Raw genomic sequence first — 55,162 nt, 5'->3', positions numbered from 1 at the left:
TGCGCGGCGCGATGTCGCGCATCCTCGAATACCGTCGCGTGGACCTGCACTCGGTGGCGGACGTGGCCGTCGTCGGCCCCGCCGTCGAGCCCGTGATCCACGCGCTGGCCGAGCTGCTGGACAACGCCACCCGCTACTCCCCGCCGCAGACCCGGGTGCACCTGACCGCCGTGGACATCCAGTCCGGCATCGCGGTGGAGATCGAGGACGCGGGCGTCGGCCTGACCGACGAGGCCCGCCGCCGCACCGACCGGGTGCTGTCCAAGGAGGGCGGACTCGACCTGGACGACCTCGGCGAGTCCCCGCGGCTGGGCCTGGCGGTGGTCAGCCGGCTCGCCAACGCCCACGACTTCATCGTCTCGCTGCGCCCCTCGGCGTACGGCGGCGTCCGCGCGGTGCTGGTCATCCCCCCGAACCTGATCACCGCGAGCCGGTTCCCCGGCGGCGACATCGCCCGCGCGCCCAAGCTTCCGCCGTACAAGAAGAAGCGGCGGCCCGGCTCCGGCTCCATCCCCGCCCAGCCCTCGGCGGCGCCGATCATGGACAGCCCCGTCCCCCCGCCACTGGGCGACAGTGGACTCCCCCAGCGCCGGCGCCGGCGCGGCCCCGCACCGCTCCCGTTCGGCCGGGGTGCGGCCGAACGCGGCCGCGGCGGCCCCGCCCGGCGGACCCCGGCGGCCCCGCCCGCTCCCGAGGAGCAATCCGTACAGCCCGGGCTGTGGCTGGCCGCCTTCACCAGCGGCATCAACGGAGAGCTGCCGCAGGAGCGGAACGGACGGCAGATCAGTGATATCCCGTCAGACAAGGAAGAGTAGCCAAGTGACGCAGCAGCCGCGGTTCAACATGGACTGGATGCTCAAGGACCTGGCCACCAGCGTCCCCCAGACCCGCCATGTGATTGTGCTGTCCTCGGACGGCCTGCGCATGGCCCAGCACGGCACGGACACGGAGGTAGCCGACCGCCTCGCCGCCGCCTGCGCCGGACTGCAGAGCCTGTCCTCGGCCATCGCCTCGGAGTTCCCCCACGGGGACGGGCAGATGCGCCTGGTCGTGATCGAGGTCGACGGCGGATTCTTCTATCTGATGGCCGCCGGGGCCGGGGCCTATCTGGCCGTGCTGGCCGACGACGACGTGGACGCCGGGCTGATGGGCATGAAGATGCGGGATCTGGTGGCCCGTATCGGCTCCCATCTCACGAGCCCGCCCCGGGTCGGTGGGCCGGTGACATGACCGGAGCCGGACCCCAGCCCGCGTCCGGTCCGGAGCCACCGGGCAATCCGGACCGGCTGTACATCCTCACCGGTGCCGAGGGCACCACGGAGGTCAAGAGAGACCTCGACCTGGTGACACTGATCGTCTCCCGCACGGAGTCCGACCCCGGGCTGCAGCCGGAGCACGCCGCCGTCGTCAGGATGTGCGACTACCCCCTGTCGGTCGCCGAGATCTCGGCCTACCTGGAGCTGCCGGTCAGCACCCTCTCCCCGCTCCTCACCGAGCTGCTCACCGGCGGGCAGGTCGAGGCCCGGCCACCGGTACCGGCGGCCGCCCTGCCCGATGTTCGACTGCTTGAGGCGGTGATGCATGGACTACAAAAGCTCTGACGGCTACGCCGGACCGCGGACCGAGGACATCCTCCCGGCCTCCGCCACCGCGGCCGTGAAGGTCGTGATCGTCGGAGGCTTCGGGGTCGGCAAGACGACCCTGGTCGGCGCGGTGAGCGAGATCCGCCCGCTGACGACCGAGGAGACGATGACCCAGGCCGGCGTCGGGGTGGACGACCTGGCCGGGATCGAACAGAAGACCGAGACCACGGTCGCCATGGACTTCGGCCGGATCAGCATCAACGACCACCTGGTGCTGTACCTGTTCGGCACACCCGGGCAACAGCGCTTCTGGTTCCTGTGGAACGGCCTCTTCGAGGGCGCACTGGGTGCCGTGGTCCTCCTCGACACCCGCCGGATGGAAGTCAGCTACGACGTGATCGGCCGCCTGGAGGAACGCGGCGTCCCCTTCGTCGTCGGCGTCAACGCCTTCCCCGGCGCCCCCAGATACCCCATGTCGGAACTGCGCACCGCGATGGACCTGGACGACTCCGTCCCCATGGTCGACTGCGACGCCCGCGACCGCGCCTCCTGCCGCGACACCCTGATGGCCCTGATGCGCTATCTGTACACCCTCACTACCGTCCCCACGGAGTCACAGTGACCGACACGTCTGAACACTCGCGCACCGAAGCCCTTTCGACGCCGCCGCCGGGGTGCCCGGCGAGCAAAATGGGCCTGGGGCCGGGCCCGGGCGGCAGGACCCGGCTGTACGGGCCGGAGGCGGAGAACGACCCGTACGGGCTGTACGAGCGGTTGCGCGAGGAGCACGGTCCGGTCGCGCCGGTTCTGCTACACGGTGACCTCCCGGCCTGGCTGGTATTGGGTTACCGGGAGAACCTGGACGTCACGCGGACGCCGTCGCGGTTCTCGCATGACCCACGGCTGTGGACCGAGATGCGCGAGGGACGGGTTCCCCCCGACCATCCGCTCCTCCCCGTCGTCACCTGGCAGCCGATGATGTCGTACGTCGACGGCGAGCAGCACGAGCGGTGGCGTGGAGCGGTGAACGACAGCATCGCGCGCCTCGACAAGAGGGGCATCCGCCGCCACGTGACGCAGTGCGCCAACCAACTGGTGGACCGCTTCTGCGGCTCAGGCGAGGCCGATCTGGTGCACCAGTTCGGCGAGCATCTCACGATGATGGCCATGACACAGATTGTCGGCATGCCTGAGGAGTACAGCCCTCAGCTGGTCAGCGCCTCCCGCAACCTGGTCAAGGGGAACGAGTCGGCGATCGCGAGCAATGAGTTCATTCAGGAGACGCTCCGCAAACTGGTGGCGCGCAAGCGCGCTCAGCCGGAAGCCGACCTCACCAGCTGGCTGCTTGAGCATCCTGCCGAGCTGACCGACGACGAGGTCCAGCAACACCTTCGACTCATTCTCGTAGCCGCGTTCGAAACAACGGCGAACCTCATCGCGAGCACGTTGAAAATGGTCCTGACCGACATTCGCTTCCGGGCCTCACTGGCGGGCGGACACATGACGCTCCCGGACGCCGTGGAGCAGGTGCTGTGGGACGAGCCGCCCTTCCTGACCGTCGTCGGCCGCTGGGCCGCGCAGGACACAGAGCTCGCGGGGAAAGAGATCAAAGCGGGTGACGCCTTGGTGCTGGCCTTGGCCGCCGGCAATGTGGACACCGCCGTCCGGCCCGACCTGGACGCCCCGATCCACGGGAATCGAGCACATCTTGCCTTCAGCGGCGGAGCGCATGAATGCCCCGGCCAGGACATCGGTCGGGCGATTGCCGGTACCGGCATCGATGCCCTCCTCCTGCGACTGCCGGATCTCGCACTCGCCGTCGAGGAGTCGGAGCTCTGCTACCACTCTTCACTGCTGTCCCGCAATCTCACTGCGCTCCCGGTGAAGTTCACGGCGAGTCAACCGGCCTACCGTGAGCTGACCACCGTTGAGATCCCATCCGCTGGGGCGATCGACGTACAGTCCGCTCCGGCTGCGGCGCCATCCGGGCAAGGGCCCGAGCCCCGCGTCTCCTGGTGGAAGTCCCTCCGGCGCTGGCTGCAGCGCCGCTAGAGGGCTGACGAGCGGTCTGACCAGGTAGCGAAGTTGAGATCGCCGCACCTGCGGGTCAGCCAGGGGCCTCCGTCCCGGCGCGGCCCGCAGCTACGGTCTTCTCCCTACCCCTACAGTGCGGCTCGACCGGACAATTCGGCCGGACACGCAAGGTGAGATTCGATCTCCCGATTCCGCTGCGGCCTGTGCTGGTCCTCTCCGATAGCGAGGGTGAGGCGAATGGCCTGGGCCGCGAAGGTGGTGTCAAGGACACGGTTGTAGCCGTTTCCGGCTGTTGCGATCAGTTGCCAGGCAGGGGCGGGGCCCCAGGATCCGTCGATACATTGCTGGCTGAGAAGGCGCTCGTAGTCGATGTCGTTGGGGATCCGCAGCGTACGGCACATGAGGACGCGCAGGGCCTGGCCGGCCGGCTCACCGGTGGTTCCGATCCGCTCGGTGAGCCGCGCGGCCAGCAGGGTCCCGAACCGGTCACAGAAGCCGGCCGATCTGCGGGCGATCCGGAAAAGGGTGTACAGGAAGAAGTCCGGGGAGGGGGTGTAGAGGGAGCCCTGTTCGTATCCCCTGTTCTCAAGCAGAGCGTAGAGGAAGTCCTCCGTCCTCCGGGCGGCGGGAGCCTCCTGGTACCCGGCCAGGTAGAGAAGGCACAGGGCCGAGGAGCATACGACGGAGTCGACGCGGGGACGTTCGGGATGGAAGTACAGCTGGATGAGGCCGTCCCTGTTGACGTTGTCGAGGATGCGCTTGGCGGCCCGCTGGAGCATCGGCTGATCGGCCAAGCCGTAGGAATACAGGGTGGACAAGGCCAGCCCAGTGTCGTCCGAGTCGATGGGCAGATCTTTCATCAGCGGATGAGGGCTGCGCAGGAAACCGTACAGGCCGTCCTGTTCGAGGGACGCTAGCTGGCGCAACAGCGCCCTACCGGGCTCGCTGCGAGCGATCGTTTCGCTGGCGTCCAGGAGGTAGAACAACGACCAGGTCTCGTCCACAGGGTGGTGCTCGCCGGTTTCGGTCACCGCCTCCGAGCGAACATCATCCGTCCGCAGACTATGCCGAATGTAATCCTCGGCGGCCTTGAGCCTGTTCTTCTCGCTGCGCAGCCGCCAGAGGTCTGCTGGCGTCCGATAGCGGACCGAGCGGATCCCCATGGAGCGCGTGAACTGCAGAGTGTGCTGGTCGGCTCCGAGGTAGACCGTATCGCGCGGTGCGATGGCCCATCGACTGCACAGGCGGGTGACCGCGTCCAGGCTGGCTGGTTCCGCCCCCAGCTCGCCGGTGGTAGCGACGTCAACGAAGCGGGCCCAGAGGTCAGGCAGCTGTTCACGAACGCAGTTCCAGTCCGCGGCCGGCATGGCAGCCAGGCAGTACAGATTCGTACCTTGGCTGGTGAGGGTGTCGAGCATGTCCGCGAGCTGGGGTGAGGGGCGCCAGGTGCTCCTGTGCGCGATGACAGCTTCGGCAATGGCCGATGGGTGGACGCCGAGTGCTGTGGCGATACGCTCGAAGGCCTCCTCGCTGGTCAGCTGCCCCGCCGCGTAACGCAGCCATGTGGCCGATTGGAAGACTTGGCGGGCTGGTACGTCGGCCAGCTCGCCCGTGAGCGAGCCGCTGCTCTGAAACAGGACACCTTCGGCTTCGAGGATGACGTTGCGGACGCCTGCTCCCGTCACCGGAGAGCTCCTTTCTTCGTGGCGAATCTCAGCCGGAAGGTCATCGGGTCGGGATGGCGAACGAGGCCGCCGTCAGAGACGAACGATCTGCAAGGGTCCAGCCGTGGCGGCGGGCGGCAGCGGCCAGCTGGGGCCCCGGTTCGAAGGCGACGGGGTGCCCTACACCCGCCAGCAGTTCGATGTCGGAGGTGGAATTGCCCACGGCGGCGCAGTGCGCCAGGTGCTGCTGCCCGCCAACCAGATCTGTCGTGAGCGCCAGCCTTTCCCGCGCCATTGCCGGCCTGCGGGAGTACTGCCCGGAGTAGAGGCCGTCCTCGGCTGCCAGGACTGCGCCACGCCACTGGTGGAAGCCCAGCGAGAGAGCCACTTGCTCCACCACCTCCTGCGGACTCCCGGAGATGAGGATCAGAGACGTGCCCCGACCACGCAATTCTTCCAGCAACGGGGCGACGTAGGAGAAGACGTTGGGCGCCTCTCGCTCCCACAGCCGGCGAGCGACTTCCTGGACCCGGTGTAGTTCGCAGCCCCGCAGGGCCTGCGCATAGAGCCGATAGGCGGTACTCACGGAGTGCGGCTCGTGCAGCCGTTCTTGATCGAGGGAGTACAGGAAGTCGAACAGCCGCTCTGTGGCCGCGCTGTGGCAGATTCCAGCGGTGCTCAGATCCTCGAGCAGGAGGATGCCCATGGCATCGGGGTGGAGCGTGCCGTCGAGGTCGAAGACCACATGCCGCGGCGCGGACGAATCCGGCAGGTCTCCTGCGCCGGCGGTGCGGGCTGCAGCCGGGACCCAGTCCTCGGCCATGCACTGCCCCACCGATCTGGTCATAGGCAGACCTCCTTCCTCAGCCTCACGCGGAAGCGTTTCTGTATGCCGCCTCCCAAGAGGACCAGATTCGCGGCCTCATCGGAACGGCTCACACATGGAGCATCGAAGGCCGTGAGATACCCACCATGCCCCTAAACGCGCAAATCGGATGGTTTGACCTGGTCCCGAAGCGCGAATACGCGGCCTCGACGGGCCGCGGAGGAAGCACAGCGATCAAGCCGAGGCGGCGGTGGACCGGGCATGGCACGGACCATGAGATCGGACAAGCGCCTGTCGAGATATCAGCTCATTCGACGAGTCCGTGTTAGCAAACTGAACTCGCCGATTGAGATGGCCTCTTACTCGCGTTGGGCATGCGGCACGATGGATCACCGGGAATCCTGACGCCAATGCTCGGTAAGCCCGAGGAGGGCGCACATCATGACGATCACGTCGGCGAAGGAGCCAGAACGCCCACTGCTCGCCTCGCCCTGGTCGCGGGCCCTCACGTCCGTCCTCGCCGGCGCACTGCCCGCTCTCGCCTTCCCCGAGCCGTCCCTGTGGTGGCTGGCCTGGGTGGCGCTCGTGCCGTGGATGCTGCTGGTGCGGTCGGCAGTCAGTGGGCGGCGGGCCGCGCTCGAGGGCTGGCTCGGGGGGGCCGGGTTTCTGTTTGCTCTGCATCATTGGCTGCTGCCTAGTCTGCATGTGTTCATTCTGGTGCTGGCCGCGCTGCTGGGGTTGTTGTGGGCGCCCTGGGGGCTGCTGGTGTACCGGCTGCTGGGGGGATCGCCCGGGTGGGGCCGGGTTCTGGGGGCGTTGTTCGTGGTGCCCTCCGGGTGGCTGGTCGTCGAACTCGTGCGGTCCTGGGAGTACTTGGGTGGGCCCTGGGGGCTGCTCGGGGCCAGTCAGTGGCAGGTCGCTCCCGCGTTGCGCGTCGCCTCCGTCGGAGGGGTGTGGCTGGTCGGGTTTCTGATCGTCGCCTTCAATACCGGGCTTGCCGCGGTGATTTCGGCGCCTCGGGCCCGTGCCGCCGCATTCGGTGGCCTGCTGGCCTGTGTCCTAGCCGTGGGTGGCATCTGGGTGTGGGCGCCCGTGCCGGATTACGCCGGTACGGTGCGGGTCGCGATCGTCCAGCCCGGGATCATCGACGGCACGGGCAGCGTCCAGCGGCGCTTCGACCGCGAGGCGGAACTCACCCGCTCCCTGGCCGGGCAGCGGGTGGATCTCGTGGTGTGGGGTGAGAGCAGCGTCGGCCAGGATCTGCAGAACCGCCCCGACCTGCGCGACCGGCTCGCCGCGCTCTCACGTGAGGCCCGCGCCGATCTGCTCGTCAACGTCGACGCCCGCCGCTCGGATCAGCCGGGGATCTTCAAGAGCTCCGTCCTCATCGGTCCGGACGGTCCCACCGGGGACCGTTACGACAAGATGCGGCTGGTGCCGTTCGGCGAGTACGTCCCTTTCCGTTCGGTGCTCGGTTGGGCGACGTCCGTGGGCAAGGCGGCCGATGAGGACCGGCGGCGCGGCGAGACGCAGGTGGTGATGCGGCTGCCGGAGACCAGCGGCCGCGGTCTGCGGGTCGGGCCGCTGGTGTGCTTCGAGTCGGCCTTCCCGGACATGAGCCGGCAGCTGGCCCGGGACGGGGCCCAGCTGCTCGTCGCGCAGTCGGCGACGTCCACCTTCCAGGGCAGCTGGGCGCCCGCCCAGCACGCCTCGCTCGCCGCGCTGCGCGCCGCCGAGACCTGGCGGCCCATGGTGCACGCGACGCTCACCGGAGTGAGCACGGTGGCGGATCCGCGCGGCCGCACCGTCGGCGAGCAGCTCGGCACGGACCGCAGTGCCGCCGCCATCTACGACGTCCCGCTGGCGCGGGGCACCAGCCCGTACGTACGGACCGGGGACTGGGCCCTCTACGGTGCGCTCGCGATCCTTGTCGTCCATGGTGCCGCCGAAGGCGTCCGGCAGGTCGTCAGGAGGCCTGGGCGCCGATCGCGGTGACGATCCGTTCGCACAGCTCGTGGGTGAGCAGCGCGTCCGCCGCGTCCAGCGTCCTGCCCGCCGCCACGGCCTCGAGGAAAGCATCGACGATCTGCTCGATGCCGCGCTGCCGGGCGACGGACACCCAGTCGCCGCGGCGGCGGACCGTCGGCTGGCCCTTGTGGTCGACGACCTCGGCGAGGTTGAGGACCTGGCGCTTGGTCTCCTGGCCGGAGACCTCCAGGACCTCCTCCGTGGAGCCGCTCATGCGGTTCATCGTGCCGATGGCGGTGAAACCGTCGCCGGACAGCTGCAGTACGACGTGGTGCGCCAGGCCGTCGCGCACCCTGGCCCGTACGTCGACGTGGTCGACGGTGCCCGGCGTGAGGAAGCGCAGGGTGTCGACGACGTGGATGAAGTCGTCGAGGACGAGCGTGCGCGGGTCCTCGGGGAGGCCGACGCGGTTCTTCTGCATCAGGATCAGCTCGCGCGGGTGATCGGCGCACTGGGCGTACCCGGGGGCGTAGCGGCGGTTGAAGCCGACCATGAGGGAGACCTGCCGCTCCCGGGCCAGGTGGACGAGCCGCTCGCTCTCGGCGAGGTCGTAGGCGAGCGGCTTGTCGACGTAGACCGGGACGCCCGCCTCGAGGAGGCGGGTGACGATCTCGGGGTGTGCGGCGGTCGCGGCGTGCACGAACGCCGCGTCGAGGCCGGCCGCGAGCAGGGAGTCGAGGTCGGTGTGGCGCCGTTCGTGCGGCACGTGGTGGGTGTCGGCGACGCGGTGCAGGGTGGCCGGGGTGCGGGTGTGCAGGTGGACTTCAAGGTCCGGCCGGGTGGTGAGTACGGGCAGATACGCCTTCTGCGCGATGTCTCCGAGGCCGATGCAGCCGATTCTCATTCTGGCCTCCCCTGGGCGCGCCTACTGCTTCCTGCTCAGGCAGCATACGTCCGTACGGGCGGGCGCCAGTCGGCGATGCCGTCGAGGCCGCGGAGCATGAGCCCCGGGGCGAGGCGGCCGGCGGCGCCGAGTGCGGCGTCGCGCAGGACGGCGGGGGCGCCGTTGAGCATCGACGCCCGGCCGGCCCGCGCCGAGCGGCGTACGACGTCCATGGTGCGCGGCAGCCGGTCGTGGGTGTAGGCGGCCAGCGCGGCCGTGGGGTCCTCGCGGGTGGGGGCGAGGTGGTGGGCGAGGACGACCGCGTCCTCGATGGCCTGGTTGCCGCCCTGTCCGAGGCTCGGGGGCATGGCGTGGGCGGCGTCGCCGAGGAGGGCGGTGCGGCCGCGGTGGTAGGCGGGCAGGGCCTGGGCCATGTAGTGGACGTCGTGCCGCAGGACCGCCCCGGGTTCGGCCGCGGCGAGGATGCCGGGGACGGGGTGGTGCCAGCCGCCGAAGCGGCGCAGGAGCTCGGCCTTCTCGTCGGGGGCGCGGTCGCGTGCGGGGGCGGGGGCCGCCGCGTAGGCGTAGACGCGTCCGTCCTTCAGCGGCTGGCTGCCCCAGAGCCGGCCTCCGCCCCAGGTCTCGTGCGGCGCGAAGGGCTGCTCGGGCGCGGGGACGACCACGCGCCAGGTGGTGAATCCGGCGTACGCGGGCCCGGGGTGGGTGGGGAAGAGTGCGCGGCGTACGGCCGAGTTGACGCCGTCCGCGCCGACGACGAGGTCCGCCTCCAACTCCCCGTCCGGGGTGGCGACGCGGGCGGGACGGCCGGCGGCGCCGGGGTCGGCGAGGGTCGCGGGGGTGCCGGTGCGGACGGCTCCGTCAGGCAGGTGCGCGGTGAGCAGAGCGGCGAGGGTGGCGCGGTGCAGGAGGACCAGCGGGCCGCCGAAGCGCCGGGCCGCGGCCCGGCTGTCGGTACGGGCCAGCCAGCGGCCGTCCGGCCTGCGCAGTCCGGCGTCGCCCTGCCAGGCGGCCAGCGGGCGGACCTCGTCGCCGAGGCCGATGACGTCCAGGGCGCGCTGGGCGTTGGGGGCGAGGGAGATGCCGGCGCCGACGGGTTCGAGGGTGGCGGCCCGTTCGAGGACGGTGACGTGCCAGCCTCTCAGCCGCAGGGCGACCGCCGCGGTGAGTCCGCCGATTCCGGCACCGATGACGACGGCACGGGGCTGTTCCATGACTCCTCCTCGTCACTACATCTGTAGTGAGAGATTACTACGCCCGTAGTGATGCGGCTAGGTTGGGACCATGACCGCAGCACCACGCAGCGCCCGCACCCCTGGAGCGCCCTCCCGCGCCGAACTGATCGCCGACACCGCCATCGCACTGCTCGCCGAGCGGGGCATGCGGGGCCTGACCCACCGCGCGGTGGACGAGGCGGCCGGACTGCCGCCCGGCTCGACCTCCAACCACGCCCGTACGCGCGCGGCGCTGCTGGAACTCGCGGTGCGCCGGCACGCGGTGCGCGAGGCAAGGGTGCTGACGCCGACGGAGATGCCGGCCCTGGCGGGAGGAACGGACGCACTCGCCGACGCGCTGGCCCTGGCGCTGCACCGCTCGCTCACCGGCCATCGCGAGCTCGTCCTCGCCCGCTACGAACTGGCGCTGGAGGCGACCCGGCGGCCGGAGCTGCGGAAGATCTACGACGAGGAGGGGCAGGCCTTCCGAGAACCACTGGTCGCGCTGATGACCGCCGCAGGCTCGGACGATCCGCAGCGGCACGCGCTGTCCCTGCTGGCGTGGTGCGAGGGGCTGATGTTCTCGTGCGTCGCCGGGTCGTTCCACGCCGAGGTGCCGGAGCGGGCGCAACTGCGCGCCGGCTTCGCCGAGCTGCTGCGCGGCATGCTCGGCCGATAATCCTTGGCGCCGCCGCGCCACGACCGCCAGGATGGCGGCCATGACCACACCCGAACGCATCGCGCCACCCACCGTCGCCGGCGAACGCATCGCTCTCGAGGGCTTTCTCGACTATCAGCGCGCCACCCTCGCCATGAAGTGCGCCGGGCTCGACGACAAGAGCCTGCGGGAGGCCTCGGTGCCGCCGTCGGAGCTGACGCTGCTCGGGCTCGTACGGCACATGGCCGACGTCGAACGGCACTGGTTCCGGCGGATACTCGCCGGGGAGACGTCGGCCACGCCGATCTTCTACAGCGACGAGGACCTCGACGGGGACTTCCGCACCTGCGAGCAGGACACGGCGGAGGAAGCCTTCACCGTCTGGCGGGCGGAGGTCGCCGCGGCCCGGGAGGCGGCGGGTGGACACTCGCTGGACGACCTGAGCGTCGGTACGCGCGCCAACGGCGACCGGTTCGATCTGCGCTGGATCCTGCTCCACATGATCGAGGAGTACGCACGCCACAACGGTCACGCGGACCTCATCCGTGAACGGATCGACGGCGCGACCGGGTCATGACGGGGGAATGACCAGGGCGGGATGGCCGGGGTGGGATGACCGGGGCGGGATGACCGGGGAGTGACGGTGTGACGGACGGCGCACGGGGGCCGTCCGTGATCCCGTATCACCCCCGCGAGGAATTCCCAACGGGCCGTGGGTCCCAGCAGGGTTGGGCGGGTGCATCGAATGCCCGCAGCGGCCTGCCTGGTGGCGGTGGCGATGTCGGCCGCCACCGGCTGCGTCGCCGTCTCCCCGAATGACGACCGGTCCGTACCGCCCCGCCTCTCCCGTGCCGCGGAGCCCGAGGCCGGGCCCGGCCCTGCCCGCGAGTCCCTGGTCACCACGGGGGACGGCCCGGAGCGTGGCAGGGCGTCGCTGGGGCGGTCCACGGATCCGCCCCTGCTCCTGACCGGTGACCCGCCCTGGGGCCCTTCGTGGGAACCAGGCCGGGAGCCGGTGTGGGGTACGGGCGAGGGCCCGGGAGGAGAGCCGTCCCGGGACGCCGGATGGGGGCCCTCCTGGCGGCCGTCATGGGGTCCGTCGTGGAACAGGGGGCAGGGCGCGCCCGATTCGCCCCGTCCCGCCGGTCCCGGCGAGCGGGAGCACGCGGAGCCGCCATGGGCGGCAGAACGCCCCGCGGGCGGCGGCCGTTCCGCCGAACCGCCCGCCTCGGCACCCGCCGCCCGGGAGGTGCACGAGGCGCCGGCCCCTCCCGCCCGCCGGCACGAGGAGTCCCACGGCCGGCCGGGCCACGAGTCGCACCACGAGGCCCCGGCCCCGGCGCCGGCCGCACCCGCGCCACCACGGGGCCGCAGCGGCAACGGCGTCTGTGCCATGGGCGACACCTACGGCAAATGGCAGAAGGGCGGCGACGCCTCGCGGATCTGCCGTCAGGTGTACGGGAACTGATCGCCCTGCCGGCGACCGGGCCGGTTCGGACCGTCGAACCGGCCCGACCCGACACCGGTCAGAACGACCGACCGCTCAGACCGCGAGGTCCGGGATGCGCCAGTCGATCGGCTCGTGGCCCTGGGCCGCGATGGCCTCGTTGATCTGGCTGAAGGGGCGGCTGCCGAAGAACTTCTTCGCCGACAGGGGCGAGGGGTGGGCGCCCTTGACGACGATGTGCCGCTCCTCGTCGATGAGCGGCAGCTTCTTCTGGGCGTAGTTGCCCCACAGCACGAAGACGGCCGGGTCGGGCCGGGAGGCCACGGCGCGGATGACCGCGTCGGTGAACTTCTCCCAGCCCTTGCCCTTGTGGGAGTTGGGCTCGCCGCCGCGCACCGTCAGGACGGCGTTGAGCAGCAGGACGCCCTGCTCGGCCCACGGCTGGAGGTAGCCGTTGTCCGGGACGTCGTAGCCGAGCTCCTCCCGCATCTCCTTGTAGATGTTGCGCAGCGAGGGCGGCGTCTTGACCCCGGGGCGCACGGAGAAGGACAGGCCGTGGCCCTGGCCCGCCCCGTGGTACGGGTCCTGGCCGAGGATGAGGACCTTGACCCGGTCGAACGGAGTGGCGTCCAGGGCGGCGAACACCTCGCCGCGCGGCGGGTACACCGGCGCCTTCGTCCGCTCCTCCTCGACGAAGGCCGTGAGGTCCTTGAAGTAGGGCTTGTCCAGCTCCTCGCCGAGGACTCCGTGCCAGGACTCGGGCAGCACGTCGGTGACACTCACGTCGACAACCTCCGGTGGTTCGTTCCGTTCTCGCGTGAGAACTTACCCGCCACCACTGACAACGCCGTCCGCGCGGCCGCCGGGGACCCTGCGGGCCCCGGCGGCCGGGGGCGTCGTACCCCGTCAGATCCCGTCAGACCCTGTCAGACCCCCGCGTTGAGGAAGAGCCCGCCGTCCACGACCAGGGTCTGGCCCGTGATCCAGCCCGCGGCGTCGGACAGCAGGAACGCCGCCGCGCCGCCGATGTCCTCCGGGACGCCCAGGCGCCCGAGCGGGTAGGAGGCCACGGCCTCCTGCTCGCGGCCTTCGTAGAGGACGGCGGCGAACTGGGTCTTCACCAAGGCCGGGGCGATGGCGTTGACCCGTACGCCCGGCGCCAGCTCGTGGGCGAGCTGCAGGGTGAGGTTGATCATGGCGGCCTTGCTGATGCCGTACGCGCCGACGAAGCGGGACGAGCCGAGACCGGCGACGGAGGCGATGTTGACGATCGCGCCGCCGTTCTCCTTCTGCCAGGCCTTGTACGTCTGCTGGGCGAACCCGAGCGCCGAGATGACGTTGGTCTCGAAGACCTTGCGGGCGACGCTGAGCTTGAGGTCGGCGATGGGGCCGAACACCGGATTGGTGCCGGCGTTGTTGACGAGGTAGTCCACACGCCCGAAGGCCTCCATGGCGCGCTCGACGGCCACGGCCTGGTGGTCCTCGTCGTGGGCCCTGCCCGCCACGCCGATGGCCTGCCGGTCGCCGAGCTTCGCCACGGCCTCCTTGAGGGCGTCCTCGTTGCGGCCGGTGATGACGACGCGGTCGCCGCGGGCCACGAGGGCCTCGGCGATGCCGTAGCCGATGCCCCTGCTGGCGCCGGTGACGAGGGCGACTCTTCCGGTGAGCTCCCGCTCCTGAACGGTCATGTCTGTCCGCCTTTCCGTCAGTTGAGGGGGCCGCCGGCCACGTACAGGACCTGGCCGGAGACGAAGCCGGCCTGCTCGCCGGTGAAGAAGGCGACGGCGTGGGCGATGTCCGCGGGCTCGCCGACGCGCTGCACCGGGATCTGGCTCGCGGCGGCGGTCTTGAAGTCCTCGAAGCTCATGCCCACCCGGGCGGCGGTGGCCGCCGTCATGTCGGTGGCGATGAAACCGGGCGCGACGGAGTTGGCGGTGATGCCGAACTTGCCGAGCTCCTTGGCGAGGGTCTTGGTGAAGCCCTGGATCCCGGCCTTGGCGGCCGCGTAGTTGGCCTGGCCACGGTTGCCGAGGGCCGAGCTGCTGGAGAGGTTGACGATCCGGCCGAAGCCGGCGTCCACCATGTGCTTCTGGCAGGCGCGCGACATCAGGAACGCACCGCGCAGGTGGACGTTCATGACGGCGTCCCAGTCGCTGTCGCTCATCTTGAACAGCAGGTTGTCGCGCAGCACGCCCGCGTTGTTGACGAGGATGACGGGGGCGCCCAGCTCCGCGGCGACACGGGCCACGGCGGTGTCCACCTGGGCGGAGTCGGAGACGTCGCAGCCGACGGCGAGGGCCGTGCCGCCCGCCGCCGTGATCGTCTCCACGGTCTCCGCGCAGGCCGCCTCGTCGAGGTCGAGGACGGCGACCGCGCGGCCCTCGGCGGCCAGGCGCACGGCGGTCGCGGCGCCGATGCCACGGGCCGCGCCCGTGACCAGGGCTACGCGCTGCTCGGTGGTGGACATGCGGGTTCTCCTCACCTCGAAGGCGGCTCTCCCGCCTTCGAACAGCGGGTGAGCAACCGCTTAGTAACGTCGGACGATCTCCGACGCTAGAAGCACCGCCACCCGCTGTCAACGCCTCGCGGCGCACCGCCTCCCGCGTGGCCCTCCGCTCACCTGACCAGCAGGTCGAGCAGGCGCTCGGACTCGCTGTCGGGGTCGGCGGTCAGTCCGGTGTGCACGGGCCCGGGCTGGACGATCGTGCTGCGCGGCGCGATCAGCCAGCGGAACCGCCGGCCGGCGTCGTCGCAGGCCGCCTGCCCGGCGCGCTCGCCGCCCGCGCAGACGCCTTCCACGGCGTGCAGCGCCGCGCGTACGCCCGCCACGTCCGCCGTGGGGTCGAGGGCCAGCAGCCGGGCCTCGTCCAGGTGGACGCGGGCGGCGACGTAGGACTTGGCCTGGCAGTAGACGACGACTCCGGCGTTGATCTGCTCCCCGCGCTCGACGCGTGGTACGACGCGCAGCAGCGCGTACTCGAAGACGTCGCGTCCGTTGTGGCGCGTCATTTCCCGGCCTTTCCGTTCAGCCTGACACGCACCCATTCCGGGGCCTGCGAGGGTTTGTCGGCGCTACGCTCGCCGACGGTGATGCGATCGCCGATGGTCGCCGCGCGATCGAGCAGGACCTCGACGTAGGCGCGGCGCAGGGCGTCCGGGCTGTCGAAGCCGGGCTCGTCCACGAGCCACTCGTCGGGCACGTCGGCGGCGACCTCGGTCAGCAGCTCGGCCGTGATGCGCGGGGCCAGCTCGGCCGCGGCGCCCGCGACGTCCGGGTCGAAGGAGGCGAGTACATGGTCGGAGGCGTCGTACGCCTTGCCGGCCGCGGCCGCCGCGCTCGGCCAGTTGTGGTGCCAGATCATGGTGGCGCCGTGGTCGATGAGCCACAGCCGGCCGTGCCAGACCAGCAGGTTGGGGTTGCGCCAGGAGCGGTCGACGTTGTTGATCAGCGCGTCGAACCAGACCACGCGCCCGGCCTCGGCCGCGTCGGTCTCGAAGGCGAGCGGGTCGAAGCCGAGGGCGCCGGGGAGGAAGTCCATCCCGAGGTTGAGCCCGCCGCTGGCCTTGAGGAGTGCCTGCACCTCGGGGTCCGGTTCGCCGCGGCCGATGACCGGGTCGAGCTGGATGGTGGCCAGTTCCGGCACCCGCAGCCCGAGGCGGCGGGCGAGCTGCCCGCAGATGACCTCGGCCACCAGCGTCTTGCGGCCCTGGCCGGCGCCGGTGAATTTCATGACGTACGTACCGAGATCGTCGGCCTCGACGATGCCCGGGAGCGAGCCGCCCTCACGCAGAGGCGCGATATAGCGAGTCGCAACAACCTCTTCCAGCATTTCCCAGGCCATCCGTCTCTTTAGCTTTGCAATCCACGGACCGCTTCGGAGGGGGCCAAGCAGTCCGTCGAGGACAGCGCGCCACTTGCTGCCAGCCTCCGGCATGAAGTGAGCATAGTAACCGAGGGTGATCGCGGGCGAGGAGTGAAACGGTCCGGGGGCCGTCTTCGCCGCGGGCGTATTGCACGAGGTCGTCGAGCAGGCCCTGGCGCCGGTGGGCTTCCTTCTCGGTGAGCAGGGCATCGAGGTGGTCCATCAGGTCGCTGCGCGCGGTGAGGGCCTGGTCCGGGGTGCCGGTAACTCGCCCCGGCTCCAGCGCCGCAATGGCCCGCAGCCGCGGATCCTCCTGCGCCGCGGGCGCCAGCCGACGCGTAGCCCCACTTTGGGCACTCATACCCGGCTGATAAGCAGGAGACCCACCAGTTTCGACTCGATATTGAGGACCGCCGTGTTGGCCAGGACTCAACGCGATCTGCAGTTCGATGATCCCCTGAAGTGGTCCCTCCAAGCCGGTCATCGCAGGTCGCAGGCGGGGCCATTTCAGAGCATCGTTCAACCAGAAACCAACCGGGGATCAGTTCCAGCCGTCATGGTACTCCAAACAAAAACCGCAGGACCGAGCCGGATAGATCGATCACCAGAGGGGTAGCAAACACACGAAGATCCTGGTGCACACGGTGGGCTACAAAAGGAGACTGAAGCCCTGGGCGACAAGGGTGACTCGTGCGCAGCTGGTCCTGGCGAAATGCGGCACGGCCTAGTGGGTTTATCGGCAGCCGGTGCACGTCCAGGCCGCCTCACGGTGTCAGGTGAGGGCGTCCGGCCACGAAACCCTCATCACCCTTGAGGCGGCCTCATTACGGCGAGAAAAATCATCCTCATTCATCAGGGGTGATTTTTCGTTCACCAAGAGGATTCCGGAGGAAATCTCATGACTTTTAAGAATATCTTCGACGGCGGCGGAAGTGAAGCCAAGTCCGCCCAAGAGTCCGCGCAAAAGGTATCCGAAACGATTCCCGGCGCCTGGCCCGAAAACAAAGGGGTCGATCCGGAGCTCTACGACGGCATTCCCGAAGCTGCGCGTGACCCGAAGATTGTGCGTGAGACGTCGCCCGAGGCGCTCAATATCATGAACAACTTCATCTCCCCCCTGTTCAAGAATACCCAGACGGCAGCCGCCACGCAGCGGGAAGCCAGCGAAAACCCCGAATCGACATCCGGTATGGCATCTTCGGCCAAGGATGAGGCATTCAAAAAGGTGAAGGTGGAGATCAGGGACAAAGACCGGCCGAAGATCAGCGAAGAAGACCGGCCGAAGATCAGCGACCAACAGCGAGAAGAATCGAGAAAGGATAACCAAAAGTCGGCCAACGACATCAAAAGGACCGACGATGGGCCGGCCAAGGGGTGAGGGCCGATTTGCGAGATAGCTCGAGGGTCGAAGAGCTGTTCAAAAGTCCCGCGTTCCGCGATCTGACCCTTGAGCAGGAACAACGGACTCGCCCGGCAGCCTGACGGGACGAGTTCGCATTCGATCACGCCAGGCTGGAAGCAGCTCACAAACAATCACTGACAGATCGTTCAGTTCTGCGACGCGAGGAGGCTGAAGAGCATGGGCGGCGCCACCAAAAACAACGTGAGTACAGCTCATCTGGGCGAACGATTTGTGCGCCACCCGCTGACAGGGCGAAACCTGAAGGAGCTCAAAATTGCCGACAAGGCCTCCGCGATCCTGGAGCGGGACAAGGATAAACTGAAGAGGAAGGCCGAAAAGAAATCTAAGGACGGAAAGGACCGGTATATCTCCCCTACCGGGTTCTCTTTGAACAAGGGGCGATTCGGTGACTTTCCCGAAGGGGAGGATGCGGCACACCAGCGTGGGTGGCGCGCCTACATGACGGTGGGTGTACCGCTTGTCGAAGAGCGAGGCGACATTGCACAGCCCCCTCCTGACGTGATCTCCAAGCAGACGTACGTCAATCGAACCGACCCCACCCCCACCAAATGGTCGCACACCGTCGAATTCTCGATTTCGAACACAATCAGCTGGTCGCTCCAGGGGCAGGTACAGCTCACCTTCGGGGCAAAAGCCATCGCATCACTGCAGCAGCAACTGCAGCAGAGCATGGCGTTGAACCAATCCCAGAAGACCACCCTGAAGAACAGCAAGGACAACCAGGGCGTCGACACGGAGTCTCAGTCACAAACGACAAGTACGACAACAGCCACGGGTACCGCCACGGGCACCGGGGAATTGTCGGCACAGCTGATGCTTGGGATCACTGCATCCGTCAGTGGTTCGTTGACCACTTCGTTCAAAACATCGTCCACGCTGAGCGGGGACGTTGCCAGCCGGGTAGATGTCCTGGCCACGCAGCGACGTCAGGTGAGAAGGTTCGACTACGAATTCCCTATCTCCTTCGGCGGATGGGTCGCTTTGTATTACCCCGAGCCGGTAGAGGTCAAGGAGACCCGCCCGGACGGCCCACAGGCCAAGGAACCGAAATACTCCAAGGTGATTGCGTGGAAACTCGGCGAGACCACGACCACGGATCCTTTCGACTTGACCGATGAAGGCAAGCCGTTCACGCAAAAAGGGGAGGCCGAGGTCGTCTCCACCCTCGCCGGGGTGCACGAGGTCTTCGAGCTTGAAAAGCTCAACTTCAATATGCAGCATCACCCTCTTCACAAGAGCAGCGGCGAAGAACAAGAGGGGGCGAAAAGGGCTCCTGACGAGCGCGCCACCGGCTTCGGAACGGCCGATGGCCTCGCGCTGGACCTGGTGAACCGAAAGGCGTACGTCACCGACCGCGCGGGCGGCAAGCTGCACAAGGTGGATCTCGCCGACGGCGACACGGACTGGGTCTTGGAGGGCTTGGGCCAAGTCAACGATGTGGCGCTGGACCTGCCGGGCGACATGGCCTACGTCGCAGACTGGAGCGGCAAGCGCCTGTTCACAGTGAACCTGTCCGACCGCTCCATCTCCCCGGTCACGGGCACCGAGGGCACGTTCGCGTACGGCGTCGCACTGGACCTGCCGGGTAACAAGGTCTATGTCACCGACGTCGAAAAAGGGCAGCTGATCGAGTTCAAGCTGAGCAATGGACGGGCGGAGAAGAAGCGCACCTGGGCCGTGCCGAGGGCTGCCGGAGTAGCCCTGGACAAGGGCAAGGCGTACATCGGCCAGTACGACAAGAGCGGGCTGTACGAGGTCGACCTGAAGGCGGATGGCGGCACCCCGCAAGCCGTCGCCACCAATCTCGGGAATGGCAGCGTCCGCGTAGCGCTGGATGGGGCGGTCAACGCGTACGTTTCCGACCCTGAGGGCAAGAAGCTGCATGAGGTCGTCGTGGCTGACGGCGAGGCCAAGGGCCATCAGCGCGTGGTGGCCGAGGATCTGGGCAGGGTTTGCGGCATCGGGCTGGACCGCGGCAAGGGCTCGATCTACGTCAGCAGCCGGGATGGCAAGCTGTTGCGGCTCTCCGGCGTGCTGCCCGAGGGCTCGGCAAAGCCGTAGCGTAGGGCCTTGTCTGCTCCACCTCTCCAACGTCGCCTCGCTCGAGGACGGACGCGGTCGGGTGGCGGAGTTCCACTACGCCGACACCGAGCTGCACGACCTCGACCTGGCAGTCACCCACCTGCCGGACGGCCGGATCAGTGGCTCAAGGCCCGGCGCACGCGGCTGGAGAAGCTCCGCGTCGGCTCCGTGGAGTTCTCCGGCTGCGACCTGGGCTCCTTGCAGTGCGAGCCCTGAGGGGCGTTGAGGAGGTCGCGCAGGTCGGTGATGTCGTAGCCGTGGGCCCGGATGGCTTCGATGAGCTGGGGCAGGGCGTCGGCGTCGAGGACGGTGTCCTGGCCGTGGGAACCAATGTGCATCTCGATGATGGCGCCGGGGCGGAGGGCGTCCAGGGCGCGTTGTACGACCTTTTGCACGGTCATTCCGCCGGCCGGGCCGAGGTAGCCGTTGGTGTCGGTAGTCCACTCGATGTCGGCGAAGCCCAGGGCGTTGACCTCGGCGATCTCGCGCGGTGTGGTGTCGCCGTAGGGGAAGCGGAAGAACGGCAGCGGGGTGGTGCCGGCGGCGGTGCGGATCGCCCGGTCCGCCCGGAGAACCTCGGCCGCGCGCTCGCCGGGTTGCAGGGTCTCGAAGTGCGGGTGGCTGTAGGAGTGGTTGCCGATCCCGTGTCCGGCCGCCGCGATGGCACGGGCGGCCTCCGGGTGGCGGTCGGCGAAGTCGCCGGTGAGGAAGAAGGTGGCCGGGGCGTGGTACCGGCGGAGCACCCTGAGCACCGTGTCGAGCCCCTCCGTCTCCCAGGCGGCGTTGAACGTCAGGGCCACCACGCGCTGCTGCGTGGGCATGGTGCGGTTCTCCGAGCCGAAGAGGGAGCACACCCCGGCGTGGCCGGTGACGGACCCGGGCGCGGCCGTGCTGCCACGTCCGGCGACGGCGGGGGCTGCCGGTGCCAGCACCGCGGCAGCCGCGATCGTGACGGCGATGACCGACCGCGCCGTCCTTCTCATTGCTGCAGGGTGGGGCACTGCTGTCGGGAGAGGCATGATCCGCACGTTATCGCCGGTGTGGTCGGCGGGCGGCCATGCTGGAGCGGTGCCGACCAGCAATCGACCTGCGTTTACCCGTCGTTGGCTCCTAGCGGCCTCCGGCACGGCCCTGGTGGCGCCGCTCCTCGGCGCGGATCCCGCCTCCGCGACCAGCGCCGGCGCAGGGAACGGGCGGCCTTCCGGGCCCGACCACCACGTAGCTGCCGGACCGAAGACGCTCGCCCTGACCTTCACCGATGGCCCCAATCCCCTCTACACGCCGGAGGTACTGGCCGTCCTGGCGCGGTATCGCATTCGGGCGACCTTCTTCATGATGGGCGCCAATGTGGCCAAGTACCCTCACATCGCACGGCAGGTCGCCGATGCGGGGCACACACTGAGCAATCACACGTGGACCCACCCCAACCTCGACCATCTGCCGTCCACCTTCCCCAACTGCTGCATTCCGGCTACCGGTTCACCACCGTGACGGCGGAGTGCTCATACGGGTGATGCCCGAATGACGGTGGGTACGGCCGGGCAGCTCTGTGATTGCCTCCGGCCCGTCTCCATCCCGTGAGCCAACCACCCCACCGAACAAAGGGAAGTACGTCATGCGTCGCCTCGCACTTGCCGTCCTCGGCACCTCCGTCCTCCTCGGGGGCGCTCGTCGCGCCGGCCCACGCCCTCGACGACGGAAGCCAGACCTCGGGCGGCATGGTCGGGCAAGTTCTCGGCTTGGTGGACAACCAGGGTGAGAACCTCGTGACCGTCGTCAACGGCCAGGGGGACGACGTCGCGACGATCGGCAGCCAGGTCGGCGGAGAGCTCTGACCTCCTGCCGGCACCCATCCAGCCGTCCGTCATCACCTGTGACCAAGAGAAGTGGCTGAGGAATACGTGAACAAGGCTTTCCACGAACCTGGTCGGATGGGCGCACCGTCCAGGAGGACTCTGCTGCGCCTGGGGTTCGCCGCCGGCGCGGCCGCCCTGGCGACAGCCACCCTCGCCCAAGGGACCGTCCAGGCGGCAGCCGCCGGCCGGGGAGCGGCAGCCCGGCGCTCCGCGCCCGCGGACCTGGCGGGCCAGGACGTCACCAGGGTGCCCATCGCCGAAAAGAAGGTAGCCCTGACCTTCGACTGCGGCAGCACCCCGGACGGCGTCGACAAGGTCCTCGCGACCCTCGGTGAGCACGGGCTCCCCGCCAACTTCTTCATGACCGGGCGCTTCGCCTCGGACAACGGGGCCGTCGCCCGGCGCATCGCCGCCCACTACCCGGTGGGCAACCATTCCATGACGCACCCCGCGTTCCCCAAGCTCACCCACGACCGGCGACTGCGGGAGATCCGGTCGGCCGCCGATGCCATCGACAAGGCCACCGGACGTCCGCCCGTGCCGCTCTTCCGCTTCCCCTTCGGCGAGGTCGACCGGCAGAGCATCGCCGACGTCAACGACGAGGGATACGTGTGCGTCCGCTGGACCGTCGACACCTGCGGCTGGAAGGGCAATTCCGGTGGCGCCACCACCGACACCGCCATCGCCCGCGTCATGAAAGCCCTCACCCCAGGCGCCATCATCCTCATGCACGTGGGAACCACCAGCCCCACGGACCCCTCGACGGTCGACGCCACCGCACTGCCCTCCCTCATCCAGGCCATCAGCGACCAGGGATACGGATACACCTCGCTCCACACCCTCCTTACCTGAGGCGTGTGCTGTGGCGCAGCCCCCGGTCCAGGGTTCCCGCGCGGGCCGCCCCGCCGAGAATTAGCGCCCGCTTCCCGGAAGGCGCCGAACCAGTCGGCAGCCAACGCAAGGGGGCCGCCCATCAGGGCACCGTCCGGCACGGTGTCGGCGAGCATCCAGTGCCGTGGAGTCCATCGGCTCAGCTGTTTCGGAGCTCTCCATCCACTGCAGTCACCCAGCGTGCCATGGGCAGCGGTGACTTTCGTACCTCCGCTACCCACGACGGAGGTACTCCCTGGGGAGAATCGATCGTCGGCGTCGACGATCCCGTGACGTCGGGGAGCATCGCCCCAGGTTACTCAGTCGTTGAACGACGCGGGCGCGCGAACCGTATGGCTCCTCGAACCAGCCGACTCCTGGAACGAACAGCGAGGGATCGATCATGACGCATTCGTCACCCGCCCCGGCCGGAGCGACCCGGCGCACCGTCGTCGCGACGGCCGGGGTCGCCTCTCTGGCCGCCGTGCTCGCCGCGTGCGGAGGTTCCGGGGGCGAGAAGAAGGGCGAGAGCGAGGCCCTGGCCCGGACCGCGGACATTCCGGTGGGCGGCGGGAAGGTGTTCCCGGACCGGAAGGTGGTCGTGACCCAGCCGACGAAGGGGCAGTTCAAGGCGTTCTCGGCGGTCTGCACGCACCAGGGGTGCCTGGTGAAGGAGGTGACGAACGGGACCATCGTCTGCCCCTGTCACGGCAGCACGTTCTCCATCGAGGACGGCAGCGTGCGCAAGGACCCGGCGACCAAGCCTCTGCCGCCGGAGCAGATCTCCGTCAGCGGCGACTCCTTGACGCTGGGCTGATCGACGCTGGGCTGACCCCGGGCCGAGCGGCGTACGAACGGTCCGCCGCACCCGCTCAGCGCTGCCGCCGCCGGTGCCGCCAGTCGCGCAGGAGGGCTTCGGTCGTGGTGACGGTGGCGACGAGCGAGAGGGTGTGGCGGACCATGGCCGCCGTGTACTCGGCGGGCACTCCGGCGATGGCGTCGGAGGGGACGACGGCGGTGTAGCCGAGGTTGACGGCGTCGAAGACGGTGTTCGGGATCGCGACGTTGGCGGAGACGCCCGCGACGATCAGGGTGCGGCAGCCGATGTTGCGCAGCAGGGCGTCCACGCCGGTGCCGGCCAGCGGCGAGAGGCCGTGCAGCCGGCGGACGACCAGGTCGCCGTCGCCGACCGGGACGGGCTCGGCGACGCGGACGGCGAGGGTGCCGGTCAGCTGCTGGACGGGCAGGCGTTCGGCGGCGCGGAAGAGGTGGGCGTTGCGGCTGGCGCCGCGGCCGTCGGGGCGCCGCTCGGCGATGGCGTGCACGACCTGGATGTCCGCCTGGTGCGCCGCGGCGACGAGGCGGGCGACGTTGACCAGCGCTCCGGAGGCGCGGGCGACGGCGGCGAGCTCGGGCAGGGCGCTGTCGGGGCCGACGACGCCGCGCTGGCACTCAACGGTCATCAGCACGGTGGTTGCCGGGTCGAGCCCCTCGGCGGGCTGGTCCTGCGGCGCCATGGTGCTCCCTCGTCGGGTCCGGCACGGGTGGGGTCCGGGCGCGTGAGGGTAGCGGGCATTGCGCGGCGGGGGAAGAGGACCCATCCTTTCTGACAGACAGTCAGCTTCCGGAGGGCGGGTGATGGACGATGGCCGTCACACAGCGGCGGGGCCGCCGGATCATGATGGATCCGGCGGAGCTGGACGCCTTCCTCACCGCGCAACGCACCTGCCGGGTGGCGACGGCGGGCCGTGACGGGCGGCCGCACGTCAGCGCACTGTGGTTCGTATGGGACGGGCGGGCGCTGTGGCTGTACTCCCTCACCCGCAGCCGGCGCTGGGCCGACGTACGACGCGATCCGCGCCTCGCGGTCATCGTCGACGACGGCCGTGAGTACGGGGAGCTGCGCGGGGCGGAGCTGTCCGGCACCGCGGAGAGCGTCGGCGAGGCACCGCGCCGGGGCGAGGCGTGCCCCGCCCTGGAGACGCCGGAACGGCTGTTCGCGGCCAAGTACTTCGACCTGGACGCGATGCCCCACGACGGCCGCCACGCCTGGCTGCGGCTGACGCCGCAGAGCGTGCTCTCGTGGGACTTCCGCAAGCTGCGGGGAGGGTGACGGGGGGCGTGGGCTGATGCCGGGCAGGCCCGGGCAGGCGCCAGGCACGGGCACCCGTCAGGTATGGGCCGGCACTGGGCACGGCACCCGTCAGGCCGGGCCTCCCCTAGTGTCTGTCCGGTGAGTCGGACCGGGCCCTGGGCTACCACCTGGTGTGGCTTGCCGACGTCATCCGGGCAGTTGGCCAGGACACCCCCGGCTAAGGGCTGCCGGTGGGTTATACCGGACCCATCGGACAGGCCCTAAGAGGGTCAGCACGGCACGTCGATCTGGTAGGTGCGCTCGCCCGAGTTGATGTCATTGTCACTGCCGGTCCAGTACGGCCCGCTTTGATGGAAGTTCAGGGTGACGGTGGCCGCGCCGCACTCGCTGGCCGGCAATTGCCCTCCGCCGGCCCAGCCGTCGCGGGACTCCTGGCGGAGAGAGGCCGAGTAGGTCGCCGTCTGGCCATCCTTGCTCACGGCGCCCTCGGCCCTCCATTGGGCTGGGTAGCTCGCGCTTGCGTTGTACCAGGCGCTGCCCCAGTAGTAGCTGTTGTTGTGGGTGCTCACCCGCACCTCTGGGGGTCCACCGTCTTCGAAGTGCAGACACGCCTGTACTTCGGCGTAGGTGTACTGGCCCCCACCGTAGAAGCCTTCTTGCGAGCCGCAGTAGTCGCCCGGCGGTACGGCAGCGGCGCGGTGTTCTGCGGCCGTGGCGGTAGTGGCGAAGAGGGAGCCGGACACCGTCAGGACCGCGATGACGGGCTTCCAGAGGCGTCTGATCACCGATCGAGCCATTCCAGGGCCTCCACTCGCTTGCGCCCCCTCGCTCCGGGAGCAGTGCCAGAACAGCGGGACTTGCCAACACTGAACAGACCTCCCGCAAGCACTTCACCCGATCGGATGCGCCGCGCCTCACCTGGACTCACTCAAAGCCCACCCGACTCCTGATGACTGCCCAACGGGTCGGCTCTCGCAGGACCCACCGGACAGCCTCTAGACGCCGACGGCCGCGCCGGCCGCTCGGAGGGCCTCGACCGCCGCGCGGATCGAGGGCCTGCGGTCGGCGTCCGCGCGCCAGATCGCGAAGACGTGGCGGCACATCGTCGGTTGTACGCGCACCACGCGCACCCCCTCCGGCACCGGGCCGCGTCCCAGGCGGGGCGCGACGGCGACGCCCAGGCCCGCGCCGACCAGGGCGAGCTGGGTGGGGTGCTCGTCGGCCTTGTGCGAGATGCGGGGCTCCACGCCCTTGCCGCGCAGCGTGAACAGCAGCCAGTCGTGGCAGAACTCGCCCTTGGGCCAGGAGATCCACTCGTCCTCGGCGAAGTCCTCCAGCGCGACCTGCTCCCGGTCCGCGAGCGGGTGGTCGGCCGGGACCGCGACATCGACGCGGTCGTCGAGCAGCGGGGCCTTGACGAGCTCGTCCGGCACCGGCAGCGGCTTGTTGTACCAGTCGAGGACGATGGCCAGGTCGATGTCGCCGCGCATCACCCGGGGGACGGCCTCGTCCTGCTCCATCTCCTCCAGCCGCACCCGCAGCTGCGGGTGCTCGCCGCGCAGCCCGACGAGCGCCGCCGGGAACAGGCCGCGGGCCGCCGTGGGGAAGGCACCCAGCAGGAGCTCCCCGACGGCATGGCCGCGCTGGGCCTCCAGGTCGGCCTGGGCCAGCTCCACCTGCGAGAGGATGCGCGAGGCGTGGTCGGCGAGCAGCCGGCCGGCATCGGTGAGGCGCACCCCGCGGCCGTTCTTGGCGAGCAGCTGCTGGCCCGCCTCGCGCTCCAGCTTGGCCAGCTGCTGCGAAACCGCGGACGTCGTCACATGCAGTCCGTCCGCCGCGCCGCTGACGGAGCCATGACGGGCGACGGCATCGAGGGTACGCAGGCGCTCGAGGTTCAACATATAAGCGATGCTACGCGATGGTGCCCACAATTATTTGCTTGTTCTAATCCGTACGAGGCTGCATCGTAGTCACATGAGCACCAGCGCCACACCCAAAACGACATCCGCCCCTTCCGTCACAGACGCCCCTGCCGGTCAGGGGCGTTCGCCGGTGGACTGGCGGATCCGCTTCGGCGCGCTCGCCCTCATCTGGGGCTTCAGCTTTCTGTTCATCAAGCTCGGCACCGACGGCTACGCCCCGGCGTATGTCTCCTTCGGCCGGATGCTCTTCGGCACGGCAGTGCTCGCCGTGGCGATGGCGGTCAAGCGGCAGCGGCTGCCGCGCTCCCCGCGCATCTGGGCCCACCTGACCGTGGCGGCCTTCCTCCTCAACTCCCTGCCGTTCACGCTCTTCGCCTACTCCGAGCTGACGATCCCCTCCACCCTGGCCGGCATCTGCAACGCCACGACCCCGCTGTGGGGCATGGTGCTCTCCCTCGTGGCACTGTCCGAGGACCGCCCCACCCGGCGCCGCTTCGCCGGGCTCGGCCTCGGCTTCGCCGGCGTCCTCATCGTGCTCGGCGCCTGGCAGGGCTTCTCGGGCCAGGACACCGCGGGCACGGTGATGGCGCTTATCGCCTCCGCCAGCTACGCCGTCGGCTGGATCTACGTCCGGCGCACGCTGTCCGGCACGGGCGACTCCAATCTGTCGCTGTCCGGCGCCCAGCTGCTCGTGGGCACCGTCCAGCTGGCGATCGCCGCCCCGGTGTTCAGCCCCCTGCCGACCTCCTTCCCCGTGCTGCCACTGCTGGCCGTCGTCGCGCTCGGCGCGCTGGGCACCGGCTTCGCCTTCCTCATCCAGTACGGCCTGGTCGCCGAGGTCGGGCCGACGACCGCCACCCTGACGACCTACTTCATCCCGGTCGTCGCGACCGGGGCCGGCGTGGTCCTCCTGGGCGAAGACCTCACCTGGAACACCCCGGTCGGCGCCCTGATCGTGCTGGCCGGCGCGGCCCTCACCCAGAGCAGGGCGAGCGCCCCCGCCAAGACCGTCCGCTCCCGGACCCTCCGGACGGGCACGAGCACGACGGACAAGGCAGACGAGACGGGCGGGACAGACGGACCGGGCGAGACCGGCGCGGACCGGACCGGATCGGCTCCGGCCGCCACGGACCCGCTCGGCGCCGCCCGGACCCCGGCGGCCCGGGCCGAGTCCGCCCAGTCGTAGCGCCCCGCCGGGGTCAGTCGTAGCGCCCCGCCGGCACCGGTACGGTCGCGGCCGCCAAGGCGTCCGCGACCTTCCCTATCTCGTCCATCGTCAAGCCGGAGACGGTCAGACGAACTCCGGGCGCCGAGGCCACCCGGAAGCGCGCGCCCGGCGCCACCGCCCACCCCGCCTGCAGCAGCCGCGTCACCGCCCCCGTCTCGTCGGGCACGGGCAGCCACACATTCATCCCGCTGCGCCCGTGCGCCTCGATCCCCCGCTCCCGCAGGGCCCGCACGAGGGTGTCCCGGCGCCGCCCGTACGCGCGCGCCACCGCGACGGCGTCCACGGCCCCGGTGCGCCATAGATACAGCACGGCGTCCTGCAGCACATGGCTCACCCACCCGTGCCCCAGCCGCTGGCGCCCACGCACCCGGTCCACGGTCACGGCGTCGCCCGTCAGCATCGCGAGCCGCAGGTCGGGGCCGTACGCCTTGGCGACGGAACGCACCAGCGCCCAGTGGGCAGTGACGCCGGCCAGCGGGTGCAGCGGAAGGTCGACGATGCCATGGCCGTGGTCGTCCTCGATGAGCAGCACATGGGAGTGGCGCGCGAGGACGGCCCGCAGCTCGCGGGCGCGCGCCTCGCCGACGGCTGCTCCCGTGGGGTTCTGCGCCCGGTCGGTGACGACCAGGGCCCTGGCTCCTTCCCGCAGCGCCCGCTCGGTGTCCTCGGGCAGGGGACCGTCGTCGTCGACCGCGACGGGGACCACCCGCAGGCCGAGCGCGGGCACGAGGTCCAGGAGACTGCCCCAGCCCGGATCCTCCACCGCCACGGCGTCCCCGGGCCGCAGGTGCGCGGTCAGCAGCCGCTCGATCCCGTCCAGCGCCCCCGAGGTGACCGCCACCGGCCCCTCGGGCACGCCGTCCTGCGCGAACATCGCCCGGGCCATGCGCTCGAGCTCCGTGTCGACCGCCGGCGCGCCGTACAGCACCGGATCACGGCGGGCCCGCTCCGCGGCCGCCGCGAGCGCCTCGCCCAGCGGGGGCAGCAGCGCCGGATCGGGGTTGCCGGCGGAGACGTCGCGCACCCCCTCCGGCGCCTCCACACGGATCAGTTCGCGCGGCGCGGTGGCCGGGCGCTGCCGCACCCGGCTCCCCCGCCGCCCCGACGTCTCGATCACCCCGCGGTCGCGCAGCGTGCGGTACGCGGCCGCCACGGTGTTGGGATTGACGCCCAGCTCCACCGCCAATTCCCGCATGGGCGGCAGCAATTCGCCCGGCGCGAGCCTGCCGGCCCCCACCGCGCGCTCCACGCTCGCGGAAATGTCCGCTGCGCGACGACCCTCGATCCGATACTCTCCTAGCACAAACACGAGTATGCACTAGTGCAATGGAGAGCGCAATGCCTTCTTCCACGGTCGTCGAGCAGTCCTCCGGGGCCGGCGAGCAGTCCTCCGGCGCCGGGCAGTACGAGCGGACCGAGCGCACGATCCCCACCCGTGGCCGCGACCGGGCCTCCTACGACCGCGAGAGCATCCACGCGATACTCGACGCGGGCTACGTCTGCCACCTCGGTTTCGTCCGCGACGGCGCCCCCGTCGTCCTCCCGACGCTCTACGGACGCGTCGGGGAGCGCCTGTACGTCCACGGTTCGACCGGCTCGCGGCCGCTGCGCGCCGCCGGGCAGGCGGAGGAGCCGGGGATGCCCGTGTGCATCACGGTCACCCACGTCGACGGCCTCGTCCTGGCCCGCTCCGCCTTCCACCACTCCCTCAACTACCGCTCGGTGGTGGTGCAGGGCAGGGCCCGCAGGGTCACCGACGAGGCCGAGCTGACCGCCGCCCTCGACGCGCTGGTGGAGCAGGTCGTGCCGGGCAGGGCGGCGGACTCCCGCCCGGCGTCGCCGAAGGAGCTGGCCGCGACGGCCGTGCTGTGTGTCGACCTCACCGAGGTGTCGGCCAAGGCCCGGGTGGGCGGCCCCAACGACGACGCCGAGGACCTCGCCCTCCCCCACTGGAGCGGCGTCGTCCCCGTGACGACCACGTACGGCGCCCCGGTCCCGGCCGACGACCTCGCCCCCGGCATCCCCGTACCGGCCTACCTCACCGGTCTCTGAGCACGTCCGCCCGCGCGGGGGCCGCCGAGTCGCGCGCCTCCGCACAGGTCAGCACGCCCACCGCGCTCAGCAGAACGGCCGTGCCGACCGCGGTCGCGGCGGTCAGGCGCTCCCCCAGCAGGGCCACCGCGATGACCGCGGCCGTGACCGGCTCCAGCAAGGTGATCACCGTGACCGTCGTACCCCGCACCGCCGCGAGCCCCGCGAAGAACAACGCGTAGGCCAGCGCGGTCGGCACCGACACCAGGTACCCCAAGAGCCCCAGAGTGCGCCCCAGTTCATGCGTCTGGGGCCACAGCCCCTCGGCCGCGGCGAGCGGCAGCAGGCACACCGTGCCGACGCCGAACGACGTCAGAGTCGTCGTGAACGGATTCGAGCCCCTGCCCTGGTGGCCGAGGAACCGCGTGTAGAGGGTGATCACCGCATAGCCCGCCGCCGACAGCAGCGCCATGGCGACTCCCGCCGGGCGCACCGCGCCCCCGCCGTCGCCGCCGAGCATCAGCACCGCCAGGCCTGCGAGCGCGCCGGAGACGGCCAGCCTGCCGCCCGTACCGAGCCGCTCGCCCATCAGCACCATGCCGCCGAGCGCCACCATCACGGGCGCGGCCCCCAGCGTGACGACGGTGCCGACCGCGATGCCCGTCCCGTCGACCGCGGCGAAGTAGGCGGCCTGGAAGACGGCGAGGCCGGCGCCGGTGATCGCGATCCGCGTCACCCGTCGCCACATCGGCTCCGCTGGGCGCCCTCCGCGCGGGCAGCCCCGCCGCAGAACGCGGACGGCCCAAAAGGCCAGCAGGAGGGCGAAACCGCCGGCAGTGCGCCAGAAGCTGAGGGCGAGAGGGCCGAGGCCACTGGCATCGAAGACCACGGCGGCCACCGGTCCGGAGGTGCCCCACGCCACGGCCGCGAAGGTGACGTAGGCCAGCCCGCGGCGTACGGACAGGCCCGTGGACGTGCGGCCGGCCGGGCCGGTGGCCGGACCGCCGGAATGGCCGGTGGCCGGCCCGCCGAGGGCCGGGCCCGACGATGACGACAGTCCGGATGACGACAGTCCGGATGACGACGGACCGGATGACGACGGACCGGTAGATGAGAGACCGGTGGTTGAGGAACCGGTGGATGACAGACCGGCCGATGACGACAGACCGGTGGCCGGCCCGCCCGAAGAAGGGCAGGCCGGAAGAGAGGTGTGGTGCACGACTGTTCTCCCGCGGAAGACATGAATGATCGCTTGGTCCGTCTGCGGGCAGCGGCGATCAGCCCGGGAGCTCGTCCCGGGCCCGGTCCTCCGGGAAGCGGCCGCCCGCGCTACGCGGCGGGAGGCGGCAGAACAGTCATCGGCATGATCGTCAGCCTAGGCCGAACGGGTTCCCCCGGACAACTCCCGCCCGGCGGCCATCTCCGCGGCCATCTCCGCGGCCGCCTCCGCGGCAACACCCGTGTCCATGCACGCGGCCACACCCACATCCGCCCCGGCTCCCGCGCCTCCCCCGGCCACGGGCGTCGCCGACGCCTCCTTGGGCGTGGAGCGCTGCGCGATGAAGGCCCCTGTCAGCACGATCGCGCCACCCAGGATCTGGGGAACGGAGAGGTGCTCCCCCAGCAGCACCCAGGCCAGCACGCAGGCGATAACCGCCTCCAGGCAGGCGACGACGCCGGCGACCTGCGGCGAAAGCCGGCGTACGGACAGCACTCCGGTGAGGTAGGCCGCCACCGTCGCGACCAGGACGAGCCAGCCGACCAGCAGCGCGGCCGGTACCCGCATGTCGTTCATGCCGGTACTCCCGGCGAGCACTGCCCAGTCCAGGTTCCAGGGCATGGCCACGGCGGTGAGCAGGACGGCGCCGACGAGCAGCCCGTAGGCGATCACTCCGATCGGGTCGACGGGGTCCTCGCCGTCGCCGCCGTGGTCGGACAGGATGAAGTAACCGACCTGGCAGAACGCCGCGCACAGCGCCAGCAGCAGGCCCACGGCGTCGAAAGTCAGCCCCGACCAGACCTGCACGACGCAGGCGAGCCCGCCCACGGCGAGCACCACGCCCACGGCCGCGGCCCGGCTCACCGGCCGCCGCTGGACGAACCGCACCCAGCCCAGCACGAGCGCCGGCGCGAGGTACTCGACCAGCATGGCGACGCCGACCGGGATCCGGGATATCGCCGCGAAGTAGCAGGCCTGGACGCCCGCCACGGCGAGCAGCCCGAAGCCGGCGAGGAGCGCGGGGCGCCGCGTCACCAGGGCGCGGTGGCGCCAGGCGACGGGCAGCAGGACCAGGGCCGCGCCGGTCGCCCGCAACCACACCACATGGAGGGGGTCCAGGCCCGCTTCGATCAGCGGCTTGGCCGCGACACCCGATCCACCGAACGCGAGCGCGGACACCAGGGCGAGGCCCAGACCGGCGCTTTTTCTTGGAGACGCTTGCATCGCTGCATCATGGCAGCAACAGACAGGACCGTCACCCTTTTTGGTCCTGGCAGATTCACCCCTGTTCGACGAACCACCACGTACCACCCTGGATCCGACACGGAGACATGGGCCGGCCACAACCCGCCCGCGCAGGCGACGACTCAGCCGCACTCGGAGTGATTGCCCGCGTCCATCAGCGCGCCATCCACACACGCACCATCCACACACGCGGCGAGCAGGCCCGCATCGACGCCGGCCCGCTGCAGGACGTCGACGGCCCGGCAGCGGGGGTCGCGTACCAGCGCCGCGAGCAGGTCCGTGCCGTGTACGCGCCCCGCGCCGCGCGCGTGAGCCCGGGCGTACGCCTCCCGCATGGCGCCGGCGGCGGCGGGCGACCAGCCGGGCATCGTGCCACCGGTCAGGGCGGGCAGGCGGCCGGAGTCCTCCACCGTGCCGCTCCAGCGCAGCCCGTAGCCGATGGTGCGCTGGACGAGATAGCCGAGCAGCCGGGCGACCTGGGCCGGCCCGCCGGGAAAGGCGCCCCGCGCGGCGGGGTCGGCCTCGAGCAGCGTGTGCAGCAGATGGGCGGTGTCGATCTGCCGGTCGCCGTCGCGTGCGGCGCGCCTGCGGGCACCCATGACCGCCGAGGCGAGTTCCGTGCTGAGCGGAGTCCCGCCCGCGGCCCCGGTCCATCCGGTGTCAGGTGTACGGCTTTGCACCCTGCTACCCCATCAGTCCCATGTGATGAGAGCATCCCCGGAGAGTTGCATTCACACATCCGACGCCGGTCGGGTATACGACGCGGGTTCCTCATCCTCAAGAAGGACGAGTGACGCATTTCGTCTCAGGGGCGCGCGTTTCCCGCCGGTTCGCCCGGGGTGACGTCCAGTGTGGCCGTGCGCTCCCCGGCCGTGAAGACGTACGCCCCCTGTTCGACGCGCGGCGTCCCCGCGCCGTCGAGGTCGCCCGGGGTCACCGCGAGCGCGCTCGGTGGGACGGTGAGCCGTACCGTGTCCGACTGCCCGGCCTTCAGATGGATCCTGGCGAACGCCACCAGCTTCCGTGGCGGGGCGAGGACGTCGCTGACGGGCCGGGAGACGTAGACCGGTACGACGAGGTCGCCGTCGCGCGCACCGGTGTTGCTCACCTTCACCGTCACCCCTACCTCGCGGCCCGCGGGCACGGAGGACGCCGCGAGGGCGATCGAGTCGAAGCGGTAAGTCGTATAGGAGAGCCCGTCGCCGAAGTCGTACGCCACGTCGTGCGCGGATTCCGCGCCCGCGTTGGTTCCGGGCAACTGCTGGTAGTACAGCGGTTCGTTGCCCGTCCTCCGGGGCCAGGACACGGGGAGCCGTCCGCGGGGGTTCACCTTGCCGAAGAGCACGTCGGCGATCGCGTGGCCGCCCTCGGTTCCCGGCAGCCAGGACATCAGCAGCCCGTCCGTGCCGGCCGCCTCCCCCAGGACCAGTGGTCGGCCTGCGATCACGACGACCACAACCGGGCGGCCGCTCGCCCTCAGTGCCGACACCAGCGCCTGCTGGTCCGCGGCAAGTTCGGGCCGGGGACTGTCGGCCTCGCCCTCGGCCGCGGCCTTCTCCCCGACCACGACGACCGTCACATCGGCGGTACGGGCCTCCCGCGCCGCCTGTGCGGTGTTCCCGGCATGGACGACGCGGGTGCCGTCGGGTGCGGCCGCCTTGATGCCCTCGAGCACGGTGGTGCCCTCGAGCTTCACCCCTGCGGGCACCCGGTGCCAGCCGACGGTCCAGCCGCCCGCCTGGTCCACGATGTCGTCCGCGAGGGCTCCGGCGACCACGATCCTCCGTGCGGACGGCCCGATCGGCAGGACGTTCTTGCCATGGTGCTTCTCATTGCGCAGCAGGACCTGCGACGCGGTGGCGGCGCGCCGGGCCAGTTCACGTCCCGTCCCCACGATTTCGGTGTTTGCGCGCTCGGCGTCGACAAATGGTCGCTCGAAGAGTCCGAGGTCGAACTTCAGCCGCAGCACGCGCCCGGCGGCCTCGTCGATCCGCTCCCGCGACACGAGGCCGGCCCGTACCGCGCCGCGCAGGCCCTCGGTGAACTCGCGCACCTCGTAGGGTTCCATCGCCATGTCGACGCCCGCGTTGACCGCGAGGGCGATCGCGTGCGGATAGTCCGCCGCCACCTTGTACTTCGTCCACAGGGCGCGGACGTCCTGCCAGTCGGAGACCGTGACGCCGGTAAAGCCCCACTGCCGGCGCAGCACCGTCGTCAGCAGATGGCGGGAGGCGGTCGCCGGTACGCCGTTGAGGGCTCCGGAGTTGACCATCACGGTCTTCGCCCCGGCGTGGATCGCGGTGCGGTAGGGCGCGAGGAGGGTGTCCTGGAGGTAGCGCGGGGAGACGTCGGCGGGCACCCGGTCGTGGCCGTTGGCGGGTTCGGAGTAGCCGCCGAGGTGCTTGACCGTGGAGGCGACCTTTTTGGCGCCGGCGGCACTCTCGGTGCCTCGCACCGCGGCGGCGGCCAGCGCGCCCGCGAGCAGCGGATCCTCGCCGAAGGTCTCGTAGTAGCGCCCCCAGCGCCGGTCGCGGGCGAGGTCGGCGACGGGGGTGAAGTTCCAGTCCATGCCGGTGGCGGCGACCGCGCGGGCGGTGGTGTCGGCGACGGCGCGCACGAGCGTGGGGTCCCAGGCGGCGGCGAGGCCGATCTGGTGGGGGAAGACGGTGGCGCCGAGGACGTTGTTGTGGCCGTGGACGGCGTCGACGCCGTAGAGCACGGGAACGCGCAGCCGGCTGTGGTCCAGGGCGTACTTCTGCACCCCGTTGACCATGCGGGCCCAGTCGCCCGGTGTGTTGCGCGGCGGTCCCATGCCTCCGCCGGAGAGCACGGAGCCGACGGCGTGGTCGTCGAGCACGCTCTTCAGGCATGCCCGGCTCAGCTCGCCGCCGCTCTCGTGGCAGTCGCCCTGCAGCCGGACCACGGCGATCTGGGCCATCTGCCCGATCTTCTCGTCGAGCGTCATACGGCGCAGCAGGTCACGCGTCCGCTCGTCCGGATCGGCGCGGGCGTCGCGGTAGAGCGGCTGCGCGTCGCCGACGCCGACGGGGACGCCGAGGGGAGCGGCCGCGCAGACGGCGAGGGCGGTGAGCGCGACCGCGGCGTGCCGTCGGCGCGTACGCAGGGCCATGGGGGGCTCCGTTCCGATCGGATCCGGAACCGGAGTCTGCTCATGCCCCGCGACCCGGTCAAGGAACGCGGCGGGGCCCACGGAATACCGATTCCGTGGGCCCCGCCATTTCCGGTGCGCCAGTCCTCGTCGCCTCAGTCCTCGTCGGCGAGGATCAGGTACATCTTCTTCCGCGCGTCGTTGACGACGGCGAGGGCCTTCTCCCGCTGCTCGGGGCTGCCGGTCCGCCAGACCTGGACCAGAGCTTCCATGAGGCCGGAACCGGCCTGCCGGATCTCCATCGCGCCCTCCCAGTCGGCGCCGCGCCCGACGTCCTCCCAGGGGGTCTGCGGGCCCGCGTCGGCCTCGGCGCGGCCGTCGGAGGTGAGCGTGAACAGCTTCTTGCCGCCCTCGCTCTCGCTGACGATCAGGCCTTCGTCCTCCAGCATCTGCAGCGTCGGATAGACGGAGCCGGGGCTCGGCTTCCAGCTGCCGCCGCTGCGTTCGGCGATCTCCTGGATCATTTCGTAGCCGTGCATCGGGCGGTCCTTGAGCAGCGCCAGGATCGAGGCCCGTACGTCGCCGCGCCGCGCCCTGCCGCCCCTTCCGCCGCGCCCGCGGCCGCCCATGGGCGGGCCGCCGAACGGCGGGCCGAAGGGGCCGAAGGCGCGCCGGCCTCCGAAGCCCTGCGGGCCGGCGCCGGAGCGGAGTCCGCGGTGTTCATGACCGTGTCCATGGAAACGCATTGCGTCCCTCCAATCATTGATCGGTCGCGATATCTCAACGATATATCGGAACCGATCGGATGACAAGAGAGGCCGACCGGGTCAGCAAGATCACGCAGGCACCGCGGCAGGGGCCGTCCCGGGCCCGCACCCGGGCCACCTCTCGCCAATTGGCTCTGGCCTGCGGCTTTTACGGGCGCCTACGGTCACCGCCATGCGGATTCGAATCGTCGACGCCTTCACCGACCGTCCCTTCGCCGGCAACCCCGCGGGAGTCCTGCTCCTGGAAGCCGGCGCCTTCCCCGACGACGTCTGGCTGCAGCACGTCGCCAGGGAGGTCAACCACGCCGAGACGGCCTTCGCCCACCGGCTGCCGCCCGGCTCCGACGCCGACTGGGCGCTGCGCTGGTTCACGCCCGCCACCGAGGTCGACATGTGCGGCCACGCCACGCTCGCCACGGCCCATGTCCTGCGCACCACGGGCGCCGCCACCGGCACCGTGCGCTTCGCCGCACGCTGCGGCATCCTCACCGCGACGGCGCACGAGGACGGCTCGATCACCCTGGACTTCCCGACCGCGCCGCTCACCGCGGTGGCCGCGCCCGACGGGGTGGCCGAGGCCCTCGGCGCCACGCCGCTGAGCACGCACGACACCGGACCGCACATCGGCGACCTCGTCATCGAGCTCGCCGACGAGAAGACCGTACGGGCCCTGTCCCCCGACATCCCCGCGCTCGCCCGGCACTCCCGCCGGGGCATCATCGCCACCGCCCCGGCCGAGGACCCCGGCCGCGGCTACGACTACATCTCGCGCTGCTTCTTCCCGAACGTCGGGATCGACGAGGACCCCGTCACCGGCAGCGCGCACACCGCGCTGGCGCCCTTCTGGTCCGCCCGCCTGGGCCGCGAGGAGCTCACGGGCCTTCAGGCGTCCGCCCGCAGCGGCCTCGTCCGCACCACGCTGCGCGGCGACCGGACGCTGCTGACCGGGTCCGCCGTCACCGTCATCGACGGCGAGCTGCTGGCATAAACAGCCACCAGGGGACGGGTCAGGCCGTGGGCAGCCAGCCCACCTTGCCGGCGAGCAGCGCGTAGCCGACGAAGGCCACGATGTCGATCAGCGCGTGCGCGGCGACCAGCGGCCCGACCCGCCCCCACCGCCGGTAGAGCAGGACGAAGAGCACGCCCATCGCCATGTTGCCGACGAAGCCGCCGATCCCCTGGTAGAGGTGGTACGAGCCGCGCAGCACCGCGCTCGCCGCCAGCGCCGCCGCCGGCGTCCAGCCCAGCTGTCCCAGCCGGCGCAGCAGATAGCCGACGACCACGACCTCCTCCAGCACCGCGTTCTGCAGGGCCGAGGCGATGAGCACGGGAATCTTCCACCACACGTCGGGCAGGTTCTCCGGCACCACGGTCAGGTTGAATCCGGCCGCCCGCGCGAGGAGGTAGAACGCCAGCCCCGTGCCGCCGATGGCCGCGGCCAGGCCCGCTCCCCGGCTGAGGTCGAAGGCGGGCCGCTCCCGGTCGAAGCCGATGACGCGCAGCGTCCGGCCCTCGCGCATCAGCAGGTACGCCACCAGGAAGACGGGCACGAGCGCGGTGGCGATGCCGAAGAGCTGCCAGGCGAGGTCGAGCCAGGGCCTGCCGGGCGCGTGCGAGGCGTTGAGGGTGGCGGCCTGGTCCTTGAGCCCGCCCGGCCTGGTGGCCGCCCCGACAAAGCTGATCAGCGACGACACGCCGCTGGCCCCGAGCGAGAGCGCCAGGACGATCAGCAGCTCCGCGCGCAGCGTCCGCCGCGGCAGTGTGCCGTCGCCGCCCGGCAGCCCGGCCGGGGCCTCCGGCCGGGTACCCGCGCCACCGTCTGGAGCGTTCCGCCGCACTGTCGTCTCCCGTCTGGCCGCCGTCATCACCGTCGTACGACGGTCGTCACAGCTTGCCCGACGGCCGCGCGCCGGTACGGACAGGGGTGCGCCCCGTGTCAGCCGGCGAGGCCGGCGGGCCAGGTGTGCACGGGTTCGCCGGTGCGCATCAGCTCGCAGTAGCGCCGCGTGGTGGCGGCGAGCGCCTGCTCGCGGTCCAGGCCCTTCTCCAGCGCCCGGTGGTAGGTGGCGGCCTGCCAGGAGGCGCCGTTCACCCGGCGGCGGCAGCGTCCTTCGATGACGCCGAGGTAGTGGTCGCGGTCGGCGGGTTCGACGCCCCAGGCGTCGAGGCCGGCGGCGGCCAGCGGCAGCAGCTCCTCCAGGACCAGCCGCACGGCGGGCACCCGCGCGGGGGCGCCGCCCCGGCCCGCCCGCGGCCAGCGCAGGAAGGCCTCGATGCCGTGGCGGCAGGCGACGTCGAAGTTGTCGGCGGCGACGGCGAACGGCATCCGGGTCCACACCGGGCGGGGCTCCTCGGCCAGCGCCCTGATCAGCCCGTAGTAGAAGGCGGTGTTGGCGATGACGTCGGTGACGGTGGGGCCGGCGGGCAGCACCCGGTTCTCCACGCGCAGGTGGGGGACGCCGTCGGCGATGCCGTAGACGGGGCGGTTCCAGCGGTAGACGGTGCCGTTGTGCAAAGTGAGCTCGTGCAGCATCGGCACGCCGCCCGCGTCCAGGACGCCCAGGGGGTCCTCGTCGCTCGAGATGGGCAGCAGGGGCGGGAAGAAGCGCAGGTTCTCCTCGAACAGCTCGTACGCGGAGGTGATCCAGCGCTCCCCGAACCAGGTGCGCGGCCGCACGCCCTGGACCTGCAGCTCGGGCGGGCGGGTGTCGGTGGACTGGACGAACAGCGGCGGCCGGGACTCGCGCCACAGCTCCCGGCCGAAGAGAAAGGGCGAGTTGGCGCCGACGGCTATCTGGGCCGCCGCGACGGCCTGCGCGGCGTTCCACACCGCGGCGAACCGTCCGGGGGTCACCTGCAGGTGCAGCTGCACGGACGTACAGGCGGCCTCGGGGGCGATGGACCTGGCGGTGCAGGTGAGGTGCTCGACGCCGGAGATGTCGATGGTGAACTCCTCGCCCCGGGCGGCCACCACCTGGTCGTTGAGCAGGTAGTACCGGTCCGCGACGGACAGGCTCGTGGGCACGAGATCGCCGCTGGTGAGTGTCGGAAGAATTCCGATCATGACGATTCCGGAATCGACTTCCATGGCCTTGCGGTCGGCGTACGACAGCCCTGTGCGCAACTCCTCGGCAAGCTGGTCGAGAACCCTTCCCGAGAGCCGGTGAGGGACGATGTTCACTTCCAGGTTGAACTGTCCCAGCTCGGTCTGGAAATCATGGCTCGCGATGCGTTCCAGCACCTCGGCATTCACCATGCTCGGCATGCCGTCGGGGCCCGCGAGATTCAGCTCGATCTCCAGCCCCATAAGATTCCGGGGGCGGTCGAACCGCTTCTCCGCCAGGAGCCTCGCCAGCCCTTCCAGACACTGCCGGAGCTTGTCCCGGTGGTGCTGTCGGTCGGCGAGGTCGAACCCCATGGCCACGACCTTCTCACCCATTCAAGCGTCCCTTCTCAAGCGGGTCGCCCCCGGCGCCGACCTCCGTGTCACGGTCGATGATGCCCAGGGGACGCGATCGATAACGCCTCACGGCGGCCGCATACCCGGTAGGCTCTCACCGAGCGCACTCCGGCACATTCCGTCGGCATAAAGTGGCCACCGGGGCGCGGCGCAATGCGCTGGTGATAAACACCGATCGGATCCGGCCTACCGTATACGGAGAAAAGGCCGAGGTCATCGGCGCGGGCCCGTCACAAAAACACCGAAATCCCCCCTCGAACGGGTCCCGATTCGCCCTTGCCGGAAATACCGGCGACAGCTAGGCGAAACATCATGTGAACATGTGTCGTATAAACTCCGGAATGAGGCAGAGAGTAGGCGCCCTGGAGTCGGTCCCGGCCCCCCTCTGACCCCGCACGCCGACAGCGTCGTCCGCACCTGCCCAGCTCCACCGTGTCTCCGAAGCGAGAGGCGACCCACACCATGCCGCTGCATGTCCCCCCTGCCCCCGCGCCTGCCCTCCGCAGCGTTCGCACGGCCCTCGGTTCCCCCACCGCGGTCCGCGAGGCGCGCACTCCGTCGCTGACGTCCGCCCAGACGCCGCTCAGCCCCGAACTCCCGCTGCCCGTGCACGTCCTGGAGCGGGTCACCCCGCGCGGCACGGCACCCCGCACCCGGCTCACCGGCTGGCGCTTCCTCATCAAGGGAGGTGACCGCGCGGTGGCCGCGGGAGAGGCGATGCTCACCCCCGACGGCTGGGCCTTCTCGCACTTCTTCGAAGGCCCCTACCTCGCGTCCACCGAGCGTGCGCTGCGCCAGGCGGAGGCGCTGCCGACGCCGTACCAGCCGCGGCTGCTGTCGGTGCCGGAGCTGTACATGCTCACGCTCTGGCTGCATGCCGACATCGCGGCCGACGCCTCGTCAGAGCTCTTCGCCCCGGGCGACCTTCTGGTGCCGCTCGCCCCCGCGCCGCCCGGCATCGCCGCGCACCGCCCGCACCGGGTCTCCGATCTGCTGCCCATGCTCACCCTCCGGCTGACCCCCGGACCCGCGCTCAAGGCGACCGCCTGAGCGTGCCGTACGATCACGCGCCCCGCACCCCCTCAGACCAGGGAGAGGCGGGGCGCACCGCTGTCCCCACCCTCACCCTCACGGGCTAGCCCACCGGGGTCAGCCCTAACCACCCAAAGGGACTGCCGAGTTGGAGGCAACCGCCCGCATGGGTGACGCGTCATCACCCTGTGAGGAGCGTCACTGTGAAATCCCTGCGGAATCAGGCCCGTAGGGCAACACTGGGACCGACCGACGATTGATTACGGGGGGCGGCATGACCACCGCATCGAGCCGCAGGACAGCCACCACATCAGAGCGAAAGATCCCTTCCATGTGCCAGCACCAGCCCACGTGCCCGTCAGCCGACTCCGCCGACCGGGAGGCCGCCCATCTCGTGGCCGCCTACCCGGAGCAGGGATGGAGCCTGTTGTGCAATGGCGTCCTCTGCTTCGAGGACACCGGTGAGCTGCTGCCGGACGGGCAGATCATCGCGCCGCACCGGTCGCTCGGCACCGATCATGTGGTGACGGCCGCCTAGCGCGGCATCTACCCTGCACCACCTCATATGACACACAGAAAAACATGAAGGGGCCGGCCCGGCGAGAACGCCGAACCGGCCCCGACCCGTGTACGGGCCTCCCGCGTCAGCCGTCGTACTCGTCCAGCGGCGGGCAGGAGCAGACGAGGTTGCGGTCGCCGTAGGCGCCGTCGACGCGGCGCACCGGCGGCCAGTACTTGTCGGCGGGCGTCACCCCGGCCGGGAAGACGGCGTCCTCGCGGCTGTACGGGTGCTCCCAGGCCCCGGCCACCGAGGCGGCGGTGTGCGGGGCGTTCCGCAGCGGGTTGTCATCCTTGTCCCACTCCCCCGAGCCGACCTTCTCGATCTCGGCGCGGATGGCGATCATCGCCTCACAGAAACGATCCAGCTCGGCGAGGTCCTCACTCTCCGTCGGCTCGATCATCAGCGTTCCGGCCACCGGGAAGGACATGGTCGGCGCGTGGAAGCCGTAGTCGATGAGCCGCTTGGCGACGTCGTCGACGCTCACCCCGGTCGCCTTGGTCAGCGGCCGCAGGTCCACGATGCACTCGTGCGCGACCAGCCCGTTGGGGCCGGTGTAGAGCACGGGGTAGTGCGGCTCGAGGCGCTTGGCGATGTAGTTGGCGCCGAGGACGGCGACCTGGGTGGCGCGCTTGAGGCCCTCGCCGCCCATGAGCCGGACGTACGCCCAGGAGATCGGCAGGATGCCGGCGGAGCCCCAGGGGGCGGCCGAGATCGGACCGACGCCCGTCTCCGGGCCCGCGGTGGGCTGCAGCGGGTGGTTGGGCAGGTACGGGGCGAGGTGGGCGCGGACGGCCACCGGGCCGACGCCGGGGCCGCCGCCGCCGTGCGGGATGCAGAAGGTCTTGTGCAGGTTCAGGTGCGAGACGTCGCCGCCGAACTCGCCCGGCTTGGCCACGCCCACCAGGGCGTTGAGGTTGGCGCCGTCGACGTAGACCTGGCCGCCGGCCTCGTGCACGGCCGCGCAGATGTCGGCGACGTGCTCCTCGAAGACGCCGTGCGTGGACGGGTAGGTGATCATCAGCACGGAGAGCTCGTCACGGTGCTTCTCGATCTTGGCGCGCAGGTCCTCGGCGTCGACCTCGCCGTCGTCGGCGGTCTTGACGACGACGACCTTCATGCCGGCCATCACGGCGCTCGCGGCGTTGGTGCCGTGGGCGGAGGACGGGATGAGGCAGACGGTGCGCTGCTCGTCGCCGTTGGCGCGGTGGTAGGCGCGGACGGCCAGCAGGCCCGCGAGCTCGCCCTGCGAGCCGGCGTTGGGCTGGATGGAGACCTTGGCGTAGCCGGTGACCTCGGCGAGCCTCTCCTCCAGCTCGGTGATGAGCGTGAGGTAGCCCCCGGCCTGCTCGACCGGCGCGAAGGGGTGCAGCGCACCGAACTCGGGCCAGGTCACCGGCTCCATCTCGGTGGTGGCGTTGAGCTTCATGGTGCAGGAGCCGAGCGGGATCATGCCGCGGTCCAGGGCGTAGTCCCGGTCGGCGAGGCGGCGCAGGTAGCGCAGCATCGCGGTCTCGGAGCGGTGCTGGTGGAAGACCGGGTGCGCGAGGTACTCGTCGGTGCGCAGCAGGCCCTCGGGGAGCGTGTCCGCCACCGCGGCGTCGATCGCCTCGACGTCGCCCTCCACACCGAAGGCGGCCCACACGGACGCCAGCTGGGCGCGGGTGGTGGTCTCGTCGCAGGCGATGCCGACGTGGTCGGCGTCGGTCAGCCGCAGGTTGACGCCGAGCTCGCGGGCCGCGGCGACGACCTCGGCGGCCCGGCCGGGGACGCGTGCGGTGAGGGTGTCGAAGTAGGAGCCGTGCACGACCTCGACCCCGCCGGCGCGCAGGCCCTCGGCGAGGACGGTGGCGTAGCGGTGGGTGCGGCGGGCGATGGCGGCGAGGCCCTCGGGGCCGTGGTAGACCGCGTACATGCCGGCCATGACGGCGAGCAGCACCTGGGCGGTGCAGATGTTGCTCGTGGCCTTCTCGCGGCGGATGTGCTGCTCGCGGGTCTGCAGGGCCAGGCGGTAGGCCTTGTTGCCGTCGGCGTCGACGGAGACGCCGACGAGGCGGCCGGGGAGGCTGCGGGCGAACTGCTCGCGCACGGCCATGTAGCCGGCGTGCGGACCGCCGAAGCCCATGGGGACGCCGAAGCGCTGGCTGGTGCCGATCGCGATGTCGGCGCCGAGCTCGCCGGGCGGGGTGAGCAGCGTCAGGGCCAGCAGGTCGGCGGCGACGGTGACGATCGCGCCGAGGCCGTGGGCCTGCTCGATGACGGGGCGCAGGTCGCGTACGGCGCCGGAGGCACCGGGGTACTGCAGCAGGACGCCGAAGACGCCGCGCTCGGCGAGCTCGTCGGGGATGCCGGCCGCGAGGTCGGCGACGACGACCTCGACGCCGGTGGGCTCGGCGCGCGTCTGTATGACGGCGATGGTCTGCGGCAGGGCGTCGGCGTCGACCAGGAAGACGCCGTTCTTGACCTTGCCGACGCGGCGGGCCAGCGACATCGCCTCGGCGGCGGCGGTGCCCTCGTCGAGGAGGGAGGCGCCGGAGGTGGGCAGGCCGGTCAGGTCGGCGACGACGGTCTGGAAGTTCAGGAGCGCCTCGAGGCGGCCCTGGGAGATCTCGGGCTGGTAGGGCGTGTACGCCGTGTACCAGGCGGGGTTCTCCATGACGTTGCGCAGGATCACCGGCGGCGTGAACGTGCCGTGGTAGCCGAGGCCGATCATGGGGGCGAGCACCTGGTTGCGGTCCGCGAGGGTGCGCAGTTCGGCGAGGACCTCGGCCTCGGTGCGGGCGCCGGGCAGCCGGAGCGCCTCGGCGCTCTTGATCACCTCGGGCACGGCGGCCTCGGTGAGTTCGTCGAGCGAGCCGAAGCCGACCTGGGCGAGCATCTTGGCCTGGGCACCCGCGTCGGGGCCGATGTGGCGGGCCTCGAAGGGAGTGCCGCGTTCCAGGTCGGAAAGGGAGCTGCGGTGGGCTGTCATCTGCGGAGGCCTCCTGGTCATACACGACCTGCGAGGGGTACCACGGCGCGGGTACCCGGACGGCCTCCCCCTCTGTCATCTCAACCTGAGAGCTTCACCGGGCCATGCTGCGGCCCGGCTTTCACCGTCGGTGAGGAAGGGCTCGGCGTCGTGCCTGACCGGGGCCCGCCCTGCTTTCCAGAGTGACCTCGCCTGTGCGGTACGTGTGCCTGAGAGATTCCGGGGAGGATTTGCTCCTTCGGCGCCCCCACTCGTCTCCCAACGCATCGGCTGGGTTTCGACGGAGGACTCTCCCGCACGGGGTCTGCGGCCAATCGCCAGCCTACCAGCGCGGCTTTCCGGGCGGATCTCCCGAGTGGCCGGTTCCCGCTTTGTGGCTTTTCGTGGTTACCGAAGGGCTCCGAAGTGCTCTGCGGGGCGTCCGGGGGGCCCGCGAGCGGGTGTCCGGGGGCCGGCGCAGGCAGGCGCGATCAAGGGAGGAACCGTGCAGACCGACATCGACCCCCGCAGTCTGATCGGCCGGAAGGCCTTCGACCGCGACGGCGTGAAGATCGGCACGGTGGACGAGGTCTACCTCGACGACGCGACCGGGCAACCGGAGTGGGCGGCGGTACGCACCGGACTGTTCGGCAGGGACGCGTTCGTACCGCTGGAGCCGAGCCGTGTCGAGGGCGACGTCCTGCGCATCCCCTACGACCGCGCCCTGATCAGGGAGGCACCGGGCTTCGGAGTGGGCCGGCACCTCTCGCCCGAGCAGGAGCTGCAGCTGTACCACCACTACGGGCTCGAACTGCCCGGCACCTCCGGCACCCCGGGCACCTCCGAGACCTCCGGCACCTGATCCTGCGGGGCGCGGACGAGCGGCAGCGGCTCGGACGGTTCGAGCGCGGGGTCGTCGACGCGGAAGGTGCGTACCCGCCCGGGCCCGGACCAGGGCTCCTCGAAGCGGACGGTGACCCGCCCCACGCCGCTGCCCTGCACCCAGCCGTTCCCGTACTCCGCGTGCCGCACGTCCAGCCCCGGGAGCCACTGGTGGGGCCTCTCCGGGGCCTCCGGGGCCTGCTGGGGCTCGGGGCCGTCCTGCAAGGCGGCCCCGGCGGCCTCCTCCGCGCGGCTCGCGGCCTGCGCGAAGAGGTCCTCCTGCGTGTAGTCGGCCAGCCCGGACACCCCGACGCCCAGCAGCCGCACGCCCGCGGTGGTGTCCACGCCGTCGAGCAGCCGGGCCGCCGCCTCCCGCACCACCGCGGGGTCGTCGGTGGGACCGCGCAGCGTCTCCGAGCGGGTCAGCGTCGAGAAGTCGTAGCTGCGCACCTTGATGACCACCGTGCGCCCGGAGCGGCCCGCCTCCCGCAGCCGCCGCACGCACCGGTCGGCGAGGCGGGCGAGCTCCAGCTGGACCCGGGTGCGGTCGGTGAGGTCCTCGGCGAAGGTGTCCTCCGCCGAGACGGACTTGGCGTCCCGCTCGGCGACGACGGGCCGGTCGTCGTGGCCGGTGGCCAGCGCGTGGAGGCCGGCGCCGTGGGACTTGCCGAGCAGCCGCACCAGCTCGGCCTCGCCCGCCTCCGCCGTCTCGGCCACGGTGGTGATCCCGGCCCGGCGCAACGTTTCGGCAGTGGCGGGACCCACCCCGGGAATGGCGCGGACCGACATGGGCCCGAGTATCTCCAGCTCCGTACCGGGCTCGATGACGACCAGGCCGTCGGGCTTGGCCTCCTCGGAGGCGATCTTGGCGAGCATCTTGGAGCCGGCGAGCCCGACCGAGCCGGTGAGCCCCGTGGCCGCCGCGATGTCCTCCCGCAGCCGCTCCCCCACGGCCCGGACCGCCGCCGAGGTGGGCTCCACGCCACCCGCCTCGAGGTCGACGAACGCCTCGTCGAGGCTCAGGGGCTCCACCAGCGGCGACAGCTCGCCGAGCAGCCGCATGACCACCTGGCTGACCTGCTGGTACAGCCGGAAGCGCGGGGTGAGGTAGGCGGCGTTCGGGCAGAGCCGGCGGGCCTGGGCCGTGGCCATGGCGGAGTGGACGCCGAAGACCCGCGCCTCGTACGACGCGGTGGCCACCACGCCGCGCGGCCCGATCCCGCCGACCACCACGGGCTTTCCGCGCAGGCTGGGCTTGGCCGCCTGCTCCACCGAAGCGTAGAAAGCGTCCATGTCCAGATGGAGAATCGTCGGCGCACCCCTCACGGGTCAGATGCTGCCGCATGCCACTGACAATGGCGCCCACCTGCGACGGAGCGCCCCTCGCGGCGCCGCGTCGCGGCGGCGCGAGGGGCGCCCGGTCCCTGCTGTCCGGCCGGCTCAGCCGGCGCGGTTGCGGCGCCGCGCCAGCTCGTCGGCCGGGTTGTGGCCCACCAGCGTCTCCCCGGTGTCCACCCGCTCGCCGTGCAGCTGCGCCAGCGCGCTCTCCACGTCACGCCAGACGACGCCCACGGCGATCCCGAAGACCCCCTGACCGCCCTGGAGCAGGTCGACGACCTCGTCGGGCGAGGTGCACTCGTACACCGTCGCCCCGTCGCTCATCAATGTCATCTGCGCCAGATCCGCCATGCCGCGCGTGCGCAGGTGCTGCACCGCGGTGCGGATGTTCTGCAGGGAGACCCCGGTGTCCAGCAGCCGCTTCACGATCTTCAGGACGACGACGTCCCGGAAGCTGTAGAGCCGCTGGCTGCCCGAGCCGTATGCGGGCCGCACGCTGGGCTCCACGAGAGCGGTGCGCGCCCAGTAGTCCAGCTGCCGGTAGGTGATCCCCGCCGCCGCGCATGCCGTCGGCCCCCGGTATCCGATGTCGTCCGAGCTCCTGGAGCTGTCGGAGTCCTCGGAATCGCTCCCCCGCGGAGTGGTGACCGCCGCCGTAGCGGAATAGCGGGGCACTGGTTCGACCGTTCCCCCATGCAGCGGATACGGACCGCCAACCGCCGTACCGTCGCCCGTGCTTCTCACGCCGACCTCCGTCCTTGACCTGCCTTCTCGACGGTAGGCAGTCGCTCGGGGTGCGTCAACGATCGCCACACTCGGCACGCCGAGTGATAATCACCCTGAGAGTGGTTTTACGTGTCCAGGTAGCGGGAAAGGCTACTCGAATGCGCCGCGCGGCAGCCCCGACGCGGCCGTCGCACACCGCCCCGGCCGCCGCGACACGCCTCACTGGCTGTTGGTGCCGAAGTCCTCCGGCGAGATCTGGTCGAGGAACTCGCGGAACTTCTCGACCTCGTCCTCCTGCTCGTCCGGGATGGCGATGCCCGCGTCGTCCAGCACCCCGTCGCTGCCGTAGATCGGCGTGCCGGTGCGCAGCGCGAGCGCTATGGCGTCGGACGGCCTCGCACTGACCTCCACCCCGCTGGCGAAGACGAGCTCCGCGTAGAACACGCCCTCGCGCAGGTCCGTGATGCGGACCTCCGCGAGCTGCTGTCCCACCGCTTCCAGCACGTCCTTGAACAGGTCATGGGTCAGCGGGCGGGCCGGTGCCATCCCCTGCTGGGCGAAGGCGATGGCCGTCGCCTCCCCGGGTCCGATCCAGATCGGGAGGTAACGGTCGCCTCCCACTTCACGCAGGAGCACGATCGGCTGGTTGGAGGGCATTTCCACCCGGACACCCACGACATCGAGCTCGTTCACACAGCAACCCTAGGACGTGCCCGGCAGGTTTGGGTAGTCGGGCACTTTCCGTCACTGTCCGCGCGGGTGCAGTGCTGTCCGCACCAGGGCGGCGTGCAGCCGTACGGACAGGGCGGCCAGCTCCTTGGCGGTGGCCTCGGCGTGTGCCCTGGTCTGGGGGTTGCGGTGCCTGCGAAGAGGTGCGATCACCTGTTCGATAAGCCCGGCCTCGCGGTCGGCCGCGGCCTTCACGGCCCGCAGATGGCGCGGCTCCAGGCCGAAACCGCCCAGGTCCGCGACGAGCCTCGCGATCGTCACGGAATCGACATCGAATCCGCCGTCCGGGTGGGCACAGAGCAGCCCGTAGGACTCCCACTCCGCCAGCTCGTCCTCGGTCACGCCCGCGGTGGCCAGCAGCTCCGCTCTGCCGATACGGGCGGCTGTGCGGCCCTCCGGGGCTCCCGCGCCGCCGCCGGCACCCTCCGGGCCCTCGGGGGCGTCCAGGAGGTCCAGCGCGTCACGTGGCTGCGCCGGAGCGGGCAGCTGGACCCGCTCGCCCCGGGCCAGGGCGTCCAGCTGCTCCCGGATGACCTTGAGCGGGAGATAGTGGTCGCGCTGCATCCGCAGCACGTGGCCGAGCCGCTCCACGTCGTCCGTGCTGAACTTGCGATAGCCGGACGGTGTGCGCTTCGGCTCGACCAGGCCCTCCGCCTCCAGGAAACGGATCTTGGAGATGGTGACCTCGGGGAACTCCTCGCGCAGCAGGTTGAGCACCGTTCCGATGCTCACCAGCCGGCCTTCCGCACCGGCGGCACCGGAGGGTCCGGTACCGCCCGACGGTGTTCGAAGCATGGCCCTTCCCTGGGGGTACCTCCCGGACGGAGTCCGGGGGAGGGTCAGATGCCCCGCTGGCTGCCGAAGAAGACCAGACGGTACTTGCCGATCTGCACCTCGTCGCCGTTGGACAGGGCGACCGAGTCGATGGGCTCCCGGTTGACGTACGTGCCGTTGAGGCTGCCGACGTCGGTGACGGTGAAGCCGCCGTCGCGCTCCCTGCGGAACTCCACGTGACGGCGCGAGACCGTCACGTCGTCGAGGAAGATGTCGCTCTGCGGGTGCCGGCCCGCGGTGGTGACGTCGGCGTCCAGCAGGAAGCGGCTGCCGGAGTTGGGACCGCGGCGGACCACCAGCAGGGCCGAGCCCAGCGGCAGGGCGTCGACCGCCGCCTGCGCCTCGGGCGACAGGGCGGGGATCTGCGTCTGGCCGGTCGTCTCCGAGTCGTACGCCTCGAGACCGGAGATGGAGATGGTCGAGGTCGTCTCGGACGCGCGCTCGGCCACGGCTCCCGGCCGCAGCGGCGCACCGCAGTTGGAACAGAACCGACTGGCCTCTGCGTTCCGGTGGCCACACCTCGTACAGACCGGCAAGGCAAACCCTCCACCCGCACTTGAGGTTGCTGGTGCCCCGAAACCTATGCGCCCCGCCTGGGCAGGGTCAACAGAGGACGCGCCCTGACTGCCCGGAATGTCGCCTCCCGGCGTCCCCGCGACGTCCATCTGGTCGCGGAACAGCGGACGGCCCTCCTGGCCCCCCTCGCCGCCGTCCACCGGACGCGACGCCCGGTGCCGGGCGGTGCCGCCCTCCTGGCGTGCGCTCTTGCCGAACAACTTCGCAAACAACTTCACGGGCGATTCCCCTTGACCGAAACAGACCCGCCCGTGGGGCAGGACAAACCCTTGCTGCACACACCGTCCGACCTGGACATCCTTACAACGTCCGCAGTCAACAGACAGTTTCCATCACGCACCACCAACTTGGTGCGGCGACCCCCCGCAACCTCCCGCCCTCCCCACGGGCACCGACCGCGCGCCGGTCTCACTGCGATGACGACCGAGCGTAGTCAGGCCGCTTCGCCGGGCGCAAGGCATCCACGATGATCTTCTCAGACCGGGAGACGGAGACGGCGGCCTGCTCCTTCTCCAGAGTCTGCACCACACCACCGGGGATGTTCAGCGCCGGCTCCAGGTCCTGGGGCTTGCCGATGACCTTGAACTTATAGGGCTGGGAGACCTTTTTGCCATCGATCTCCACCTTTCCGGCAGACCCGGAAAAATAAGTGTCGGCAACGACCCGCACATCGTTGATCTGGATCGCCTCCGCACCCGCCGCCCGCAGCTCCTGGATGGTGTCGAGCAGCTTGTCCGCCTCGACCGCACCCTTGGTGTCGCTCACCGTGAGCTCGATGCCCGGCCCCTGTGCCGCCACCGTGCCCGCGAGCACCCCGAGCTGCTCTTCCTTCTGCTCCGTCTGCTTACGGGCCTCCGCGGCCTGGTTGGAACTGCTCTCCAGCTCCGAGCGCTGGTTGTCCAGCCGCCGCTTCTCGTCCTCGAGCCGCTTGGTCCGGTTGTCCAGCTCGTCCAGGATCCGTACGAGGTCCTCCTGCCGGGCCCCGCGCAGCGCGCTGTTGTCGCTCGTCGAGCGCACCTGGATGGCCAGCCCGAGACCGAGCACGCACAGCAGCACCGCCACGGTGAGCTGCGCCCGCGTCAGCCTGGGGGGCCACAGTCCGTTCACCAGCCGTTGACGTCCCGTCAACGGGACGGCCGCGGGAGCGTCTTCCGATTGGGGCACGGAACCGGCTTCCGGGCCCGGCCCGGCACCCTCCTCGGCCTGCGGCCCCGGCTCCGGCTCGCCGGCGCCGCCGTTACCGGCCGGCGGCTCCTCCCCCGACGGCTTCGGCTTCGGTTTCGGCTCCTGCGCGCCCTCCGAGGGCTTCGGCTCCTTCGGCCCCTCGGGGCCGTGCGGCTCTCCGGACTTCTCCGGGGTGTCGTCTGTGCTCATCGGTCTCACGCCCGGAAGATGTGCCGCCGGATGGCGGCCGCATTGGAGAAGATACGGATACCCAGGACGACCACCACGCCCGTGGACAACTGCGCCCCGACACCGAGCTTGTCGCCCAGGAAGACGATCAGCGCGGCGACGACCACGTTGGACAGGAACGACACGACGAAGACCTTGTCGTCGAAGATGCCGTCCAGCATGGCGCGCAGGCCGCCGAACACCGCGTCCAGCGCCGCCACGACGGCGATGGGGAGGTAGGGCTCGACCGCCGTCGGCACCACGGGGCGGACGACCAGTCCGACCACGACTCCCACGATGAGGCCCAATACGGCGATCACGATCTGCCCTTTCCTGGCTTTGCGGTACGTACGATCAGACTCGGGGCGGCCGGCAGCCGGACCTCGTCCTGGGCGGAAATGCTGGCGCGGACCCCGTAGTTCTGCTGCAGCACATGCAGATACTGGCCGTCGGCACTGTCCTGGAAAGCGGTGCTCAACCGCTGACCGTTCCCGATCGCCAGCACCGTGTACGGCGGCACCAGCGGCTTGTTGTCGACCAGTATGGCGTCACCCGCGGCCCTGATCGCCGACAGTGCGGTCAGCCGCTGTCCGTTGACCGAGATCGCCTCGGCACCGGACTGCCACAGGCCGTTGACGATGCGCTGCATGTCACGGTCGCGCACACGCCCCGTATCGGAGAAGCCACTGCTCTCCCGGGGCCCACCGCCACCCGATTTGGCCTGTTTGGCATCGTCGACGACCACTTTGACCCCGGGCCCCTGCACCGGTGTCGCACCCGCGAGCAGGGACACCAACTCGGCCTTGTCCCCACCGTGTTTCTGCAGCACGTCACGCTGCTTCGTACCGACCGCGGCCCGCAGGGTGTCGACGTTCTTCTGCAACGTGTCGGCAGCCTCGGTCTCCGCACCGATCCGCTGGATCAGCTGCTCGCGCTCCTTGGCCAGCGTCGGTGCCGATATGCGCGCCTGCGCCGCTCCCAGGGTCACCACCACGGCCGACAGCATGAGCGCGGCGGCGAGTCCCAACTTGGCGCGCACTGTGCTCGGGAGGCCCTTGCCGCCCTCACCGCGACGGGCCGCCGCCTCCGCGTAGCCGTCGTCGAGGCTGTGATCCATCACATTGGTCAGCAGCGACATCGAGGCATCGGGGCGCGGCGGCGGCGATGAGGTGCTCCGAACGGGGGGCTGCTGCGACATGCCGCACATCGTCGCACGTCGGGGGCGCCGTCTCCCAATGGCCCCACCGGCGCGCCGGATCCGGGACAGATCCGGAACATTCCGGGAGCAGGGAGACGACGCCCCTCACGCGCCGGTCGCGTCCGGCCCCGCGGAGGTCAGCGTCCGGCGCCGTCCACGACCGAGGACCACTCGTCCAGCAGCGCCTGCGCGGAGGCGTCGTCAGGGCCCTCCGCCCACAGGTGCGTCACCGCTTCGGCGGGGTCGGGCAGCACCATCACCCAGCGCCCGTCGGCCTCGACCACCCGCACACCGTCGGTCGTGTCGACCGACCGGTCCCCCGCCGCCTCCACGACGTGCCGCATGACCAGGCCCTTGACGGCCCACGGCGTCGCCAGGTCGCGGCGCAGGACGTGCGCCCGGGGGATGCGTGCGTCTATCTGGCTCAGCGTGAGCTGCGTACGCGCCACCAGCCCGATGAGACGCACGAACGCCGCCGTGCCGTCGAAGACGCTGCTGGACTCCGGAACGATGAAGCCGCCGCGCCCGTCCCCGCCGAAGATGGTCGACTCGGCCCGCCCGACCCTCGTGAGGTCGTCGGGCGACGTCGTCGTCCACTCCACCTGCGTGCCGTGGTACGCGGCCACCTGCTCGGCGATGCGGGTCGTCGTCACCGGCAGTGCCACCCGACCGCTGCGCCGCTCGGCGGCGACCAGGTCGAGCAGCACCAGCAGCGCACGGTCGTCCTCCACGATCCGCCCGCGCTCGTCCACGAGGGAGATCCGCTCGCCCACCGGGTCGAACCGCACGCCGAAGGCCGCCCGCGCCGAGGCGACGATCTCGCCCAGCCGCACCAGCCCGGAACGCCGGGTGTCGGGGGTCTCGGTCGGGCGCGCCTCGTCGAGGCCGGGGTTGATGGTGAGCGCGTCGACGCCGAGCCGGCCGAGGAGGCTGGGCAGAACGAGCCCCGCGCTGCCGTTGGAGGCGTCGACGACCACCTTGAGGCCGGCCTCCGCGACGCCGGTGGTGTCCACGGACCTCAGTAGCGAGCCGGTGTAGGAGTCGTAGACGCTGGAGGGGAAGGACAGATCGCCGATCTCCCCGGGGAAGGCTCGCCGGTACTCCTGGCGGGCGTAGACCCGGTCGAGCTTGCGCTGCCCGGCCTGGGAGAGGTCGGCCCCGCGCTCGTCGAGGAACATGATGTCCACCGAGTCCGGCACGCCCGGGGACGTACGGATCATGATGCCGCCGGCGCTGCCCCGCGCGGTCTGCTGACGCGCCACGGGCAGCGGTACGTTCTCCAGGTCCCGCACGTCGATGGCGCTGGCCTGCAGCGCGGAGATCACCGCGCGCTTGAGCGCACGAGCGCCCCGGGAATGGTCACGGGCCGTGGTGACGGTCGCGCCCTTCTTGAGCGTGGTGGCGTACGCGCCGGCGAGCCGCACCGCGAGCTCGGGGGTGATCTCCACGTTCAGGATGCCGGAGACGCCTCGGGCTCCGAAGAGATGGGCCTGGCCCCGGGACTCCCAGATGACCGAGGTGTTGACGAACGCGCCCGCCTCGATGGTCTTGAAGGGATAGACCCGGACGTTGCCCTGAATAATCGATTCCTCACCGACGAGGCACTCATCGCCGATGACGGCACCGTCCTCGATCCGGGCGGCGCGCATGATGTCGGTGTTCTTGCCGATGACACAGCCGCGCAGATTGCTCTGCTGGCCCACGTAGACGTTGTCGTGGACGACGGCCCTGTGCAGGAAGGCACCGCTCTTGACGACGACGTTCGAGCCGACGACCGTGTGCTCGCGGATCTCGGCGCCGGCTTCGACCTTCGCGTAGTCGCCGATGTAGAGCGGGCCGCGCAGGACCGCGTCGGAGTGCACCTCGGCGCCCTCGGCCACCCAGACGCCCGGCGAGATCTCGAAGCCGTCGAGATCGACGTCGACCTTCCCCTCGAGCACGTCGGCCTGGGCCTTGACGTAGCTCTCGTGGGTGCCGACGTCCTCCCAGTAGCCTTCGGCGATATACCCGAAGACGGGCTTGCCCTCCTTCATCAGCTGCGGGAAGACATCGCCCGACCAGTCGACCGGCTCGTCGGCCTTGACGTAGTCGAAGACCTCGGGCTCCATGACGTAGATGCCCGTATTGACGGTGTCGGAGAAAACCTGGCCCCAGGTGGGCTTCTCGAGGAAGCGCTCGACCCTGCCCTGCTCGTCGACGATGGTGATGCCGAATTCCAGCGGGTTGGGGACCCGGGTCAGGCAGACGGTGACGAGGGCGCCCTTCTCCTTGTGGAAACGGATCAGGTCGGTCAGGTCGAAATCGGTGAGGGCGTCGCCGGAGATGACCAGGAAGGCATCGTCCTTGAGCGCCTCTTCCGCGTTCTTGACGCTGCCCGCCGTACCGAGTGGCTTTTCCTCGTTGGCATAGGTGAGCTCCATGCCGAGTTCCTCGCCGTCACCGAAGTAGTTCTTCACGAGGGAGGCGAGGAACTGTACGGTCACCACGGTCTCGGTGAGCCCGTGCCGTTTGAGCAGGCGCAGCACATGCTCCATGATCGGCCGGTTGGCGACCGGTAGAAGCGGCTTGGGCATGCTCGAGGTCATGGGGCGAAGGCGAGTGCCTTCGCCGCCGGCCATCACGACGGCCTTCATGTCGGAAGCGTCCTCCTTGAGAGACGACGGTCATGCCGACTTCACGCCCGGTAAGGCTCGGGACAACGCGAGATCAGTCGGCCGTGGCGTCCGCCCTGACCAGTCGGCGGACCTGGACCACGTAGAGGATCCCTGCCCACCAATAGAGGGTTGTACCCCACCCGGCGAACGCCCATCCGAAAATCGCGGCGAGCGAGGACAACCAGCCCTCGCCGTCACTGAGAAGCAGCAACGGGAACGCGTACATCAGGTTGAAGGTCGCTGCCTTGCCGAGGAAGTTCACCTGCGGCGGCGGATATCCGTGGCGCCTCAGAATCCACACCATGACCAGGAGCATCGCCTCTCGGGCGAGGAGGGCCAGGGTCAGCCACAGCGGCAGGATCTCACGCCAGGTCAGGCCGAAGAGCGTGGAGAGGATGTAGAGCCGGTCGGCGGCCGGGTCGAGCAGCCGGCCGAGGCTGCTGATCTGATTCCAGCGTCGGGCGAGCTTTCCGTCGAGGTAGTCGCTGACGCCGCTGAGCGCCAGCACGACGAGCGCCCAGCCGTCGTGCTTCTGGAGAATCAGCCACAGGAAGAGGGGTACGCCGACCAGGCGCGCCATGCTGAGGATGTTCGGGATGGTGAGGACGCGGTCGGTCTGAACGCGCGTCTCCTGGACCTCCACCCGGGGGCCTCCTGTGGGGATATGTACCAACGATGTCCCATGACCTTACCCTCCGGGGACTTGGGACCGTGCGGAGGGGCAAGGAAACCGGCCGGAAATGCAAGAAAGCCCTGGCAGAGACCTTTCGGTCCCCACCAGGGCTTTCTGAATAATTGTTCGGCGGCGTCCTACTCTCCCACAGGGT

General features: G+C 70.6%; 53 protein-coding genes and 1 riboswitch (1 of these 54 cut by a window edge). Of the genes, 21 read left to right on the top strand and 32 right to left on the bottom strand.

Translation table 11 applies throughout. The features are described from left to right. The 5 genes in view from ACIGXW_RS32055 to ACIGXW_RS32035 are tightly spaced (at most 28 nt apart) and all read left to right on the top strand, a layout consistent with a single transcriptional unit that may run on beyond the window. Positions 1–815: the 3' portion of an ATP-binding protein gene (locus ACIGXW_RS32055; RefSeq protein WP_071964185.1), read on the top strand. 703 nt of this gene lie to the left of the window's left edge; 815 of the gene's 1,518 nt are visible here — the last part of the coding sequence; the start codon falls outside the window, past its left edge; its stop codon occupies positions 813–815. A 28-nt stretch (positions 816–843) separates the two neighbouring features. Further along, positions 844–1,230, top strand: coding sequence for a roadblock/LC7 domain-containing protein (locus tag ACIGXW_RS32050; RefSeq protein WP_071964198.1), 387 nt, complete (start codon positions 844–846; stop codon positions 1,228–1,230). After that, a complete protein-coding gene (locus ACIGXW_RS32045; protein ID WP_399576451.1) occupies positions 1,227–1,601 on the top strand; it encodes a DUF742 domain-containing protein in 375 nt (124 codons plus the stop codon). Before ACIGXW_RS32050 ends, ACIGXW_RS32045 begins: the two co-directional genes overlap by 4 nt. After that, positions 1,582–2,205 (top strand): ATP/GTP-binding protein, encoded by a 624-nt coding sequence (locus ACIGXW_RS32040; protein WP_071964183.1) that lies wholly within the window; start codon positions 1,582–1,584, stop codon positions 2,203–2,205. Before ACIGXW_RS32045 ends, ACIGXW_RS32040 begins: the two co-directional genes overlap by 20 nt. Further along, positions 2,202–3,635, top strand: coding sequence for a cytochrome P450 (locus ACIGXW_RS32035; RefSeq protein WP_399576450.1), 1,434 nt, complete (start codon positions 2,202–2,204; stop codon positions 3,633–3,635). The genes ACIGXW_RS32040 and ACIGXW_RS32035 overlap by 4 nt, the downstream gene beginning before the upstream one ends. Positions 3,636–3,745: 110 nt before the next feature. Here ACIGXW_RS32035 and ACIGXW_RS32030 read toward each other — a convergent pair whose 3' ends face one another. Both ACIGXW_RS32030 and ACIGXW_RS32025 read right to left on the bottom strand, forming a co-directional pair. Next, positions 3,746–5,302 (bottom strand): hypothetical protein, encoded by a 1,557-nt coding sequence (locus tag ACIGXW_RS32030; protein ID WP_399576449.1) that lies wholly within the window; start codon positions 5,300–5,302, stop codon positions 3,746–3,748. 40 nt (positions 5,303–5,342) lie between these two features. Beyond that, a complete protein-coding gene (locus ACIGXW_RS32025) occupies positions 5,343–6,128 on the bottom strand; it encodes an HAD family hydrolase (RefSeq protein ID WP_399576448.1) in 786 nt (261 codons plus the stop codon). 420 nt (positions 6,129–6,548) lie between these two features. On the opposite strand from ACIGXW_RS32025, the gene lnt reads away from it, so the two are divergent. Then, positions 6,549–8,102 carry an apolipoprotein N-acyltransferase gene (gene lnt, locus ACIGXW_RS32020; protein WP_399576447.1) on the top strand — a complete coding sequence of 518 codons (1,554 nt, stop codon included), beginning with the start codon at positions 6,549–6,551 and terminating at the stop codon, positions 8,100–8,102. On the opposite strand, the gene ACIGXW_RS32015 is transcribed toward lnt, so the two are convergent. Together ACIGXW_RS32015 and ACIGXW_RS32010 are read right to left on the bottom strand one after the other, a co-directional pair. After that, entirely contained in the window at positions 8,074–8,979 is a 906-nt protein-coding gene (locus ACIGXW_RS32015; RefSeq protein ID WP_399576446.1) for a Gfo/Idh/MocA family protein, read from the bottom strand. The two genes, lnt and ACIGXW_RS32015, sit on opposite strands and share 29 nt — an antisense overlap. Before the next feature lie 35 nt (positions 8,980–9,014). Then, the gene (locus tag ACIGXW_RS32010) at positions 9,015–10,190 is read right to left on the bottom strand and encodes an FAD-dependent monooxygenase (RefSeq protein WP_399576445.1); all 1,176 of its coding nucleotides are present in this window, start codon (positions 10,188–10,190) and stop codon (positions 9,015–9,017) included. Positions 10,191–10,260: 70 nt separating this feature from the next. Here ACIGXW_RS32010 and ACIGXW_RS32005 point away from each other — a divergent pair, with 70 nt between their 5' ends. From ACIGXW_RS32005 to ACIGXW_RS31995, 3 genes are all read left to right on the top strand, one after another. Next, positions 10,261–10,869, top strand: coding sequence for a TetR/AcrR family transcriptional regulator (locus ACIGXW_RS32005; protein WP_399576444.1), 609 nt, complete (start codon positions 10,261–10,263; stop codon positions 10,867–10,869). A gap of 40 nt (positions 10,870–10,909) precedes the next feature. Further along, positions 10,910–11,425, top strand: coding sequence for a DinB family protein (locus ACIGXW_RS32000; protein WP_399576443.1), 516 nt, complete (start codon positions 10,910–10,912; stop codon positions 11,423–11,425). A 168-nt stretch (positions 11,426–11,593) separates the two neighbouring features. Next, positions 11,594–12,316: a hypothetical protein gene (locus ACIGXW_RS31995; RefSeq protein WP_399576442.1), complete on the top strand. Its 723-nt coding sequence runs from the start codon at positions 11,594–11,596 to the stop codon at positions 12,314–12,316. Between the two features lie 75 nt (positions 12,317–12,391). On the opposite strand, the gene ACIGXW_RS31990 is transcribed toward ACIGXW_RS31995, so the two are convergent. The 5 genes from ACIGXW_RS31990 to ACIGXW_RS31970 all read right to left on the bottom strand — a co-directional run bounded on the left by ACIGXW_RS31990 (position 12,392) and on the right by ACIGXW_RS31970 (position 16,125). After that, complete coding sequence (locus ACIGXW_RS31990) at positions 12,392–13,078, bottom strand: uracil-DNA glycosylase (RefSeq protein WP_071964173.1); 687 nt, start codon at positions 13,076–13,078, stop codon at positions 12,392–12,394. 143 nt (positions 13,079–13,221) lie between these two features. Beyond that, positions 13,222–13,983 carry an SDR family oxidoreductase gene (locus ACIGXW_RS31985; protein WP_071964172.1) on the bottom strand — a complete coding sequence of 254 codons (762 nt, stop codon included), beginning with the start codon at positions 13,981–13,983 and terminating at the stop codon, positions 13,222–13,224. A 17-nt stretch (positions 13,984–14,000) separates the two neighbouring features. Then, the gene (gene fabG, locus ACIGXW_RS31980; protein ID WP_071964171.1) at positions 14,001–14,762 is read right to left on the bottom strand and encodes a 3-oxoacyl-ACP reductase FabG; all 762 of its coding nucleotides are present in this window, start codon (positions 14,760–14,762) and stop codon (positions 14,001–14,003) included. 149 nt (positions 14,763–14,911) lie between these two features. Next, positions 14,912–15,304, bottom strand: a complete 393-nt coding sequence (locus ACIGXW_RS31975) for a DUF3037 domain-containing protein (RefSeq protein WP_071964170.1) — start codon at positions 15,302–15,304, stop codon at positions 14,912–14,914. Next, a complete protein-coding gene (locus ACIGXW_RS31970; protein WP_399576573.1) occupies positions 15,301–16,125 on the bottom strand; it encodes a HipA family kinase in 825 nt (274 codons plus the stop codon). The genes ACIGXW_RS31975 and ACIGXW_RS31970 overlap by 4 nt, the downstream gene beginning before the upstream one ends. Positions 16,126–17,056: 931 nt before the next feature. Between ACIGXW_RS31970 and ACIGXW_RS31965 the strand changes: the two genes are divergently transcribed. Both ACIGXW_RS31965 and ACIGXW_RS31960 read left to right on the top strand, forming a co-directional pair. Further along, entirely contained in the window at positions 17,057–17,536 is a 480-nt protein-coding gene (locus tag ACIGXW_RS31965) for a hypothetical protein (RefSeq protein WP_399576441.1), read from the top strand. A gap of 201 nt (positions 17,537–17,737) precedes the next feature. Further along, positions 17,738–19,642, top strand: a complete 1,905-nt coding sequence (locus ACIGXW_RS31960) for a hypothetical protein (RefSeq protein WP_399576440.1) — start codon at positions 17,738–17,740, stop codon at positions 19,640–19,642. A gap of 137 nt (positions 19,643–19,779) precedes the next feature. Here the strand turns inward: ACIGXW_RS31960 and ACIGXW_RS31955 are convergent, their stop codons facing one another. Next, entirely contained in the window at positions 19,780–20,646 is an 867-nt protein-coding gene (locus ACIGXW_RS31955) for a polysaccharide deacetylase family protein (protein WP_399576439.1), read from the bottom strand. A 34-nt stretch (positions 20,647–20,680) separates the two neighbouring features. Between ACIGXW_RS31955 and ACIGXW_RS31950 the strand changes: the two genes are divergently transcribed. From ACIGXW_RS31950 to ACIGXW_RS31940, 3 genes are all read left to right on the top strand, one after another. Continuing rightward, the gene (locus ACIGXW_RS31950) at positions 20,681–21,154 is read left to right on the top strand and encodes a polysaccharide deacetylase family protein (protein ID WP_399576438.1); all 474 of its coding nucleotides are present in this window, start codon (positions 20,681–20,683) and stop codon (positions 21,152–21,154) included. 440 nt (positions 21,155–21,594) lie between these two features. After that, positions 21,595–22,371, top strand: coding sequence for a polysaccharide deacetylase family protein (locus tag ACIGXW_RS31945; protein ID WP_399576437.1), 777 nt, complete (start codon positions 21,595–21,597; stop codon positions 22,369–22,371). A gap of 421 nt (positions 22,372–22,792) precedes the next feature. Next, on the top strand, positions 22,793–23,206 hold the full coding sequence (locus tag ACIGXW_RS31940) for a Rieske (2Fe-2S) protein (protein ID WP_399576436.1): 414 nt from the start codon (positions 22,793–22,795) through the stop codon (positions 23,204–23,206). Between the two features lie 55 nt (positions 23,207–23,261). Here the strand turns inward: ACIGXW_RS31940 and ACIGXW_RS31935 are convergent, their stop codons facing one another. Further along, entirely contained in the window at positions 23,262–23,906 is a 645-nt protein-coding gene (locus tag ACIGXW_RS31935) for a cysteine hydrolase (protein WP_360910433.1), read from the bottom strand. A 128-nt stretch (positions 23,907–24,034) separates the two neighbouring features. Between ACIGXW_RS31935 and ACIGXW_RS31930 the strand changes: the two genes are divergently transcribed. Continuing rightward, positions 24,035–24,502 (top strand): pyridoxamine 5'-phosphate oxidase family protein, encoded by a 468-nt coding sequence (locus tag ACIGXW_RS31930; RefSeq protein ID WP_399576435.1) that lies wholly within the window; start codon positions 24,035–24,037, stop codon positions 24,500–24,502. A 251-nt stretch (positions 24,503–24,753) separates the two neighbouring features. Here the strand turns inward: ACIGXW_RS31930 and ACIGXW_RS31925 are convergent, their stop codons facing one another. Further along, positions 24,754–25,281, bottom strand: coding sequence for a hypothetical protein (locus ACIGXW_RS31925; RefSeq protein ID WP_399576434.1), 528 nt, complete (start codon positions 25,279–25,281; stop codon positions 24,754–24,756). A gap of 198 nt (positions 25,282–25,479) precedes the next feature. Next, positions 25,480–26,385 carry a LysR substrate-binding domain-containing protein gene (locus tag ACIGXW_RS31920; RefSeq protein WP_399576433.1) on the bottom strand — a complete coding sequence of 302 codons (906 nt, stop codon included), beginning with the start codon at positions 26,383–26,385 and terminating at the stop codon, positions 25,480–25,482. Between the two features lie 73 nt (positions 26,386–26,458). On the opposite strand from ACIGXW_RS31920, the gene ACIGXW_RS31915 reads away from it, so the two are divergent. Then, positions 26,459–27,592 carry a DMT family transporter gene (locus ACIGXW_RS31915; protein ID WP_399576432.1) on the top strand — a complete coding sequence of 378 codons (1,134 nt, stop codon included), beginning with the start codon at positions 26,459–26,461 and terminating at the stop codon, positions 27,590–27,592. 13 nt (positions 27,593–27,605) lie between these two features. On the opposite strand, the gene ACIGXW_RS31910 is transcribed toward ACIGXW_RS31915, so the two are convergent. Next, a complete protein-coding gene (locus ACIGXW_RS31910; RefSeq protein ID WP_399576431.1) occupies positions 27,606–28,937 on the bottom strand; it encodes an aminotransferase class I/II-fold pyridoxal phosphate-dependent enzyme in 1,332 nt (443 codons plus the stop codon). A 35-nt stretch (positions 28,938–28,972) separates the two neighbouring features. Here ACIGXW_RS31910 and ACIGXW_RS31905 point away from each other — a divergent pair, with 35 nt between their 5' ends. After that, positions 28,973–29,686: a pyridoxamine 5'-phosphate oxidase family protein gene (locus ACIGXW_RS31905; RefSeq protein ID WP_399576430.1), complete on the top strand. Its 714-nt coding sequence runs from the start codon at positions 28,973–28,975 to the stop codon at positions 29,684–29,686. On the opposite strand, the gene ACIGXW_RS31900 is transcribed toward ACIGXW_RS31905, so the two are convergent. The 5 genes from ACIGXW_RS31900 to ACIGXW_RS31880 form a co-directional block, all read right to left on the bottom strand. Next, positions 29,673–30,587, bottom strand: coding sequence for a DMT family transporter (locus ACIGXW_RS31900; protein WP_399576429.1), 915 nt, complete (start codon positions 30,585–30,587; stop codon positions 29,673–29,675). The two genes, ACIGXW_RS31905 and ACIGXW_RS31900, sit on opposite strands and share 14 nt — an antisense overlap. Before the next feature lie 453 nt (positions 30,588–31,040). Then, positions 31,041–32,108: an EamA family transporter gene (locus ACIGXW_RS31895; RefSeq protein WP_399576428.1), complete on the bottom strand. Its 1,068-nt coding sequence runs from the start codon at positions 32,106–32,108 to the stop codon at positions 31,041–31,043. A 143-nt stretch (positions 32,109–32,251) separates the two neighbouring features. Further along, entirely contained in the window at positions 32,252–32,728 is a 477-nt protein-coding gene (locus ACIGXW_RS31890; RefSeq protein WP_399576427.1) for a Clp protease N-terminal domain-containing protein, read from the bottom strand. Positions 32,729–32,934: 206 nt separating this feature from the next. After that, positions 32,935–35,259 carry a glycoside hydrolase family 3 N-terminal domain-containing protein gene (locus ACIGXW_RS31885; protein ID WP_399576426.1) on the bottom strand — a complete coding sequence of 775 codons (2,325 nt, stop codon included), beginning with the start codon at positions 35,257–35,259 and terminating at the stop codon, positions 32,935–32,937. Between the two features lie 134 nt (positions 35,260–35,393). Beyond that, complete coding sequence (locus ACIGXW_RS31880) at positions 35,394–35,984, bottom strand: PadR family transcriptional regulator (protein ID WP_071964762.1); 591 nt, start codon at positions 35,982–35,984, stop codon at positions 35,394–35,396. Between the two features lie 193 nt (positions 35,985–36,177). Between ACIGXW_RS31880 and ACIGXW_RS31875 the strand changes: the two genes are divergently transcribed. Then, positions 36,178–36,993, top strand: coding sequence for a PhzF family phenazine biosynthesis protein (locus tag ACIGXW_RS31875; RefSeq protein ID WP_399576425.1), 816 nt, complete (start codon positions 36,178–36,180; stop codon positions 36,991–36,993). A 19-nt stretch (positions 36,994–37,012) separates the two neighbouring features. Here ACIGXW_RS31875 and ACIGXW_RS31870 read toward each other — a convergent pair whose 3' ends face one another. Continuing rightward, the gene (locus ACIGXW_RS31870) at positions 37,013–37,870 is read right to left on the bottom strand and encodes a CPBP family intramembrane glutamic endopeptidase (protein WP_399576424.1); all 858 of its coding nucleotides are present in this window, start codon (positions 37,868–37,870) and stop codon (positions 37,013–37,015) included. 71 nt (positions 37,871–37,941) lie between these two features. Then, positions 37,942–39,444 (bottom strand): glutamate--cysteine ligase, encoded by a 1,503-nt coding sequence (locus tag ACIGXW_RS31865; protein WP_399576423.1) that lies wholly within the window; start codon positions 39,442–39,444, stop codon positions 37,942–37,944. A 483-nt stretch (positions 39,445–39,927) separates the two neighbouring features. On the opposite strand from ACIGXW_RS31865, the gene ACIGXW_RS31860 reads away from it, so the two are divergent. Next, a complete protein-coding gene (locus ACIGXW_RS31860) occupies positions 39,928–40,515 on the top strand; it encodes a hypothetical protein (RefSeq protein WP_071964759.1) in 588 nt (195 codons plus the stop codon). A gap of 313 nt (positions 40,516–40,828) precedes the next feature. Then, positions 40,829–41,035 (top strand): DUF5999 family protein, encoded by a 207-nt coding sequence (locus ACIGXW_RS31855; RefSeq protein WP_071964758.1) that lies wholly within the window; start codon positions 40,829–40,831, stop codon positions 41,033–41,035. Positions 41,036–41,141: 106 nt separating this feature from the next. Here ACIGXW_RS31855 and gcvP read toward each other — a convergent pair whose 3' ends face one another. Next, positions 41,142–44,027 (bottom strand): aminomethyl-transferring glycine dehydrogenase, encoded by a 2,886-nt coding sequence (gene gcvP / locus ACIGXW_RS31850; protein WP_399576422.1) that lies wholly within the window; start codon positions 44,025–44,027, stop codon positions 41,142–41,144. 187 nt (positions 44,028–44,214) lie between these two features. Further along, a riboswitch (glycine riboswitch) is annotated at positions 44,215–44,333 on the bottom strand. Between the two features lie 178 nt (positions 44,334–44,511). Between gcvP and ACIGXW_RS31845 the strand changes: the two genes are divergently transcribed. Continuing rightward, positions 44,512–44,868 (top strand): PRC-barrel domain-containing protein, encoded by a 357-nt coding sequence (locus tag ACIGXW_RS31845; protein WP_071964757.1) that lies wholly within the window; start codon positions 44,512–44,514, stop codon positions 44,866–44,868. Here the strand turns inward: ACIGXW_RS31845 and ACIGXW_RS31840 are convergent. The 10 genes from ACIGXW_RS31840 to ACIGXW_RS31795 form a co-directional block, all read right to left on the bottom strand. Further along, positions 44,805–46,214 (bottom strand): DNA polymerase IV, encoded by a 1,410-nt coding sequence (locus ACIGXW_RS31840; protein ID WP_399576421.1) that lies wholly within the window; start codon positions 46,212–46,214, stop codon positions 44,805–44,807. The genes ACIGXW_RS31845 and ACIGXW_RS31840 overlap by 64 nt on opposite strands. Positions 46,215–46,328: 114 nt before the next feature. Then, positions 46,329–46,970 carry a MerR family transcriptional regulator gene (locus ACIGXW_RS31835; RefSeq protein WP_399576420.1) on the bottom strand — a complete coding sequence of 214 codons (642 nt, stop codon included), beginning with the start codon at positions 46,968–46,970 and terminating at the stop codon, positions 46,329–46,331. Between the two features lie 201 nt (positions 46,971–47,171). Continuing rightward, complete coding sequence (locus tag ACIGXW_RS31830) at positions 47,172–47,645, bottom strand: bifunctional nuclease family protein (protein ID WP_004947186.1); 474 nt, start codon at positions 47,643–47,645, stop codon at positions 47,172–47,174. 51 nt (positions 47,646–47,696) lie between these two features. Next, complete coding sequence (locus ACIGXW_RS31825; RefSeq protein WP_071964754.1) at positions 47,697–48,476, bottom strand: MerR family transcriptional regulator; 780 nt, start codon at positions 48,474–48,476, stop codon at positions 47,697–47,699. A 44-nt stretch (positions 48,477–48,520) separates the two neighbouring features. Next, positions 48,521–49,369, bottom strand: a complete 849-nt coding sequence (locus tag ACIGXW_RS31820; RefSeq protein ID WP_079274140.1) for an FHA domain-containing protein — start codon at positions 49,367–49,369, stop codon at positions 48,521–48,523. Positions 49,370–49,499: 130 nt separating this feature from the next. Then, positions 49,500–50,465, bottom strand: a complete 966-nt coding sequence (locus ACIGXW_RS31815; protein ID WP_399576419.1) for a DUF881 domain-containing protein — start codon at positions 50,463–50,465, stop codon at positions 49,500–49,502. A gap of 5 nt (positions 50,466–50,470) precedes the next feature. After that, positions 50,471–50,803, bottom strand: coding sequence for a small basic family protein (locus ACIGXW_RS31810; RefSeq protein ID WP_071964751.1), 333 nt, complete (start codon positions 50,801–50,803; stop codon positions 50,471–50,473). Further along, a complete protein-coding gene (locus ACIGXW_RS31805) occupies positions 50,800–51,681 on the bottom strand; it encodes a DUF881 domain-containing protein (protein ID WP_071964750.1) in 882 nt (293 codons plus the stop codon). Before ACIGXW_RS31805 ends, ACIGXW_RS31810 begins: the two co-directional genes overlap by 4 nt. 137 nt (positions 51,682–51,818) lie before the next feature. Then, positions 51,819–54,314 carry a mannose-1-phosphate guanyltransferase gene (locus tag ACIGXW_RS31800; protein WP_360910473.1) on the bottom strand — a complete coding sequence of 832 codons (2,496 nt, stop codon included), beginning with the start codon at positions 54,312–54,314 and terminating at the stop codon, positions 51,819–51,821. Positions 54,315–54,387: 73 nt separating this feature from the next. Then, positions 54,388–54,978 carry a CDP-alcohol phosphatidyltransferase family protein gene (locus tag ACIGXW_RS31795; RefSeq protein WP_071964748.1) on the bottom strand — a complete coding sequence of 197 codons (591 nt, stop codon included), beginning with the start codon at positions 54,976–54,978 and terminating at the stop codon, positions 54,388–54,390. Between the last annotated feature and the right edge of the window lie 184 nt (positions 54,979–55,162).

The sequence above is a fragment of the Streptomyces sp. NPDC053079 genome (genome assembly GCF_044546695.1).
Lineage (GTDB): Bacteria > Actinomycetota > Actinomycetes > Streptomycetales > Streptomycetaceae > Streptomyces.
This window is presented reverse-complemented; position numbering and strand designations above follow the sequence as displayed.

What these genes read in the sequence shown, in the direction of transcription:
- ACIGXW_RS32050 (WP_071964198.1), top strand. Translation starts at nt 844, where the DNA reads ATGGACTGGATGCTCAAGGACCTGGCCACCAGCGTCCCCCAGACCCGC.
- ACIGXW_RS32045 (WP_399576451.1), top strand. Translation starts at nt 1,227, where the DNA reads ATGACCGGAGCCGGACCCCAGCCCGCGTCCGGTCCGGAGCCACCGGGC.
- ACIGXW_RS32040 (WP_071964183.1), top strand. Translation starts at nt 1,582, where the DNA reads ATGGACTACAAAAGCTCTGACGGCTACGCCGGACCGCGGACCGAGGAC.
- ACIGXW_RS32025 (WP_399576448.1), bottom strand. Translation starts at nt 6,128, where the DNA reads ATGACCAGATCGGTGGGGCAGTGCATGGCCGAGGACTGGGTCCCGGCT.
- lnt (WP_399576447.1), top strand. Translation starts at nt 6,549, where the DNA reads ATGACGATCACGTCGGCGAAGGAGCCAGAACGCCCACTGCTCGCCTCG.
- ACIGXW_RS32015 (WP_399576446.1), bottom strand. Translation starts at nt 8,979, where the DNA reads ATGAGAATCGGCTGCATCGGCCTCGGAGACATCGCGCAGAAGGCGTAT.
- ACIGXW_RS32010 (WP_399576445.1), bottom strand. Translation starts at nt 10,190, where the DNA reads ATGGAACAGCCCCGTGCCGTCGTCATCGGTGCCGGAATCGGCGGACTC.
- ACIGXW_RS32005 (WP_399576444.1), top strand. Translation starts at nt 10,261, where the DNA reads ATGACCGCAGCACCACGCAGCGCCCGCACCCCTGGAGCGCCCTCCCGC.
- ACIGXW_RS32000 (WP_399576443.1), top strand. Translation starts at nt 10,910, where the DNA reads ATGACCACACCCGAACGCATCGCGCCACCCACCGTCGCCGGCGAACGC.
- ACIGXW_RS31995 (WP_399576442.1), top strand. Translation starts at nt 11,594, where the DNA reads ATGCCCGCAGCGGCCTGCCTGGTGGCGGTGGCGATGTCGGCCGCCACC.
- ACIGXW_RS31985 (WP_071964172.1), bottom strand. Translation starts at nt 13,983, where the DNA reads ATGACCGTTCAGGAGCGGGAGCTCACCGGAAGAGTCGCCCTCGTCACC.
- fabG (WP_071964171.1), bottom strand. Translation starts at nt 14,762, where the DNA reads ATGTCCACCACCGAGCAGCGCGTAGCCCTGGTCACGGGCGCGGCCCGT.
- ACIGXW_RS31975 (WP_071964170.1), bottom strand. Translation starts at nt 15,304, where the DNA reads ATGACGCGCCACAACGGACGCGACGTCTTCGAGTACGCGCTGCTGCGC.
- ACIGXW_RS31970 (WP_399576573.1), bottom strand. Translation starts at nt 16,125, where the DNA reads ATGCTGGAAGAGGTTGTTGCGACTCGCTATATCGCGCCTCTGCGTGAG.
- ACIGXW_RS31965 (WP_399576441.1), top strand. Translation starts at nt 17,057, where the DNA reads ATGACTTTTAAGAATATCTTCGACGGCGGCGGAAGTGAAGCCAAGTCC.
- ACIGXW_RS31960 (WP_399576440.1), top strand. Translation starts at nt 17,738, where the DNA reads ATGGGCGGCGCCACCAAAAACAACGTGAGTACAGCTCATCTGGGCGAA.
- ACIGXW_RS31955 (WP_399576439.1), bottom strand. Translation starts at nt 20,646, where the DNA reads ATGAGAAGGACGGCGCGGTCGGTCATCGCCGTCACGATCGCGGCTGCC.
- ACIGXW_RS31950 (WP_399576438.1), top strand. Translation starts at nt 20,681, where the DNA reads ATGATCCGCACGTTATCGCCGGTGTGGTCGGCGGGCGGCCATGCTGGA.
- ACIGXW_RS31945 (WP_399576437.1), top strand. Translation starts at nt 21,595, where the DNA reads ATGGGCGCACCGTCCAGGAGGACTCTGCTGCGCCTGGGGTTCGCCGCC.
- ACIGXW_RS31940 (WP_399576436.1), top strand. Translation starts at nt 22,793, where the DNA reads ATGACGCATTCGTCACCCGCCCCGGCCGGAGCGACCCGGCGCACCGTC.
- ACIGXW_RS31935 (WP_360910433.1), bottom strand. Translation starts at nt 23,906, where the DNA reads ATGGCGCCGCAGGACCAGCCCGCCGAGGGGCTCGACCCGGCAACCACC.
- ACIGXW_RS31930 (WP_399576435.1), top strand. Translation starts at nt 24,035, where the DNA reads ATGGCCGTCACACAGCGGCGGGGCCGCCGGATCATGATGGATCCGGCG.
- ACIGXW_RS31925 (WP_399576434.1), bottom strand. Translation starts at nt 25,281, where the DNA reads ATGGCTCGATCGGTGATCAGACGCCTCTGGAAGCCCGTCATCGCGGTC.
- ACIGXW_RS31920 (WP_399576433.1), bottom strand. Translation starts at nt 26,385, where the DNA reads ATGTTGAACCTCGAGCGCCTGCGTACCCTCGATGCCGTCGCCCGTCAT.
- ACIGXW_RS31915 (WP_399576432.1), top strand. Translation starts at nt 26,459, where the DNA reads ATGAGCACCAGCGCCACACCCAAAACGACATCCGCCCCTTCCGTCACA.
- ACIGXW_RS31905 (WP_399576430.1), top strand. Translation starts at nt 28,973, where the DNA reads ATGCCTTCTTCCACGGTCGTCGAGCAGTCCTCCGGGGCCGGCGAGCAG.
- ACIGXW_RS31895 (WP_399576428.1), bottom strand. Translation starts at nt 32,108, where the DNA reads ATGCAAGCGTCTCCAAGAAAAAGCGCCGGTCTGGGCCTCGCCCTGGTG.
- ACIGXW_RS31890 (WP_399576427.1), bottom strand. Translation starts at nt 32,728, where the DNA reads ATGGGTGCCCGCAGGCGCGCCGCACGCGACGGCGACCGGCAGATCGAC.
- ACIGXW_RS31885 (WP_399576426.1), bottom strand. Translation starts at nt 35,259, where the DNA reads ATGGCCCTGCGTACGCGCCGACGGCACGCCGCGGTCGCGCTCACCGCC.
- ACIGXW_RS31880 (WP_071964762.1), bottom strand. Translation starts at nt 35,984, where the DNA reads ATGCGTTTCCATGGACACGGTCATGAACACCGCGGACTCCGCTCCGGC.
- ACIGXW_RS31875 (WP_399576425.1), top strand. Translation starts at nt 36,178, where the DNA reads ATGCGGATTCGAATCGTCGACGCCTTCACCGACCGTCCCTTCGCCGGC.
- ACIGXW_RS31870 (WP_399576424.1), bottom strand. Translation starts at nt 37,870, where the DNA reads ATGACGGCGGCCAGACGGGAGACGACAGTGCGGCGGAACGCTCCAGAC.
- ACIGXW_RS31865 (WP_399576423.1), bottom strand. Translation starts at nt 39,444, where the DNA reads ATGGGTGAGAAGGTCGTGGCCATGGGGTTCGACCTCGCCGACCGACAG.
- ACIGXW_RS31860 (WP_071964759.1), top strand. Translation starts at nt 39,928, where the DNA reads ATGCCGCTGCATGTCCCCCCTGCCCCCGCGCCTGCCCTCCGCAGCGTT.
- ACIGXW_RS31855 (WP_071964758.1), top strand. Translation starts at nt 40,829, where the DNA reads ATGTGCCAGCACCAGCCCACGTGCCCGTCAGCCGACTCCGCCGACCGG.
- gcvP (WP_399576422.1), bottom strand. Translation starts at nt 44,027, where the DNA reads ATGACAGCCCACCGCAGCTCCCTTTCCGACCTGGAACGCGGCACTCCC.
- ACIGXW_RS31825 (WP_071964754.1), bottom strand. Translation starts at nt 48,476, where the DNA reads ATGCTTCGAACACCGTCGGGCGGTACCGGACCCTCCGGTGCCGCCGGT.
- ACIGXW_RS31815 (WP_399576419.1), bottom strand. Translation starts at nt 50,465, where the DNA reads ATGAGCACAGACGACACCCCGGAGAAGTCCGGAGAGCCGCACGGCCCC.
- ACIGXW_RS31805 (WP_071964750.1), bottom strand. Translation starts at nt 51,681, where the DNA reads ATGTCGCAGCAGCCCCCCGTTCGGAGCACCTCATCGCCGCCGCCGCGC.
- ACIGXW_RS31800 (WP_360910473.1), bottom strand. Translation starts at nt 54,314, where the DNA reads ATGAAGGCCGTCGTGATGGCCGGCGGCGAAGGCACTCGCCTTCGCCCC.